This is a genomic window from Pseudomonas sp. 2725 (assembly GCF_050434585.1).
In the GTDB taxonomy this organism is placed as follows: Bacteria; Pseudomonadota; Gammaproteobacteria; order Pseudomonadales; family Pseudomonadaceae; genus Aquipseudomonas; species Aquipseudomonas jessenii.
In genome coordinates, this window is sequence record NZ_JBNDIV010000007.1 from 402,204 (window position 1) to 459,310 (window position 57,107).

Consider the following 57,107-nt stretch of genomic DNA (forward strand, 5'->3'; position numbering starts at 1 on the left):
TCGAAGCCGCAAAGGCTGCAATTCCAGGGGCCTCCGTGCTCAGTGCAGTGACCAGCTCTACATTGGATGCATTGAAGAAAGAGCCTGAGGCGATCAACCTGTTGAATCTTGAGTCGAAGAATGCCGAAGGCGTGCGCTTGTCCACTATTCCCTGCGAACAAATGGCAAACGGAATTATCCTGATTGCGATAGGCGCGGTTGATCATCAGGGTGGGGGGAAGGACGGCGGCTTGCTGTTTGTTGATTGGAAGACGTCCTCTCTGGATATTTTTCACGGAAAGTCGTTCATTACTTTCAATCCCGTCCGTTATGCGGAAATCAAGTCGGATATCGAAGAGTATCTTGGCGTCCACCGAAAGGAAGTTCTGGTCAAGCGTTTCAGCCGGCGCAAGTGAAGGGGCAAGGCCAGAGGCTTTGTGTCTCTGGCCTTCTTGAAAAAAAGGAAAGCGTATGGCGTATTCCGTATTGATAAATTCAGGCAGCGTTTTGCTGTTGTCGACGTCGTTGTCGGCTGCAGTCGGGCAGGACGCCCTTGACACTATTTTATTTGCGCAACTCGCGGCAGAGGAAGATTTTCCAGGCGGCAGGAACCACGCTCAATGGACCGATGTATTTGTGGATACGCTGGTTGCCTGTGGTTGGAAGTTCCACGATCAAGGGAGAACTTCGGGAATGTTCCCGGTTGCAGGTGTTACGGTTTTCTCAATACAGGACGCTGTCCATGCGGCCTTTCAATCAAGTCTGTGCGCTGAGCAGATCGTGCTGACGGCAAGTGCTTTGCGCAGGGTCGCGCAATTGCCGGAGACGTCGGTGGCATCCGGTGTTTTCCGTGGGCAATCGATCATGACTGTCGAGACTGAATCGGCGAGCACGGCAGGTCATTACGCCGGCAACCGTCATCATCGCGTGAGAGTGCTGGCAGGCGTTGTCGAGGCTGATGGCTTCCTGACGTTGGCTTCGGTGTTTTTTGAAACGGGTCAGCCGATAGATCGCCAGTTCATCAGGCAGGATTTTGCCTTGAGTCGCGTTGTGGGAGGTGTGAGCACTTCGTTCCTTCATTCGCGGTTTTCGGTCGACGAATACAAGGCATTCAGAGAAGACACAGTGCTGTGGTTAGGGTCGCAACGACAGGCACTGTGCATCAAGGTCAGCGAGCACGCCGTGCAGTCTCCTCGTTGATTGATGCCGGTTTTCCGACACCGCTCAAGGGGAGACCGAGAACAAGAACGGTGAGAGACATGACGGGCTAAGGAAGCAGGTAGCCCCTGACCCCGGTGAAGATGATCTGTGCCGCCAGTGCACACACGAACAACCCCATTAATCGGCTGACGATCTGTAACCCCTGGTCGCCGAGAATCCGTTCGATGCGGCTGGACAAGAACAGCACCACGCCCACGGTAAAACTGGCCAGGGCAATGCCGACAATGGCCGTGAGCTTGTCGTCCCAGTGCGGCTGGCTCACGCCCATCACCAGCAAGGCACCGATGGTGCCGGGGCCGACTGTCAGCGGGATGGTCAGTGGAACGATGGTGACATCCTGCTGCACATTGTCGGTCTGTACCGCCGATTTGCCTTGCGCCATGCCCAGCGCCGAGATGAACAGCACACTGCCGGCACCGATACGAAAGGCGTCCACGGTAATGCCGAACACACTGAAAATCACTCGGCCGAACAAGTACAGCAGAACGCTGGAGACCAGGGTGGCGACCGCTACTTTCCAGGCCAGCCGACGCTGTTCCTTGCGCGAATAACCACGGGTCAGGCTGATGAAGCAGGACAACACGAAGAATGGGCTGTAGAGCACCAGCATCTTCAGATAAACGCTGAACAACACATGGAGCATGGTGCCGGGCTCACTGGCGAGGGAAGTCGAGGGGGAGTCTATCAGGGGTTGCGAAGTCTGTCGGCTCAGGACGTTGGGGTCGTCGTGCGTTTCTGCTGATCACGCTGGGCGACCCAGTGTTCGATCAGTTCGCGCAACTGCGACAGTTCCACCGGCTTGGCCATGTGTCCGTCCATGCCAGCCTGGCGCGCACGCTCTTTGTGTTCGGCAAGGATATGGGCGGTCAACGCCACCACAGGTGTGCGAACCCGCTGGTTGCCGACTTCCCAGGCACGCAATTGCTGGGTGGCCGAGAAGCCGTCGAGGATCGGCATTTCGCAGTCCATCAGCACCAGGTCGTAACGCTGGGCTTTCATCGCCTGCAGGGCTTCTTCGCCGTTGCAGGCGGTATCCGGTTGCAGGTTGAGCTTGCTCAGCATGCCGCGGATCACCTTGGTCGAGATGCTGTTGTCTTCAGCCACCAGAATGCGGAAGTCGCAGGGGACCTTGACCGGCAACGTCGGGCCGATTGGCACGGGCTGGGTCGCGACGAGCCCTTTGTTGCGCTGGGTCAGTTCGTCGGCCAGAGTGGTCTTGAGGGTGTAGCCGGCAACCGGCTTGGCCAGGATGCGCTTGATCCCGGAGTTGCGCGCGATGATCTTGCTCGGTGCGTTGCTGATGCCGGTGAGCATGATCAGCAGGATGTCATGGTTCAGGCTCGGGTCTTCCTTGATCTTGGCCGCCAGTTGCATGCCGGTCATGCCGGGCATGTTTTGGTCCAGCAAGACTATATCGAAGTAATCGCGCAAATGAGCCTTGGTGCGCAGCAGGGCCAGCGCCTCCTTGCCGGAAGATGCGGCGCTGACGTTCAGGCCCCAGGCGCTGCATTGCTGCACCAGCACCTTGCGACAGGTGTCATTGTCATCCACCACCAATACCCGCGCGCCTTGCAGCGGGCCGTCGAGGTCGGAGGTCGGGTGTTCTAGGCGATCCGGGTCCAGCGGCAGGGTCAGCCACAGGGTGCTGCCCTGGTTGTTGCCGCTCTTGATCCCGAATTCCCCCTGCATCAAGCGGATCAGCTGGCGGGCTATCACCAGCCCCAGGTTGCCGCCCAACTGGGTGGCCGAAAGAAAATGCCGGCTGTGCAGTTCGGCATGCATCAGAGCGTCGCGCTCTTCGGCGTCCATGGGCTCGCCGCTGTCCTGCACGGCGATACGCAGGCGTGGTTTGGTGTTGCGCTCGTCGAGCGCCACGACGATCAGGATTTCGCCTTCATCGGTTTTTTTCAGGGCGTTTTCAAGCAGGCTCAACAGCGTCTGGCGCAAGCGTGTCGGGTCACCGCTGATCACCCGCGGCACCTGCGGCTGGATGAAACTGATCAACTCGACGTTTTGCTGCTCGGCCTTGGCGCGGAAGATGCTCAGGCAGTCTTCGATCAACGCGTTGAGGTCGAACTGCACGTCGTCCAGTTCAATCTGTCCGGACTCGAGTTTGGAAATGTCGAGAATTTCGTTGATCAGTGTCAGCAGTTCGTTGCCGGCGCTGTGGATCGTCTGTACGTAGTCGCGTTGCTTGACCGATAGCGGTGTGCCCAGCAGCAGTTCGGTCATGCCGAGGACGCCGTTCATCGGGGTGCGGATTTCATGGCTGATTTTCGCCAGGAACTCGGCCTTGGCGTTGATCTCGGCGTTGCTGGCCGCCAGGTCACGACTGATGCTGAAGCGGTCTTCGGTGATGCGTCGCTGGCGCTCGCTCAGTGCAATGCTCATCAACAGGCCGCTGATGCAGATGAACGCCAGCAATGTGGTGATCAGGCCATGGGGTTCGATCAGGGTCAGCCCCAACAGAGCAGGCAGGATGACCAGTGTCCCGAGGTTGAACACCACCATGGCCGCCACGAAGAGGCGAGCCGGGCGATAACCTTTTTGCCAGTGATAGGCGCTGATGAACAGCATGGTCAGGCCAGCCAGGGCTACCAGGCCGTAGGTGATGAAGTTCAGCGGCAAGGTATTGACGAACAGCAGCATCAGGCTGCAGGCGGTGATCAGCACGACCTCGCCAAGCAGCAAGCGGTTCAGCGGATGCGGCCCGAGCGGGGCGAAGAAACGATAGGCAAGCATCAGGCCGCAGGGGGCAGTCATTAATAATGCCAGGTAAGCCCCCGGCGTTTGCAGTGCATGCCAGTCCGGCAGCCAGGGGCCGGCGAGATTCAGCAACAACAGCAGACTGAGCATCAACAGCCCTTCGCACGTCGCCAACCAGAGGGCGCTGTGCGAGCGGGTGTAGGCGTAGCGGATGAGGTTGTGCAGGATCAGCATGGCGATGCAACCGAACAGCAGGCCATAAATCAGCGTCTGGTTCTGGTTGGCGGCCGAGTTGATCGCTGACTGCAGGGTGATGTAGGGTCGTAACTGGTGGTCGGAGGCCAGTCGCAGGTATACGTCGAGGGGGGTGTCGCTTTGCGGCAGGGCCAGCATGAAGTCGCTGCTGGGCAATGGTCGCTCGGATTGGGGGTGTTCGTTGCCCGTGCTGGATTGATCGATCAGCTTGTCGCCGTCCAGTACGTACATGTTGAACTGGCGCAGGTCAGGCGCGAACACGCGCAGCAACTGTTCATGTTTGCCCGGTGCAAGCCTGAATCGCAACCATAACGCGCCATCGGGTTCGGCGGCGGTAATGTGGTCGAGTTCGATAGGGCTGAATTGATTGGTGTAACGTGCGGAGCGGATGTCGCTCAGTTGCAGGTCGCCCTGTTCGTCGAGCAATACCGCCCAGCCACTGCCTTGCGCGGCCTGGGCCGGTAGCATGCAGAGCAAGGTCAGCAAAGTGACGGTCAAGCTTATGGCAATCCTGAGCCAGCGCACGGCGAAATCCCTTCGTTAGGTTGATGCCAGAATATAACGATGCGCGGCGCCGGAATAGCCAGGCAATAAACAGTGTTCATTGCCTGGCGCGGTGTTTACCTTATTCCTGATTTTCGCCACGCTCGCGGGCAATGGCGCGGTAGCCAATGTCCTTGCGATAGAAGCAGCCTTCCCAGTCAATCGAAGCCGCGAGCTTGTAGGCTTGCTGCTGTGCAGCGTCAACGCTGGCGCCCATGGCCGTTGCGCAAAGCACCCGACCGCCGGCCGTTACGACTTGACCGTCCTTGAGTGCAGTACCGGCGTGGAAGACTTTGCCTTCCAGTGCGGCGGCTGCATCCAGCCCCTTGATGGCCACGCCTTTGGCGTAGTCACCAGGATAGCCGCCAGCGGCAAGCACGATGCCGACGCTCGGGCGTGGATCCCATTGCGCTTCTACTTTGTCCAGCGCCTGGGTCAGAGCAGCCTCGACCAGCAGCACCAGGCTCGACTGCAGGCGCAGCATCACCGGTTGGGTCTCAGGGTCGCCGAAGCGGCAGTTGAATTCGATGACTTTTGGGTTACCAGCCTTGTCGATCATCAGACCGGCGTACAGGAAACCAGTGTAGACGTTGCCTTCCTCGGCCATGCCGCGCACGGTCGGCCAGATCACCAGGTCCATGACGCGCTTGTGCACTTCGGCGGTGACCACTGGCGCCGGGGAGTAAGCACCCATGCCGCCGGTGTTTGGACCGGTGTCGCCGTCGCCGACGCGTTTGTGGTCCTGGCTGGTGGCCATCGGCAGGACGTTCTTGCCGTCGACCATGACGATGAAACTGGCTTCTTCGCCGTCCAGGAACTCTTCGATGACCACGCGCGAACCCGCATCGCCAAAGGCATTGCCCGCCAGCATGTCGCGCACGGCGTCTTCGGCTTCGGCCAGGGTCATGGCGACGATCACGCCTTTACCGGCGGCCAGGCCATCGGCCTTGATCACGATCGGAGCGCCTTTTTCACGCAGGTAAGCCAGGGCCGGCTCGATCTCGGTGAAGTTCTGGTAATCGGCGGTCGGGATCTTGTGGCGAGCCAGGAAGTCCTTGGTGAAGGCTTTCGAGCCTTCCAGCTGCGCAGCGCCAGCGGTCGGACCGAAGCAATCCAGGCCACGGCTGCGGAACAGATCCACAACACCGGCAACCAGCGGCACTTCAGGGCCAACGATGGTCAGGGAAACGTTTTTCTCGGCAAAGTCTGCCAGTTGCTCAAGCGCCAGTACGTCGATGGCGACGTTCTCGCACTTGGCTTCGATGGCGGTACCGGCGTTGCCCGGCGCCACGAACACCTTCTGCACGCGCGGATCCTGAGCCACTTTCCAGGCCAGGGCGTGTTCACGGCCACCGCTGCCAATGATCAAAACATTCATTTCAAAAACCTCGGATGACGCAAATCTGGGAACTGTAGGAGCGAGCTTGCTCGCGATGGTGGTTAACGATAACGCGGGGTGTCTGAAACACTGTGGCGTCTAGTCGTTCTTCGCGAGCAAGCTCGCTCCTACAGGGGAATGCTGTGCTGTCAGTGACGGAAGTGGCGCATGCCGGTGAACACCATGGCGATGCCGGCTTCATCAGCTGCAGCAATCACTTCGTTGTCACGCATCGAGCCGCCTGGCTGGATCACTGCAGTGATACCGACCTTGGCCGCGTTGTCGATGCCGTCGCGGAACGGGAAGAATGCGTCGGATGCCATGACTGCACCTTGAACCTGCAAACCGGCATGTTCTGCCTTGATTGCAGCAATACGCGCGGAGTTCACGCGGCTCATCTGGCCGGCGCCGACACCGATGGTCTGGCGATTCTTGGCGTAGACGATGGCGTTGGACTTCACGTACTTGGCAACTTTCCAGGCGAAGATCAGGTCATGGATTTCCTGCTCGCTCGGTGCGCGCTTGGTCACCACTTTCAGGTCGTCGGCGCCAATCATGCCGATGTCGCGGCTCTGTACCAGCAGGCCGCCGTTGACGCGCTTGTAGTCCCAGGCAGCAGCGCGGTCAGCCGACCACTCGCCGCAGGCCAGCAGGCGTACGTTGGCTTTGGCAGCGACGATGGCGCGGGCCTCTTCGCTGACCGACGGAGCGATGATCACTTCAACGAACTGACGTTCGACGATGGCCTTGGCGGTCTCGGCGTCCAGTTCACGGTTGAAGGCGATGATGCCGCCGAAGGCGGATTCGGTGTCGGTGGCGTAGGCCAGGTCGTAGGCCTTGCGGATGCCGCCTTCGGCATCAGGGCTGACAGCCACGCCGCACGGGTTGGCGTGCTTGACGATCACGCAAGCCGGCTTGACGAAGCTCTTCACGCATTCCAGCGCGGCGTCGGTGTCGGCCACGTTGTTGTACGACAGTTCCTTGCCTTGCAGCTGGGTCGCGGTGGCGATGCCGACTTCGGCAGGCTTGGCTTCAACATAGAACGCCGCGCTCTGGTGCGGGTTCTCGCCGTAGCGCATTTCCTGGGCCTTGATGAACTGGCTGTTGAAGGTGCGCGGGAACTCGCTGCGACCTTCGGTGCTCAGGGTGTCGGCAGACTGGTTCACGGTGCCCATGTAGTTGGCGATCATGCCGTCGTAGGCGGCGGTGTGCTCGAAGGCCTTGAGCATCAGGTCGAAACGCTGGGCGTAGGTCAGGCCACCGGCCTTGAGGTTTTCCAGGACGCTGGCGTAATCGCTGGCGTTGACCACGATGGCCACGTCCTTGTGGTTCTTGGCGGCGGAACGGACCATGGTCGGGCCGCCGATGTCGATGTTCTCGATGGCGGTCGGCAGGTCGCAGCCTGGCTTGTTGATGGTGGCTTCGAACGGGTACAGGTTGACCGCTACCAGGTCGATCGGCTTGATGCCGTGCTCGTTCATGATGGCGTCGTCGATACCGCGACGACCGAGGATCCCGCCGTGGATTTTCGGGTGCAGGGTCTTTACCCGGCCGTCCATCATTTCCGCGAAGCCTGTGTAATCCGCGACTTCCACTGCGGCAACGCCGTTGTCCTGCAGCAGCTTGAACGTCCCGCCGGTGGAGAGGATCTCGACGCCCAGGGCTTCAAGCTCCTTGGCGAATTCGAGGATCCCGGTCTTGTCGGAAACGCTGATCAAGGCGCGGCGGATCGGCAGGCGGGTAGTCTGGTCGGTCATCTCAATTTCCATCAAAAGCAAAGGAAGTCAGCAAAAAAGGCGACCGGTTTTACGCGGGCGCCTTTCTGGTTTGATTGAATGCTTACAACAAATCGTACTGCTTGAGTTTCTTGCGCAGCGTGCCCCGGTTAAGCCCGAGCATCTCGCTGGCCTTGGTCTGGTTGCCCTTGACGTAGTTCATCACGCACTCGAGCAGGGGAGCCTCGACTTCGGAGAGCACCAGGTTGTACACATCCGTGACGGCAGCGCCCTCAAGGTGGGCGAAATAATTGTGCAGCGCCTTCTCGACACTCCCGCGAAGGGTCTGACCTTCTTCGCTTGGCGTATTGAGGTGCTGTTTCAAATTCACGTTGTCGCTCACGGGTGTTGTTCCACTCACTAAAGTCTCGGTCATCATCGTCATGCGGCCACCCACTCTCCGTCCCCTGTCAGGCTCTTGTAACGCTCGGCGAAAAACGCCCGAACGTTGGCGCATTGTGCATCCGTACCATCCAAACGATTGAAGTGGGCGCGAAACTCCCTGGCGCCCGGCAGGGTTGCGAGATACCAGCCCACATGCTTTCGAGCAATGCGCACGCCCATCACATCACCATAGAAGGCGTGCAGGGCAGCCAGATGCTCTAGCAGAATGCGTTCCACCTCGATCAGTTCCAGCGCCGGGAGTTTCTCGCCGGTACGCAGGAAATGGTCGATCTCGCGAAAAATCCATGGCCGCCCCTGGGCAGCCCGGCCAATCAACAGGCCATCGGCACCGGTCGCGTCGAGCACGTACCGGGCTTTTTCCGGCGAATCGATATCGCCATTGGCGAAGACCGGAATCGACACCGCCTGCTTGATTGCGGCAATGGTGTCGTACTCGGCTTCACCGGTGTACAGGTCGGCACGGGTGCGGCCATGCACCGCCAGCGCCGTAATGCCTGCCTGTTCGGCGATCTTCGCCACCGTCAGGCCGTTCTTGTTGTCCCGGTCCCAACCGGTCCGGATCTTCAGGGTAACCGGCACATCGACCGCAGCCACGACGGCCTGCAGGATCTCGGTTACCAGGGGTTCATCCTTCAACAGTGCGGAACCGGCAGCCTTGTTGCAGACTTTTTTTGCCGGACAGCCCATGTTGATATCAATGATCTGCGCACCCATTTCAACGTTGGCACGGGCGGCGTCCGCCAGCATCTGCGCGTCCCCACCGGCGATCTGTACCGAGCGTGGCTCGGGATCACCTTCGTGGATCATGCGCATGCGCGACTTGCGGGTGTTCCACAAACTCATGTCGCTGGTGACCATTTCCGAGACGACCAGTCCCGCGCCCAAGCGCTTGCACAGCTGACGAAAGGGCTGGTCGGTGACACCCGCCATGGGGGCGAGAATCAAGCTGTTATGTAATGTGTATGGGCCGATGCGTACCGCCGACATAGGACTTCCCTGTTGTGGGGCCGGATCATGAGAGTTCGAAAAAGGGTTGGCATGATACCCGCTCTCGATGACTGGATAAAGGCTGAATTGAACAAATTCTGAACAGTTATTCTGTTATTACCCGTGGTTTGGTTTGCCTGGAGCAGTCAGAAAGCCGGCGTTAATCCGGGAGTAATGAAGCGTTTCACTCCGGAGAGTGGAAGCTCAGACTGTAGTTCACGGCCTTGGCACCTGGGTCGAGAATGTCCAGGGCGATGTGGATCGGCGTTTGCGGAGGCATCTCCGCCATGCCTTCGAGATCGCCATTGAGGTACTCGCCAGGCTTGAAGCGACGACTGGCGATCAGATGGCCATTGAGGTCGGCGAAGCGCAGTTCCAGCAGCGGGAAGGGCTGGGAGAAGGGCGCGCGGTTATAGATGATCGCATCGACCACCAGGGCGCCATTGAACTCGGGGTGGCTGCGCACCACCAGGTTGCTGCTTTTGATTTTCGCGATGTCGACTTTGGAGGGCACGGTGCAGCCGATTTGCGGGCACAGTTGCTGGAACCACGGGCGATATTGATCCTGTCGCGCCAGTTCGTCGAAATGGTAGGCGATGTACTGGCCAGCGAGGGCGCCTGCGGCAATCAGCACCAGCAGCAACCACAACAGCCGTCGGCCCCAAGGTGAGCGGCGTTTTTGCCAGTCCAGTTGCAGCGGGTCGTCGGTCAGGTCTTGCAGCGCTTCGGCGCGCACGCCCGGTTCGCTGCGTTCGCGTCGCTTGCGCAGCGGTTCTATCGAGGGCAGGTTGTCGTCGATTTCGCTCTCGTCGGCGGCCGACAGGCGTTCATGGTTCAGCGGCGCATCAAGAGGGTCGTGCAATCGCAAATGGGGTGGTTGCGATTCGTCGTCGAGATCAACCGGTTCCAGGGACAGCGAAGGTTCGGTGCGTGAGGTTTTGCTCGTTTCGACCGTCGGCTCTGGTGTTTCAAGGCTGTCGAGCGGTTCGTCGACTGGCGCACGATCGGCCGCTGACGCGCTGAACAGGCTGTCGGACCACGGCTCTTCGTCGTCCTGCCCGGCGCTGTCGCGACGGGCGCTCAGCGAGTCGTCGCGATGGCGGCCGAGTTCGGTGGCCGGCTGGATTTCCCGCTGTTCGAGCCGGGCGAGTTCTTCGTCGAGGTCGAGACTGTCCAGGTCCAGTTCGGTCGCGCTCCATTGCTTTTGGCTGATGGCGTGCGGTGGCGATGGCTCAAGGGGCTCCTCAGGCTGCACAGGCGGGAGCGGCGTCGCGACTGGTGCTTCCTTGCCGGCCTGCTCAAGCAACTGCCTGGCGGCATTGAACACCTGCAAGCAGGAGCCGCAACGAACCACCCCGCGAGCCACGCTCAACTGGGCATGGCTGACGCGGAAGCTGGTTTGGCAATGCGGGCACTGGGTGACGAAGCTGTCGGTCATGCGGCGATCCGGATTATGCAGGCGATCATTCTAGCGCCGACGGCCAGTGATGCGCACCCAGCCATCGCGATTGGCGATTGGGTCCAGATCGAAGTCCCTGGCGTAGGCGGCAGCGACTTCGTCACCCTGTTCGGCGAGGATGCCCGACAGCGCCAGGCGCCCGCCCGACTTGACCAGGCCCGACAGCTGCGGCGCCAGGGAAACCAGCGGGCCGGCGAGAATGTTGGCCACCAGCACATCGGCCTGAACCTGCGGCAAATCTTCCGGCAGATACAGTGGGAACAGTTCATCAGCGATGTTATTGCGCCCGGCGTTGTCGCGGGACGCTTCCAGCGCCTGCACGTCGATGTCGGTACCCACGGCCTCCTTGGCGCCCAGCAGCAGGGCGGCAATCGCCAGAATCCCCGAGCCGCAGCCGAAGTCCAGCACGTTGCAGCCTTTCAGGTCCTGTCCGTCGAGCCATTCCAGGCACAGTGCGGTGGTCGGGTGGGTGCCGGTGCCGAACGCCAGGCCCGGGTCCAGCAGCAAATTCACTGCATCAGGCTCCGGCGCGGCGTGCCAGCTCGGCACGATCCACAGGCGCTGGCCGAAACGCATTGGCTGGAATCCGTCCATCCAGCTGCGTTCCCAGTCCTGGTCTTCGATCACTTCGCTGTGGTGCTCGGGCAACGGGCTGCCGGTCAGCAGCTCCAGATGGGCCAATACCGGGCCTGGCTCGGTGCCGCCTTCGAACAGGGCCAGCAGGTGCGTGTGGGACCACAGCGGCGTGGTGTTGAGTTCCGGCTCGAAGATCGGCTGATCTTCGGCGTCCATGAAGGTCACCGACACGGCGCCCACTTCAAGGAAAGCGTCTTCATAGGTTTCGGCTTGTTCTGGGCTGATGGCGAGACGGACTTGCAGCCAAGGCATGGCGGGCACCTTTGAAAAATATTGATTGCAGCCTAGCGGGCTGCAAGAAGCGCGCAAGTTTACGCGAGCGCGGGGCAGATGACGACACGCCAGGTGCCATTTCCACGCGCAGGCCTGTGTAGGAGCGAGCTTGCTCGCGAAGAATGCAAGGAAGACGCGTACAGTCTGAACGCTCGCGTTATCGTTGACCACCATCGCGAGCAAGCTCGCTCCTACAGGGGGTGAAGGAACGTCCAGATACAACAAAGCCGCCCGAAGGCGGCTTTGTTGATCGGGTCGAAGCTTAGTGCTTCTCGCCAGCCAGCTTGTGCTCGAGGTAGTGAATGTTCACGCCCCCTTTGCAGAAGCCTTCATCGCGGGTCAGGTCGCGGTGCAGCGGGATGTTGGTCTTGATCCCGTCGACCACGATTTCGTCCAGCGCATTGCGCATGCGCGCCATGGCTTCGTCGCGGGTTGCGCCGTAGGTGATCAGCTTGCCGATCAACGAATCGTAGTTCGGCGGAACCGCATAGCCACTGTACAGGTGCGAGTCGACGCGAACGCCGTTGCCGCCTGGAGCGTGGAAATGCTTGATCGTGCCCGGGCTTGGCATGAAGGTTTTCGGGTCTTCGGCGTTGATCCGGCATTCCAGCGCGTGACCGCGGATGACCACGTCATCCTGGGTGAACGACAGCTTGTTGCCGGCGGCGATGCTGAGCATCTCCTTGACGATGTCGATGCCGGTGACCATTTCCGAAACCGGGTGCTCTACCTGGACACGAGTGTTCATCTCGATGAAGTAGAAGCGGCCGTTTTCGTACAGGAACTCGAAAGTGCCTGCGCCACGGTAGCCGATATCGATGCAAGCCCTGACGCAGCGTGCGAGTACTTCCTCACGTGCGTTTTCGTCGATACCCGGTGCCGGCGCTTCTTCAAGAACCTTCTGGTGACGACGTTGCAGCGAGCAGTCGCGGTCGCCCAGATGGATAGCGTGACCCTGGCCATCGGAAAGCACCTGGACTTCCACGTGACGTGGGTTGGTCAGGAATTTTTCCAGATAGACCATCGGGTTGCCAAACGCCGCGCCTGCTTCGGAGCGGGTCAGTTTCGCCGAGGCAATCAGGTCTTCTTCCTTGTGCACAACGCGCATGCCGCGACCACCACCGCCGCCAGCGGCCTTGATGATCACCGGGTAACCGACTTCGCGACCAATGCGCAGAGCGGTTTCTTCGTCTTCCGGCAGCGGGCCGTCAGAACCCGGAACAGTCGGTACGCCGGCAGCGATCATGGCGTGCTTGGCCGATACCTTGTCGCCCATCAGGCGAATGGTTTCGGCTTTCGGGCCAATGAACGCAAAGCCGGATTTCTCGACCTGCTCGGCGAAGTCGGCGTTTTCCGCAAGGAAACCGTAGCCCGGGTGAATGGCGGTGGCGCCAGTCACTTCGGCTGCGGCAATGATTGCCGGAATGTGCAGGTAGGAGTGGGCGGCCGATGCCGGACCGATGCAGACGGATTCGTCTGCCAGGCCCAGGTGCATCAGTTCCTTGTCAGCCTTGGAGTAAACGGCGACGGTCTTGATGCCCATCTCTTTGCAGGCGCGCAGGATCCGCAGGGCGATCTCACCGCGGTTGGCGATCAGAACTTTTTCCAACTTCGCAGTCATCAAAGGCTCTCCGCGGTTCAAACGATGGTGAACAGCGGTTGGTCGTACTCAACCGGCTGGCCGTCTTCGACGAGGATGGATTCGATCACACCGCTGGTTTCAGCTTCGATGTGGTTCATCATCTTCATGGCTTCAACGATGCACAGGGTGTCGCCTTTCTTCACGGTCTGGCCGACTTCCACGAAGGACGGCGAGGTTGGCGAAGACTTGCGATAGAACGTACCGACCATCGGCGAACGGGCAACGGTGCCGTTCAGTGCAGGCGCGGCGGCGGCAGCAGGTGCGGCAGCGGCAACCGGAGCGGCGGCAGCAACAGGCGCGGCAGCCGGAGCATGCATTGGCGCTGGCGCGTAGTACTGCTGAGCCGGGGTCTTGCTATGACGGCTGATGCGTACGGACTCTTCGCCTTCCTTGATCTCGAGCTCGTCGATGCCGGACTCTTCCAGCAATTCGATCAGTTTCTTAACTTTACGGATATCCATGAATCATCAACTCCCAAGGGTCGGTCAGGGGCGGTTAACTTGTTGTTCAAGCTGTTCCAGGGCGGCCTCCAGGGCCAGTCGATAACCGCTGGCGCCAAGGCCGCAGATCACTCCCACCGCTACGTCGGAGAAGTAAGAGTGATGGCGGAAAGGTTCGCGTTTGTGCACGTTAGACAAATGCACTTCGATGAATGGGATGCTCACCGCCAGCAGCGCGTCACGTAATGCGACACTTGTATGTGTAAAAGCTGCTGGGTTGATCAGAATGAAGTCCACGCCTTCACTGCGTGCAGCGTGGATGCGGTCGATCAATTCGTACTCGGCGTTGCTTTGCAGATGCAGCAAATGGTGACCGGCTTCGCGGGCACGGCGTTCCAGGTCCTGGTTGATCTGCGCCAGCGTCGTGGCGCCGTAGGTGCCCGGTTCGCGAGTGCCGAGCAGGTTCAGGTTGGGTCCGTGCAGAACGAGTAACGTCGCCATCGGCGGTTCCTATGTTATCTGTGAGCAATTGTCAGAACCCGGCGACTATGCCGCAAAGCCTTTGTGACTGTCCAGTTCTCTGCAATAGCCAGCACGATGACCGATGTTTGCGCGAAATATATGACTGCTTGATTAAAATTGGTCATTCGCCCTGGTTACACGTTCGGCGAAGTCCCTGGCGTTGATCTCGCCGATCACCCGCACATCGGCGCGTTCGACGCCGTCCTTGCCAAAAAACATCAGGGCCGGGGGGCCGAACAACTGGTAGCGATCGAGCAGGGCGCGTTGCTCGGCGTTGCTGGCGGTGATGTCGAAGCGGATCAGCCGGTAACCCTTGAGGCGTTCGATGACGACAGGGTCATCCAGTACCTCGCGTTCGATGACCTTGCAGCTGATGCACCAGTCGGCGTACCAGTCGAGCAGCAGCGGTGTGCCGGATGATCGTGCATCGGCGAGTGCGCGATCCAGTTCGGCCGGTGTGATGATGGTTTGCCAGGTACTGGTGTTTTGCACTTGTCCGTTGTTGTCAACGATACGGGGCTGGCCAATCGGGTTGAACGGGTCGGTCTGGCCGCTGAAGGCGCCGTACCAGCAGGCCAGTGCGTAAAACAGCAGGAACATGCCGAGCAATTGGCCCAGGCGTTTGCGCGGTGGTTTATAGACGAACTCCAGCGCCCCCATGAACAGGCCGACGCCGCCTGCCAGCAAGCCGATCAGCAGCAAGGTGATCTGGCCCGGCAAGACGCGGCCGAGCAGGCCAACGGCCAACCCGAGCAACAACACGCCAATCGCGTTTTTCACGTAGACCAGCCACGGACCGCTCTTCGGCAGCCAGGCTGCGCCACCGGTGGCCACCAGCAACAGCGGCGCGCCCATGCCGAGGCCGAGCATGAACAGTTTCAAGCCGCCACCCAGCGCATCGCCACTGGCGCTGATGTACAGCAGCGCCCCGGCCAATGGCGCCGAAACGCAGGGTGAAACCAGCAAGCTGGAGACCACGCCCAACACCGCGGCGCCCCACAGTGACCCGCCTTCGGTGCGGCCGGCGATGCGGTCCAGGCGACTGCTGATGGCGTGCGGCAGTTTCAATTCGAAGACGCCGAACATAGCCAGCGCAAACAGCGCAAAAAACATCGCGAAAGGCACCAGCACCCAGGCCGATTGCAGCCGCGCCTGCAGATTGAGCTGGGCACCGAACAGGCCCATCAGCGCACCGAGCAGGGCAAAGCAGGCGGCCATTGGCAGCACATAGGCCAGTGATAGATTGAAACCGCGCCAGCCGCCGACCTGGCCGCGCAGCACCACGCCGGACAGGATCGGCAGCATGGGCAGCACGCATGGCGTGAACGTCAGGCCCAGGCCGGCGAGGAAAAACAACGCCAGTTCGCGCCAGCTCCATTGATAAGCCGTCGCCGGAGCGCCGCTGCCGTCGATGCTCAGGCGCTCGGTTTCCGGCGGATAGCACAGGCCTTTGTCGGCGCATCCCTGATAGGTCACGACCAGGGTGAAGGCACGTTGGTCGGTGCGCGGCAACTCAACGTCGAGAATGCCGTGGTACACCTCGACATCGCCGAAGTATTCATCGTGCTTTTTCTGGCCGTCGGGCAGTTTCGCCGCGCCGAGGAGGACATCGGCCGGGTCGGCGCGAAATTGAAAGCGGTGGCGGTAGAGGTAGTAACCTTCGGTGGCGACGAAACGCAACTTGATCGATTGCGGCGTGCTGTCTACCAGGCTCAGCTGGAAAGCTTCGCGCACCGGCAGGAAGTCGGCGCTGTTGTTGATCGAGCCCAGGCTTGAGCTGGGTCGGTTCTCCAGCAAGCCAGTGGCGCTGGCCGGCAGGACGAACACTAAAAACAACAGGCAGAGCAAGCGGCGCATGACGATCTCGCGTATCGGAATTGGGGGGATGATAGCGGACAGTTGCGGGGTGTGCAGCGCGGGAGTTTTGTGGTGAATGTTCTGACGCCTTCGCGAGCAAGCCCGCTCCCACATTGGTTCTGTTGTGTGCACATCATTTGTGAACACCAGAGATCAAATGTGGGAGCGGGCTTGCTCGCGAAAGCAATCTATCAGACGCGGAAAGCCTGGACGGCTGTATGCAGTCGTCCACCGAGCACCAAAAGGTTTTCCCCTTGCTCACGGCCTTCGCCGATACGCAGCAGGTTATCCCCGCCCAGCTGGTGAATCCGCTCACTGTGGTCACGGATTTCGCTGACAGCACCGCTTTGCTGGGCGGTGACATCGGCGATGCGTACCGCCGTGTCGGAAATGGTCTGGATCGCCCCGACGATTTTATCCAGCGCGCCATCAGCGGCCTGGGCCTGGCTGGCCGTGGCTTCGGCGTGTTCGACCTGGGCTCGCATGCCCTCCACCGATTGCCGCGCGGCGGTTTGCAGCCCTGCGATCAGCGTCTGGATTTCTGCGGTGGCCCCGGCGGTACGTTGCGCCAGTGAGCGCACCTCTTCGGCCACCACCGCAAAGCCTCGGCCCATTTCCCCGGCCCGGGCCGCCTCGATGGCGGCGTTCAAGGCCAGCAGGTTGGTCTGGTCGGCAATCGAGCGGATCACCGTCAACACGCCGCCGATGGTGGCCGACTCTTCGGCCAGGTGTTCGATCATTTGCGCATTGCCTTGCACTTCATCCACCAGCGCATGCAGGCCGGTGAGGCTCAGGCCGATGACTTTCTGTCCATGCTCCACGGCCAGGCCGGCGTGGCGGCTGGCTTCGGCGGCCTGGCTGGCGTCGCCGGCGACTTGCTGAATGGTCGCTTCCAGTTCGCTGAGGGAGTCGCGGATCAGTGCCGTGTCGCCAGCCTGATGCTCGGCACCGTCATGCAGGTCGTTGCTCAGGTCGGCCAGGGTGCGGCTGCTGCCGGCCACCTGTTCGGCGTTGCGGCGAATGGTCCCCACCAGGTCCACCAGATAGGCGCGCAAGCGGTTGAGGGAGGCTTCAATGTCATGCAATTCGCGGTTGGTGTTGCCCAGTTGAATGTCGCGGCTGAAGTCGCCTTCGGCCCAGGTCGAGAGGGCCGGGGCGAGGTTGGTCAGGGTCCGGGCGAGTTTGCGTTGCAGGGTGTCGATCAGCAGTGCGATCAACAGAATCAAACCGATCATCACGCCTTGCATCAGCCGCACTTCACCCTGGATCTGCCCGTGCTGGGCGCGCACCACCGGTTCCATCCCGGCAATGGCCTGTTGCACGTCGGCGATTTTCAGGTGGGTCGCCGCGCTGAGGTCGGCGCGTTTGCGGATTTGATCGCGAGTGCGCGAGAGCTCGGCCGGATAGCGGATGAGCAGGCTGTTGAGCTCGCGCTTTAGGCCGACGCCGGCATCTTCGGTGACGGTTTTTTCCGTGTTCTCAAGGCCCATCATCGAGGCGAAATCGTCGGTGTTCGACTCGCTGTTGGTGGTCACGCCCAGCAATGGCAGGGCGTCGAGTTTCTCTGCCTGGATACGGATGTTGGCCACTTCGCGTTCGACATCGGCGGCCAGTTCGCTGCGACCGCTGCTGACCAGTTTGTCCCGGGTCAGGGACAATTTTCCCAAGTGTTGCGATGCGGTGAGCAGCGGCGTGAGGTAGGCCGCATTGCCACTGGCGTACTGGCTGAGCTGATCGAGACTGGCACCCAGTTCCCGCTCGGCCTGCAGCAGCAAGGCCTGCGGATCACCTGCCAGTTTGCCGGCGGCCAGCAGGTCGGTCTTGCTGAATTCTTCAAGGGTCGACAGGCTGGGGCGCAACGCCTCGGCCAAGGCCGGTGGCAATTCGCCGAGTTCTTTTTGCAGGCTGTCGATGCCTTGGGCTGCACTGCTCAGGCGCAGCGCATCGCCGCTGCCCAAGTAATCCTCAATGCTGCGGGCGACGTCATTCTGAAATTGCTGCGACAGGCCCAGGTAGCGCTCCATTAATAGATATGGACGCTCCAGGGCTTTCTGCGACCACCACAGCGTAGCGCCGAGGGCCACGCACACGGCCACCAGAAGGAGGGTATTGAGATTGGTCAGCAGCTTCAGGCGCATTACGGACTACCAACGGCAGAAATGGTAAGTGCCTGAAGTTATTGCGTTTCTGTTACAGGGTTATGACCGTATCGGTCGATTCCGATAAAAAAGTGGCACTTTGCTTTGATGTGCGCGCGCCCTGTACGCGATTGCGTCCGCCGTGTTTGGCGCGATACAGCGCTTCGTCCGCCTGGTTGGCCATCATCAGGCTGTCGGAGCTTTCGCAAAGCTCAACCACTCCGGCACTGAAGGTGCACCACAGATCCTCGGGTTGCGCGGGATAGTGAATCTCGGCAAAGCGCTGACGGATTTCATCGAGCACGTTGTAGGCCGCTTCGATATCGGTATCCGGCATGACGATGGCGAACTCTTCGCCACCGTAGCGGCCGATGAAGTCGGTTTTGCGCAGGCGTTGCTTGAGAAACAGCGCCAGGCTCTTGATCACCCGGTCACCCATGGGGTGGCCGTGGCTGTCATTGACCCGTTTGAAGTGGTCAATGTCGAGCATGGCAAAGCTCAGCGGCTTGCTTTCGCGGCGGGCGCGGAACGAACAGTCTTCGAGCAATTGCAGGATATGCGTGTGGTTGTACAACCCGGTGAGACTGTCGCGGACCATCCGTGCCTTGAGGTTGCGTGCCCGGGCCGCGCGGTTGCGCACGGTGGTGATCAGGTGCCGGGGCTTGATCGGTTTGGTCAGGAAGTCGTCGCCGCCCTCGCTCATGGCGTCGAGCTGCTTGTCCAGGTCGTCTTCGGCCGACAGGTAAATGATCGGCACGCTGACGTAACGGTCGTTATGGCGGATCACCTTGGCCAGTTCCGTACCGGTGCAGGCCGGCATGTACATGTCGAGGATGATCAGGTCCGGCTGGAAGTCCGCCAGTTCGGCCATGGCCTGGATCGGCTCGATGAGCGTGCGGGTGACGATCCCGGCGCTGTTGAGCAGGCGCTCGGTGTGCAAGGCCTGGGCGCGGGAGTCGTCGATGATCAGCACTTTATAAGGCTCGTACTGGGCAACGCAGGTCAGGACTTCGATCTTCTCCAGCAGGCTCGACGCTTCGAGGGTGCCGGTAAGGAATTCCTGGCCGCCGGCACGCACGGCGGCCAGGCGGGTCGGGGTGTCGGTTTCGTGCAGGCTGAAGAACAGCAGCGGCAGCTGATGATCGAGGCCTTCCTGGGCTTCGGCGGCCAGTTTCAGGCCGACACCGGTGCCACTAAAATCCACGTCCATGACAATCGCCGCCGGCATGCGCTCGACCATCGATGAGCGAAACGCGTCTACGCTGTCCAGGGACTGGGCGCTGAGGCCGAAGAATTCCAGTTGTTTGGCCAGGCGCTCGGCGCGGTCGTGATCCTGCAACATCACGTAGATGGGCTTGCGCAGCGGCGGCAGAAAGGTTTGATCGAGTTGGTCGCCATGGCGCAGGCCGGTGCGTGACAGACGCTGCATCAAGCGGTTGAGATCGGTGATCAGGCCACTGCTCAGGCGTCCGCGATTGGCGTCGACCGCCTCCAGTGACTGACCGATGTGGCGTGCCAGTTGCGAGTGTTCCGGTTGTTCGAAACGCTCGGCGAAACGCAGCAGGCGCAGATTGGCCTCGCTCAGTTCCGAAAGGTCGGCGGTGGACCACTCACTGCGTTGCAGGCGCTGCCATATCTCAAGAATCTGACGAGCCTGATGAATTACCCGCTGGGCAAAGTGGTGCTTGAGGCGCTCGCGGCTGGGATCTTCTGGCTCGGTCATATCCTGACTACTAGTTAGGGTGCACACTGAGGTCGAGTGGTGGCTCTATGCTAGCACCACTTTTCCATTACATGAGTGCTGTACGTCAATAATCTGCAATGTGTCTTTATTCAGTTTGTGACTGGACGGTCTTGTTCTAGCCTTTCAAGTCGCGGTTTTAAGGGGCGAAGTACCTGAATCAGGGCACTTGACAGGCGCGGGGTGGAAATGGACGAGTGACGGAACGCCGGCCATTCATGATTTTTTTGCCAGTGCTGATCGGCCCGTTTTTTTGGGCTTTAGAGGGTCGGGGATTCCCTTAGGGTGGCAATCCAAACCATTAGGGGGGATTTTGAGGGTCGCCGCGTCGTCGGGTGCACAGACGTTCTTTTGATCCGCAAGCCCGGTAATTTTCCGCATCGGTGCGATGGCGGGTGCCGGGCCAAGGCACGTTGTTGTATGGTTGTGGTCGAACCGTTGAACTCAAGAGCTTGAAAGGATATCGCCATGCTGGACTGGAAGAACCGCACAGACAGTGCGCCTGAACGTGCCGCTGAACCGAAGTCGGAGACCCGCAGTTATCTGGGTGGTCTGTTGTTCAGCCGGGCGCTGGCCACTCTGCTGGGCATCTACCTGTTGGTGGCGAGTGTCCTGGGCTGGTACTGGAGCCAGGAGCCGGCGCTGTTCCCGGTCCAGCAAACCGCTCAACTGGCGGCCGAGAAAGAAGGCAAGCAGATGGTCGTCGGCTACACCACGGTGGAAACCCTCAAGACCGTTGCCGGCACCTTGCTGACCAAGCAGGGCGGCTATATTTCCAACGACCGATTCCCGCCAGGCCTGTGGATGGACAACATGCCGAGCTGGGAATATGGCGTGCTGGTGCAGGTCCGCGACCTGAGCCGGGCACTGCGTAAAGACTTCGCCCGTTCGCAGTCGCAGTCCGCCGAAGACGCCGACCTGGCCAAGGCCGAGCCGCGCTTCAACTTCGACAACAAGAGCTGGGTGCTGCCATCCAGTGAGTCCGAGTACCAGGAGGGCATCAATTCCCTGAGCCGCTATCAGGCGCGACTGTCCGATCCTAACCAGAAGAGCGCGTTGTTCTATGCCCGCGCCGACAACCTGAACAACTGGCTGGGTGACGTCGGCACCCGTCTGGGTTCGCTGTCGCAACGACTGTCGGCCAGTGTGGGCCGGGTCAAGCTCAACACTGCGTTGAAGACCGAGGTGGTGACGCCGGGTGTGGCGCCGCAAGTCGATGAGGAAATCGTCGAAACCCCATGGCTGCAGATCGACAACGTATTCTACGAAGCTCGCGGCCAGGCCTGGGCTCTCTCGCATTTGCTGCGCGCCATTGAAGTCGACTTCGCCGATGTGCTGGCCAAGAAGAACGCCACGGTCAGCGTGCGCCAGATCATTCGTGAACTGGAAGCGTCGCAGGAGCCGGTGTGGAGCCCGATGATCCTCAACGGCAGTGGTTTCGGCGTACTGGCCAACCACTCGCTGGTCATGGCCAACTACATTTCCCGGGCCAACGCGGCGGTGATCGATTTGCGTCAACTGCTCAATCAGGGCTGAGTCATGGTCGATAATGCCAGGGAAGCCGCGCACCGCGCGGCTTCCGATGCCGAACAGATCGCCTGGGTTGACGAGCAGGACAACCTGCTCGGCGCCCTGGTCCGTTCCGATTTGCGCGAGCGCGGGCTGATCGGGCGCGGCACCTACATTATGTTGTTCAACTCCGCTGGCGAGCTGTGCGTGCATCGCCGCACCCTGAGCAAGGCAATCTATCCCGGTTTCTGGGACGTGGCGGCGGGGGGCATGGTGCTCGCCAGTGAAACCTATGCCGAGTCGGCGGCAAGGGAGCTGGAGGAAGAACTGGGCGTGAGTGGCGTGGAACTGACCGCCCATGACCACTTTTACTTTGAGGACACCGGCAATCGCCTGTGGTGTTCGGCGTTCTCGGCGGTGTGGGACGGCCCGTTGATCCTGCAACCGGAAGAGGTGCTCGAAGCGCGCTTTATCCCTATCGATCAGGTCATGCTGGAAATCGAGCAAAAGCCTTATTGCCCGGACTCTCTGGCCGCGTTGAAGCGCTATTTGCGCTCACGCCGGATCGACGTCGCAAAACAGCTATAAATTGGCGCCGATTGGCTCTTAGCAATCGGCGTTTTTGCCGTTACACTGCGCGACCTTTTTAAACTGAAGCGGTATTGCTTCCTGTAGGAGCGAGCCTGCTCGCGAAAAACGCAAGAACGACACGGGCTGTCTGACGTCCCGCGTCATCGTTGACGTCCATCGCGAGCGAGCTCGCTCCTACAGTGAAATGAATGTCGTACCGTTTCAGTAGCGCTGCCCCTGCCTGAGTGGGGCTTCGCGGTCGATAGCCTTCCCAAGTGCTGCGACCAGTCTTTGTCCTCCGAAGAGGATTGCCGGTGGCCAAAAAAGCCGCATCCTTCGCCGCCTTGGGCGGCCTGGTATTTTCCACCGACGCAGGTCGTCATTGCCCGGAATGCAGTAAACCGGTGGACGCCTGCATCTGCAGACAGACCGTTATCCCGGCCGGCGACGGCATCGCTCGCGTGCGTCGCGAAAGCAAGGGCCGTGGCGGCAAGACGGTGACCACCATCACCGGCGTGCCGTTGGCTGAAGACGCGCTCAAGGACCTGGCCACGACGTTGAAGAAACGTTGTGGTACCGGTGGGGCGCTGAAAGACGGTGTCATCGAAATCCAGGGCGATCATGTCGAGCTACTCTTGGCAGAACTGATCAAGCTCGGTTTCAAAGCGAAGAAGTCCGGCGGCTAGCAGCCTCTGTGAAAACCACCCTCGGCTTGATCCGGTCCTGATGACATTCAGGTCCGGCATCGTCTACATGGTTTTCACAGAGCCTGTTCATGACCGGTATCTAAACTCACTGCGGTCGGCGGGGTCTATTGCCTCGTTGACGAACCGTCATTTTCATTCTTTAGACTGCGCCGGCCTGAACCCAGGCGACGCACTATGACTTCTTTATAGGGGACTTCGATGTCCGTACGACGCACACGCAAAGACGATGGCAGCCAATGGACAGTTGCGGACAGCCGCAGTGTTTACGGGATTCGCCATTGGGGGGCCGGGTATTTCGCGATCAATGACGCCGGTCGCGTCGAAGTTCGTCCGAACGGTCCGAGCAGCTCGCCTATCGACCTGTACGAGCAAGTCGACCAGCTGCGCAAAAGCGGCCTGTCCTTGCCATTGCTGGTCCGTTTCCCGGACATCCTGCAAGACCGCGTGCGTCAGCTGACCGGCGCATTCGACGCCAACATCGAGCGTCTGGAATACCAGAGCAAGTACACCGCGCTGTACCCGATCAAGGTGAACCAGCAGGAAGCGGTGATCGAAAACATCATCGCCACCCAGAACGTTTCCATCGGCCTGGAAGCTGGCTCCAAGCCTGAACTGCTGGCGGTGCTGGCACTGGCGCCGAAGGGCGGCACCATCGTCTGCAACGGCTACAAGGACCGCGAGTTCATTCGTCTGGCGCTGATGGGTCAGAAGCTCGGCCACAACGTGTTCATCGTGATCGAGAAAGAATCCGAAGTCGGCCTGGTGATCGAAGAAGCGGCTTCGCTCAAGGTCAAGCCTCAGGTCGGCCTGCGCGTGCGCCTGTCGTCCCTGGCCTCGAGCAAGTGGGCGGACACCGGCGGTGAAAAATCCAAGTTCGGCCTGTCGGCAGCGCAACTGCTGTCGGTGGTCGAGCGTTTCCGCGCGGCGGGCCTGGACCAGGGCATTCGCCTGCTGCACTTCCACATGGGCTCGCAGATCGCCAACCTGGCGGACTACCAGCACGGTTTCAAGGAAGCGATCCGTTACTACGGCGAATTGCGCAACCTCGGCCTTCCGGTGGATCACATCGACGTCGGCGGTGGCCTGGGCGTGGACTACGACGGCACGCACTCGCGTAATGCCAGTTCGATCAACTACGACATGGACGACTACGCTGGTGTCGTGGTCGGGATGCTCAAGGAATTCTGCGATGCGCAGAGCCTGCCGCACCCGAACATCTTCTCCGAAAGCGGCCGTTCCCTGACCGCGCACCACGCGATGCTGGTGATTCAGGTGACCGACGTCGAGAAACACAACGACGACGTGCCGCAGATCGAGAACAAGGAAGCGCTGCCGGAAACCGTGCAGTGGCTGGTGGACCTGCTGGGGCCGACCGACATCGAAATGGTCACCGAAACCTACTGGCGCGCCACGCACTACATGAGTGATGTTGCCTCCCAGTACGCCGACGGCAAGCTGACCCTGGCCGAGAAAGCCCTGGCCGAGCAGTGCTACTTCGCCGTGTGCCGTCGCCTGCACAACTCGTTGAAGGCACGCCAGCGTTCCCACCGTCAGGTGCTGGACGAACTCAATGACAAGCTGGCCGACAAGTACATCTGCAACTTCTCGGTGTTCCAGAGCCTGCCGGACACCTGGGCCATCGACCAGGTCCTGCCGATCATCCCGCTGCACCGTCTCGACGAAGAGCCGCTGCGTCGTGCGGTACTGCAAGACCTGACCTGTGACTCCGACGGCAAGATCAACCAGTACGTCGACGAGCAGAGCATCGAGACCAGCTTGCCGGTGCACGCGTTGAAAGAAGGTGAGGACTACTTGTTGGGTGTGTTCCTGGTCGGTGCCTACCAGGAAATTCTTGGCGACATGCACAACCTGTTCGGCGATACCGATTCGGTGAACATCTACCAGAACGCCGATGGCAGCGTGTACCACGCCGGTATCGAAACCCACGACACCATCGAAGACATGCTGCGTTACGTGCACTTGTCGCCGGAAGAACTGATGACCCACTACCGCGACAAGTGCGCCAGTGCCCGCATCAGCGCAACCGAGCGCACGCAGTTCCTCGATGCCTTGCGTCTGGGGCTGACCCGTTCGTCTTACCTGTCTTCCTGAGGTAAGTGTCACGCTCATCAGGTCGTCTGAAAATTTACCGTTCGCTGCGGAAATTTCAGATGGCCTGGTGCGGCAATTCTTCTGTTCCAGGCGAAATTTCCAGCATCTTCGACGACCCAACGCATTTGGTCTTCTTTTCGCGTAGGTTATTTCCTAATTTGTATTTCGGCACTCTACTCGGCCATGTCTCTCAGCGAGAATCCCCGGCCGCCCCTCCTGTAGAGAAACGCCGATGTTCAATCCAGTCAGCGAACCGTCATTTCGTCTGGATGTAGCAGGTCTGCCCGATTCCTTAGAGGTCCTGGTCTTTACCGGCAGAGAAGCCATCAGCGAGCCGTTCGTGTTCGACCTGGAACTGCTGATCGAAGACCCGGTGCTTGACCTTGCCAGTTTGCTGTATCGCCCTGCCTCGTTGCATTTCGGACCAGCCGGAAGCTACGTGCATGGACAATTGCATGAGCTCGTCCAGCGTGACCACGCCAGCGGACCCCGACTCTGCCAGGTGCGCCTGGGGCCAAAACTGGCTTGCCTGGCCCAGCGCTTCAGCCAGCGAATCTTCAGTGCCCGTTCAGTGCCGCAAATCCTCGACCAGGTCCTCAAGGAGCACGGCATTACCGGCAAGGATCGACGTCTGGAACTAAGTGGCCAATACCCGCCCCGGGATTTTTGCACACAATATCGAGAGTCAGACCTGCAATTTCTCCAGCGACTGTGCGCCCAGGAGGGGCTTCACTACCACTTCGAACACCGGGCCCGCGGGCACTGTGTGGTGTTTGGTGATGACCGGCAGCATTTTCCAACCGGCGAACCTGTGGTATTGCGCAGCGAGGGCGATCGACCGGCGGTGCGGCAGTTCGAACGTCGGCGTAGCGGTGGGACAGCTGTGCAGTGCGCCGAATGCCGGACGGACCTGGCGACCTTGCGCAGCGGTCGACTGATGCCGCTGTCCGGTCATCCGGTTGCCGATTGCAATCGGCTCTGGCTGCTGACCCGCGTTGAGCATTGGGGCAGCCAGGATACGACGACGCCTTACCACAACCAGGCCCGTGCCCTGCACTGGCCGGCACCCATCAAACCGCCCTGTGCGACGATCGAACCAAGGATGCATGGCCCGCAACGGGCGTGGGTCGTCGAGGTCGATGAGCCAAGCCCTGACCCGCAAAGGCCGGTACCGGTGCAATTCGACTGGCTTTATCAGGGCGAAGGGGCGACACCCAGTCATTGCTGGCTGCCCCTGGCCAGGCAGTTGCAGGCCTCGACGTTCACGCCGATACGGGAAGGGACTGAGGTGGTCGTGGGTTTTGTCGAGGGCGATCCCGATCAACCGCAGATAACCGGGGTGCTGCATGCGCCGGCAACGGTCGAGGTGACGGACGCCGACACCCCCCAGCCCGGCTGCACCCATGATGAGGGCCTGGAGCAATGGTTGCGCTCGGGGGAGCCATTGCTGATGTTGTGCCTGCTACCCGGTGGCGGCAGCTTCAACCATTGCGCACAGGCTTTGTGCACCTGTCGTCTGGCGACGCAGCTTGGCCAGAGCTCTGGAGCATGATTGCCACACGTACGCCCGAGGCACCCCCGCAGTGGTTGTTGCTGGATGTGCCGGGCACGCCGCAGGCGGGTGTCACACTTCGGCAAATGTTTGCCCAGGCCCGATGGTTCGGGTTGTTCGAAGGCACGGAGTGGCATGCGCTGCATGAACAGGGGCCGGTCCTGGTCGATCTGCGCACCTGCCCGGCACTGGCCGATTTATGCATCGTCGACGGAAAACGCTGGCCCGGACTGCTGGTGGTCAGCGAGGCGGGCGCTTCGTCGTTGCTGGCGCATTTGCGGCGCATGCTCACGGTCACGCTTGGCCTGCACCGGGCCCTTTTGAGTTACTACAACCCAACCACGGCCAGTTATTTTTTCGATGCCTGCGATGCGGTTGAACTGAGTCGCTGGCTAGGACCTATCCACCAGTTACGCTGGTTCGGCGGTAGTTGGGCCGACCGCGCGATGGGCTGTGAGGGCTGGCAGCGCTTGTCCAGCCCGGGGTTGTCGGTCAGCCCGTTGGCAGTCGAGGAAAGCCTCAGCGTTGGGCAGCAGGGAAAATTGCAAACTTGCCTGCTCGAGCAGCATGCCTGGCGCTGGAACCGATCCACCGGTGTCGATTTTTCCCGCCTGTGGGCTCATGTGCAGGAGGGGATCGCGCTGGGGTTCAGCGAGCGCCCGGTGCTCGATGGCTGGATATGGCTACGCCTGCAGTATCCCGACGCGGTGCCCGTGCAGCCGTTGCCGGGCGGAACTCAACAGGAACGCCTCGATCACCTGCGAAACCTGTGGCAGAACGATCCACCCTGGCCATGAGGTCGAAATTGATTGTCGGGGCCACGCCCGATCAGTGAATACCGCCGGCGAACCAGCCATCGTTACGGCGCAGGCGCCAGGCGATCATGCCAAGGGTCAGGCTGCGCAGCAGCATGAACAACAGAAAGGTTATCCACAGGCCATGGTTGCCCCCGCCTTGCAGTGCCCAGCCGAAAGGCAGCACCAGCGCCACGGTCAGCAGCATGCCGTTGCGCATTTCCCGGGCGCGGGTGGCGCCGATGAACAGGCCGTCGAGCAGGTAACTCCAGACGGCAATCAGCGGCAGTACGGCGAGGTAGGGCAGGTAGATGAACGCGGTGTCGCGCACACTTTGAATGTCGGTCTGCATCTCGATGAACAGATGCCCGGCGAACAGAAACAGCGCGGCAAAGCCCAGGCTTGCGAGCAACGACCAGCCACCTGCCACCACCAATGAACGGCGCAGGGCATCGCGGTTACGGGCGCCAAGAGCATGTCCGCACAGGGCTTCGACAGCGTGGGCCAGGCCATCGAGGGCGTGGGCGGTCAGCAGCAGGCCATTGAGCAAAAGAGCGTTGGCCGCGACCGTGGCGTCGCCCAGCCGTGCGCCTTGCACCGTGATCAGGAAGAACACCGATTGCAGTGCCAGGCTGCGGATGAAGATATCGCGGTTGACCGCCAGCAATGGCCGCCAACTCTGCCACAGCGCCAATGCCGCCCAGACGATATGCCCGGGGTAGGCGCGCAGGGCTTTGCGGGTCATCAGCAAGCCGATCAGTGCGCCGGTCCATTCGGCAATCACCGAGGCCCGGGCAGCACCGACCACACCCCATTCCAGGCCGAGGACGAACCACAGGTTCAGGGCAATGTTGACCAGGTTGGTACTCAGCAAAATCGCCAGGGGTGCCCGGGCATTCTGGGTGCCGAGGAACCAGCCGACCAGTGCATAACTGGCGAGCGCCGCCGGCAGGCCGAACAGGCGGGTATGGAAGAACTCGCGGGTCAGCTGATCGAGCTCAGCCGACGGTTGCATGAAATGCAACGCGACCCCGCTCAAAGGCACGCCCACCGCACCCAGGACCACGGCCAGACCGATGGCGAGCAGCAGGCCCTGCAACAGAATCTGCCGCAAGGCGGCACCATCCCCACGCCCCGCTGCCTGGGCGGCGAACCCGGTGGAGCCCATACGCAGAAAGCCCATGGCCCATGCAAGGAAGGTGTACAGACTGGCCCCAACCGCGACGGCGCCGAGTTGATGGGCGTGGGGCAGGTGACCGATGACGGTGCTGTCGACCAATGCCACCAGCGGTACGGAAATGTTCGAGAGAATCATCGGCGCGGCGAGTGCCCAGACCCGGCGATGGGTAGGGCGGTCGCGCCAGTCGGCGGTCAGGTTGGACATGCAGGCTCCTTGGAGGAGCGGGCATTGTAGCGGTGAAAACGGATTAGCTAAGTGAGCTCAATTCATAAAACACCAGAGATCCAATGTGGGAGCGAGCTTGCTCGCGATAGCGCTCTTTCAGTTGAATCAGTTTTTGATGTGCCGCCGCCATCGCGAGCAAGCTCGCTCCCACAGGTGTTCGGTGGGGTCAATGGATGATCCAGCTGAGCAACCACAGCCCCAGCACCAACCAGATGAAACCCATGATGAACGACGCATTGAGAAAGGCGCGGATCGCTGACCACAGCAGGATCAGGCCGAGGATCAAGGTCACGATGCTGATGACCGAGGTATCCATGCCCAGCGCCTGGGACAGGCCTTCGATGAAATTGCTGCTGGCGTTGCTCAACAGATTGAACAGACCACTGAGGCCATCAACGATGAAGCGGATGATCGAGCCGAGTACCTGGCCGAGCCATTCGGAAAAACCTTCTACCTGCATGAAGTGAACGTCCTGTTTAAAGAGAATTGAGCCTTGGGCTGTCGATCATGCTGCCGAGTTCCCACAAGCATAGAGGGTTGCACAGAGAACATGCATCTTCTGCCCTTGCCTTCACCTGTGATCCCCCCGAAGCTATACGTCTTCAGGAGAGCCCGATGAACCTTGTTGAACTGACCGAACGCCTGCACGCCATCCGTGACCGTAATGACTGGCGGCAATTTCACAGCCCGAAAAACCTGGCCATGGCCGCGAGTGTGGAAATGTCCGAGCTGGTGGAAATTTTCCAGTGGCTGACCGAAGACCAGTCACGCCAGTTGCCGGCGGACAAACTCGCCCACGCCGGGCAGGAAGTCGGTGACATCGTGCTTTATCTATTGCTGCTGTGCGGCGAACTGGGCCTGGACATGGACGCCGTGGTGCGCAGCAAACTGGCGGACAGCGAACGGAGGTTCAGCTGATGAGCGACCGTCATTTCGATCAACTGGCGACCCGTTTCGCCGAAAAAATCTACGGCGGTGCCAAAGGCGCGATCCGTCTGGCGGTGTTGCAGGCCGATCTGGCCGAAATCTTGCCCGACCGGCCGCTGCGCGTGCTGGACATCGGCGCCGGGCTTGGCCACATGTCGTTGTGGCTGGCACAGCGCGGCCATCAGGTGACCCTCGCCGAGCCTGCCGAGCCGATGCTCGAAGGCGCCCGCCAGCGTTTTGCCGAAGCAGGGCAGAGCGCCACGTTCATTCAGGCACCCTGGCAGGAGCTGCTCGGGCAACTCACCGAACCCTACGACCTGGTGTTGTGCCACGCCGTGCTGGAATGGCTGGCCGAACCCCACGCCATCCTGCCGGTGCTGCATCAGCTGACCAAGGCTGACGGCTGGCTGTCCCTGGCGTTCTACAACCGTGACGCGCTGATATATCGCAACTTGCTCAAGGGGCATTTCCGCAAGATGCGCAAGAACGACATGGCTGGCGAAAAGCAGAGCCTGACCCCGCAACAGCCCCTTGATCCGCGTGAGCTGGCGGCGCAACTTGAAGGTCTGTGGCAGGTCGAAACCATGAGTGGCGTGCGGGTTTTTCACGATTACATGCCGGTGGAATTCCAGGCCCGCGCCGAGCTGGTGGACCTGCTGGAAATGGAACTGGCCCACCGTCGTCATCCGAGCTTTGCCGGGCTTGGACGTTACTTGCACTGGATCTGTCGGCCTGTCTGATCGGAGCATGCAATGAAAAGTCATTCAGGTGTACTGGTGTTCTGCCTGGGGCTGGCGGCCTGTCAGGGCAGCAACCCCTATGTCGCCACGTCCAACCCATTGCCACCGGCGCCGCCCCAGGCCGCCAACACCTTTGACCGCAGCGCTTACCCGGCAGCCCCCCGTGACTATGGGCGCTACCGCAGTTGGGCCTGGCTCGACGGGCATCTGCCACCGGGCACCGCCTGGGCCGACTCGGCACAGATCGCCGAAGCGGTCAGCAATGCGCTGGATCAACGCGGCTTGCGCCCGTTGCACGACAATCGCCCGGCCGACCTGTTCGTCAGCGCCGACCTGCGCCTGGAAACCCGTTTGCGCCAGGTACAGGACGACTATTACGGCGGCGGTTATGGTGGCTACAACGGCTACGGCCCTGGATATGGCGGGTACGCCACCGTACCTGTCGTTCGTACCTATCAGGAGCAAGTCGTGGTGGTTCAGGTGGATATGTTTGACGCCAGGAGCGGCCAGCCGGTGTGGAGCTCCAGCGCTGAAACCGGCAACCGGGGCAGCGAAAGCGAGCGGGCCGATGCCATACGGGAGGCTGTGAAAAAGGCAATGTCGGCGTATCCTCCTAGTTAGCTTCTTGTAGATAAGAAGCATTCCGCAGGATCATGCCTTCAACCGGAGACTCATCATGTTCCGCCGTTTTGTTTTACTGGCAGTGGCCGCGCTGCTCAGTGCCTGCGCCGCCAACCAGGTCAATCATGACTTCGACGCCAGCCGCGACTTTGCTGCCTATCGCAGCTGGACCTGGAAAGAACCCGCCCTGCAATACCGTCCCGACGATCCACGGATCAAGAGCGACCTGACCGAGCAGCGCATCCGTCAGGCGGTTGCCGATCAACTGGATCAGCGCGGTCTGCGCCCGGCCGCCGCAGGCGCCAAGGGCGATTTGAATGTGCAGACCTACCTGATTGTCGAAGAGCGGCAACAACAGGTGACCACCAATTACGGTGGCGGCTGGGGTAACCCGTGGTATGGCTACTACGGCGCCCCTATGTATAACGAAACCCGCAACGTCAGCTACAAAGTGGCGACCATCCAGATCGACCTGCTCGATGGCAAGGACGGCAAACTGGTGTGGCGTGGCAGTGACGAACAGATACTCAGCCGCACGCCGAACCCGACGGATCGTCGCGATGCCATCTGGGAAACAGTCACGCGGATATTGGCCAACTACCCACCGCACGCATCCTAGAGTCAGCCAGTCTCTCAACCCCTGTGCCCTACAGGGGTTTTTATGCCTGGCACTGGCAAGCCTGGGGATTGACCTGAACAAAGTCGAGGTGGGTGCCAACCTCGGTTGTCACTCGGGACGCCCATCCCTGGTGATCTGATCCGGCAGCACAATCGGCAGTTCTATGCAGAAACGCGCACCCTCGGTGGAGTTCCTGACGCTCAGCTTGCCGCCCATGTTCTCGACAATGTCATAGCTCACCGAAAGCCCCAGACCGGTGCCGAAGCCCACCGGTTTGGTGGTGAAGAACGGCTCGAAAATCCGCTCCAGCAAACGCGGGTCGATACCGCCGCCGTTGTCCTCGACCCACAGGCGTACCGAGTGTGTATCCCGTTCGGTGTACAGCGAAATCCACGGCTTGAACCCGGGCAGGGTTTCGCGCTTGCCGAGCAACGCGTCCCGGGCGTTGACCATCAGGTTGATCAGTACCTGTTCAAGCTGATCGACATAGCCGCGCACCTGCACCTCAAAACCGGTCTCGCTGATGCGCAGGTCGACGCCTTTGTCGCGTAGGTCCTCGGACAACAGTGACAGCGTGCCTTCGATGGCCTGGACCGGGTTGAACGGTTGCTGCTCGGTTTCCGAGCGGCGGCCGAACACCCGCATGTGGTCCACCACCCGCGCGGCGCGCTGCACTTGCGTGTCGATGCGCGTGAGCTTGTCGATCAGGTAATCGACCTGTACGTCGCCGTTGTTCAGGCGCTTGAGTACGTTGACGATAGCCATGCGCATCACGTTCAGTGGCTGGTTGATCTCATGGGCCAGGCCGGTGGCCATTTCTCCGAGGGTGGCCATTTTCGCGCTTTGTGTGAGCTGCTGCTGCGCGCGCCGCACCTCGGTGTTGTCGCGCCCCACGGCCTGGACCTCGAGCAACCGGCCCTGTTCATCGAACACCCCACGATCGGACCAGATCCACCAGGCGTGTTCGCGGCCGGGCAGTTGCAGGTTGATCTCGGCGGTGCTGACCGGAAACTCGGGGCTCAGTCGGTTCAACCGCTGGATGAATGCAGTGCGCTGGTCCCCGGACATCCAGCCGCCCAGATTCACCCCCGGCAATTGTTCGGGCGCCAACTCCAGACTGGTGGCCAACGGGAGGTTGCCGAAGGTCAGGGTCAGGTCCGGCTGGTAGCGGCAGATCATCGCCGGCGAGTCTTCCACCAACATCCGGTAGCGTTCTTCACTCTGCCTGACCTGTTCGGTGGCCAGGGTCGCTTCGGTGATGTCCAGCCACAGGCCCACGGCTTCCACCGGCAGGCCGAGGTCGTTGCGCAACAACTTCGCTTCGTCCAGCAGCCAGTGATAGTCGCCGTGACTGTCACGCAACCGATAGCGGGCGCGCACGGAGCCTTCACGCAGCAACAGCCGCGTGCGCTCGAAATACTGCGGTCGGTCGTCGGGATGCACCCGCTCCACCAGCGCCCCGGGTGCGCAGTCGGCGAGGGTCCAGCCGAGCAGTGGCAACAGGCTGTCGCTGAAAAACACCGGGTGCAACGCACCGTCGACATAGCGCTGTACGTAAATCACCGCCGGAGAGCTGGCGATCAGATTGTCCAGGCGTGCATGGGCGACGATGGCGCTCTGTTCCTGGTTCTTGATGTCGCTGATGTCGAGCATGAACCCCACCAGACGACGGTTTTTTCCCGCGCCCAGCGCCTGGCCTTGCAGGCGATACCAGGCGGGTGCGGGCGCACCGTAGGGGCGATACAGGCGCACGCACAGCAGCAGGGGAGTGCCAGTCTCCTGCAAGTCTTGCAGGCAGATGCGCAGCTCTTCGCGGTCGGCGGGATACACCTGATCGAGCCAGTCCTGCATGGATAAACGCGACATTCCAAGGTTCAGGGTTGTCGCCAGCGAAGGTGCCAACTGAACCTCGTCGCTGTCGCTGAAAACTTCCCACCAGCCTGTTCCCAGCAAGGCTTGCAGCGATTCCAGGCGTTCCAGTTGCAGGTGATGCCGGTGCTCGCGCAGGCGCCCGAGCAAGGGACTGGCGAGCGCGGCGGTAATTTGTAGCCAGTCGCGTTCCGTGACATCGGGGGCGCGTTTTTGCGCCGTGAAGAAACCGCACAACAACCAAGCGACCACCCCTTGCGCATCATGATAGGGCACGGCGAAGCCATCGGTATTGCCGAACGTACCTTGCAGGCGCGGGTGTTCGCGCGGGGTCAGGTGCTGCGGAGCCGAGCCGCTCAAACTGTCCAGCCCCGTGCCCAGGCGTTGACCGTTTTGCCACAGTTGCGGTGCATCCGAGGCCGCGTAGTGCTGTTGAATCTGCCAACCATGTTCCTGCTCATCGAGCAAGGCGAGAGCAATGCAGGGGATCTGAAAACGCTGGGCCAGGCTTTGCAGTTGCTCGGTCAGTACCTCGGGCAGGCGAGTCAGGCTGCACAGGCGCAACTGTTCGGCGATTTGCTGCGCCAGCACCTGGCATTGTTCGCGGTTGCGCGATTGCAGGCGCTCAAGCAGCAAGTCGCCGATGTCCAGCATCTGCAACAACCAGGCATCGGCCAAGGGCTGCACCCAGCCGCGCAAATGCAGCGGGGGGCCGGTGAGGCTGTAGAAGTCCAGGTCCAGGGTTTGCCCCTGCCAGTCCGCCGGCGAGCCTTCGATGACGAGGCTGCTGTGGGGCAACAGGAAGTCGAACAGATGCGGTGCCTGCTCGCTGGGGGGGTGCTGGGCCAGCAAGTGCCGCAGCGGACCGCTCAGTTGAACGACACGCCCCTCGGCATTGAGCTGCATCTGCAATCCGAAACTGTGCACCCGCGGTGCCTCTTGCGGCTCCGGCGGGGGCGGCGGATGGCGATGGAGCAGGCGCCCGAAGAGTTTGTCCCCGGCACTCAAAATTGCAGGCTCGCACTGGTCGTGAGGGTCGCCGGCAGATTCGGTACCTGTCCGATGCCCGGCAGGTTCAGATGAATGGCGGCGGTCAGCAATCCCAGGGCGAACTCATTCGCGGCGGCACTTTTTTGTTTGTGGGGGAGGCTGGCTTTCATGAGTGCGTCTACCTTGACCATCACTGAGTAATGTCAGCATAGAATCATTCCGCCAAAACGGAGGTTTGGGTTGTGTACATATCCATTTCTTCGGTAACGGCCACTTATGGTTCCGCTCTTAGCGGGTCACTTTTGGCTGTGGGAGCGAGCTTGCTCGCGATGGCGGCCTGCCAGCCGACCGAAATCTTGCAGGTGTACCCAATCCACTGTGGGAGCGAGCTTGCTCGCGATGACGCCCTTTCAGCCAACACATTCCTGTGTAGTTTTCCTCAAGTCCCGAGGAAACCTCCGACACGTTTTTCAGGTTGTCCGTCGGAAGTGCGATCTCTAGCCTTTGTCGGTCGCTGCAAATTCAGTGACCGGGCTGTCGCGGCCTTTCAGTCTACTTGGTGCATAATCCACCGGCTTAAACCGGAGCGCTTCGGTGCTTGTCGTTTGATGTAATGGTGGCTGTGCGCGGGATACCTTCGGGTATGCCGGGTTTCCAAGTAGCTCGGTCCGCGACCCCGCGTACAGCTGCCACCCTTGATTGCTGTCGCGGCAATCAGTGGCAGTTCCATCCCATACTTGGAGCTTCACCATGTTCAAACCCACCCCGAATCCCCCCGAAACCGACGACGTTTCTCCCTACCAATCCCCTCACTCAAATAAACTCCACGAAGCCGCCGACCGCGCCCTCGATCACTACCTCAATCCGCCCAAGCAACCTGCCGTTCACAAACCCAGCACTATGTTCGTCATCGCCCCGGACATCGATACCGAGACCCTGCTGGCCCACGCCTGTGAGTCGCTGGCGTCGGCGAGTGTGATGGCGAGTGATTTCGCAGGTTTTCTGGAGGGCTCGCAGCGCAACACCCTGCTGGGGATTGCGCAGGTGATCATGCTGGGTGAGCTGGCGGTGAACCGGGCGTTGGATAATCTCGATCCACAAAACTAACCACGGAGCTTTTGTGGCGAGGGAGCCAGCACCCTCGCCACGTCGAGGTATCAGCTTTATCAGGCAACCGGCCGCCAATGCCCGACCATATGCTCCAGCTCCCCGACACCCACCAACTGAAAATCCCCGCTCGGCCCTGGCCCACTGGCCATTAACGTCACCTCACTGGGCAACCGTACCGGTTTCTTGAACTGCACCGCGATCTCGACATTCGCTACAGGCAGATGCCCGGCCAGCGCAGCCAACGTGCGTGCCTTGTTCCACAGGCCATGGGCGATGGCGGTCGGGAAGCCGAAGAGTCGGGCGCTGGCCGCGCTCAGGTGGATCGGGTTGTAGTCGCCGGACACCTTGGCGTACTGCCGGCCGATGTCCGAAGGCGCTTTCCAGTGCTCGACTTCGCTCAGGGCCAGGCTAGATACCAGGCTCTCTTCGAGCGGTTCACCCTCGAGTTTGACGCCGCGACAGAGCATCCGGCTTTCCGCTTCCCACAACGGCCCCAACTGATCGTCGAGGGTGGTCAGCAGATCGAACGTCGCGCCTTTGGCGTGGGGTTGCAGGTTCTGCACTTGCACGCTGACGCATACCCGATTCACTCCACCCATGGGACGCAGTACACGAACGCGATTGCTCAGGTGAATCAGGCCCAGTAGCGGGAACGGGAAGTCCCTGGTCGTGAGCAGTTGCATCTGCAAGGCAAACCCGAGGATGTGCGGGTAGGTCGGTGGTAGCAGGCCGTTGTCGGCGAAACCACAGACCTTGCGATAAGCCGCCAGGCGCTTGAGATCGGCTTCGACCCAGCAACGCAAACCCGAATCGGGTAGGGTGGTGCCCGTGATTTTTCGCCGTGTCGCCGCTCGTGCATACAATCCCGGCAGGCTGGGTTCGCGGTTGAGTGTGTGCCAGTCGGTGATCATCCTTAAGCCCCCAGAACGCTTTGCCCGCATACGCGCAACGCTTGCCCGGTAAACGCGCCGGTGCCCGGTTGCGCGAGCCAGGCCACGGCCTCGGCGACGTCCTGCGGCAGGCCGCCCTGGCCAAGCGAACTCATGCGGCGTCCGGCTTCGCGCAGGCCGAGGGGAATGTGCGCGGTCATCTGCGTTTCGATGAAGCCCGGTGCCACGGCGTTGATGCTGATGCTGCGCTCGTGGAGTAGCGGCGCCCAGGCTTGCGCCAATCCGATCAACCCGGCCTTGCTCGCCGCGTAATTGGTTTGCCCGCGATTGCCGGCGATTCCGCTGATGGACGCCAGCAGGATCACCCGGCCGTTGTCGTGCAGGGCGCCGCTGTCGAGCAGGGCTTTGGTCAGTACTTGTGGCGCATTGAGGTTGACCGCCAGTACCGCGTCCCAGTATTCCGGGGTCATGTTGGCCAGGGTTTTATCCCGGGTGATGCCGGCGTTGTGCACCACGATGTCGAGCCCGTCGGGCAGTTGTTCAATCAATTGCGCGGCGGCGTCTTCGGCGCAGATGTCGAGGGTGATGGTGCGCCCGCCGAGGCGTGCGGCGAGGGCTTCGAGATCGGTTTTGGCCGGCGGCACGTCGAGCAGGATGACGTCGGCACCATCGCGGGCCAGGGTTTCTGCAATGGCGGCACCGATACCGCGCGCCGCACCGGTGACCAGTGCCTTGCGCCCGGCGAGCGGGCGTGTCCAGTCGGTGACGGGCGTCAAACACGGATTCAAGCGAATGACCTGCCCGGACACGAAGGCGCTTTTCGGTGAGAGGAAAAACCGCAGCGGGCCTTCCAGTTGCCCCTCGGCACCTTCACCGACGTAGATCAATTGCAGGGTGCCACCGCTGCGTAACTCCTTGGCCAGTGAACGGCTGAAACCTTCCAGGGCACGCTGGGCACTGGCGGCGAACGGGTCGCGCAAGGTTTGCGGATCGCGCCCGAGAATCACCAGGTGCGCACAGTGGTCGAGGTTTTTCATCAGCGGCTGGAAAAACTCGCGAAGTTGCTTGAGCTGATCGGTGTGCAGCAGGTCACTGGCGTCGAACACCACGGCCTTGAGTTTCGGTCCATGGCCGGGAATCCAGGCCGTGGCCATCGAAGGCTCGGCGCCGTAGCTGTAGATCGCGTCGGTCAGACGGTTGGCGAAAGCGCTGACGTGTTCGGCCAACGGCCCGCCTCCAATCAGCAGGGCGCCTTCTACAGGTCGCAACCGGCCCGCTTGCCAGCGCTCCAGTCTGGTCGGTGTCGGCAACCCCAGGGCGCCGACCAGGCGATGGCCGATGGACGAATTGGCGAAGTCGATATAGCGGTCAGACATGGAACACGCTCCGAAAGCTGGGGATCAAAGTGTGGACCATGAATGGCGATCAGTCGTTCGATCCACGAGATAAGGCCTACGCTTGGTTACAGTGTAGGAGCGAGCCTGCTCGCGATGGCGATAAGTCAGTCGACATCAATGTAGCTGACAGGCCGCCATCGCGAGCAGGCTCGCTCCCACAGGGGTTAGTGTTTACATCAGGTCTTTTGTCAGGAGCTCTTCATGACCCAACTGCACCGCGTCGCGATCATCGGCGGTAACCGGATTCCCTTCGCCCGCTCCAACGGCCCCTATGCCACGGCCAGTAACCAGGTGATGCTCACCGCCGCCCTCGAAGGCCTGATCGAACGTTACAACCTGCACGGCCAGCGCATTGGTGAAGTGGTCGCTGGGGCGGTGCTCAAGTTGTCACGAGACATGAACCTCACGCGCGAGTGCGTACTGGGTTCGCGACTGTCGCCCGCCACTGCGGCCTATGACATCCAGCAGGCGTGCGGCACCGGGCTGGAAGCGGCACTGCTGGTGGCGAACAAGATTGCCCTGGGCCAGATCGATTGCGGCATCGCCGGTGGCGTGGACACCACCTCGGATGCGCCGATCAGTGTCAGCGAAGGCCTGCGCAAAATCCTCCTGCAAGCCAACCGCGCGAAAACCACCGGCGACAAACTGAAAACCTTCCTGCAATTGCGTCCCAAACATCTGATCCCCGAATTCCCGCGCAACGGCGAGCCGCGTACCGGGTTGTCCATGGGCCAGCATTGCGAGCTGATGGCCCAGACCTGGAACATCCCTCGCCAGGCACAGGATCAATTGGCGCTTGAGAGCCATCAGAAACTGGCGGCGTCCTACGCCGAGGGCTGGCACAACGACCTGATGACACCGTTCCTGGGCCTGACCCGCGACAACAACCTGCGCCCGGACTCCACGCTGGAAAAGCTCGCCGCGCTCAAGCCGGCCTATGAGAAAAGCGCCAAGGGCACCCTGACCGCCGGCAACTCCACGCCACTGACCGATGGCGCGTCACTGGTGCTGCTGGGCAGCGAGGAATGGGCCAAGGCACGCGGGTTACCGATACTGGCCTACTGGCGTGACGGTGAGGCGGCGGCGGTGGATTTCGTCAACGGTGCCGAAGGGTTGTTGATGGCGCCGGTCTACGCCGTACCGCGCTTGCTCGCGCGCAATGGCCTGACCTTGCAGGACTTCGACTACTACGAAATCCACGAAGCCTTCGCCGCGCAAGTGCTGTGCACCTTGAAGGCCTGGGAGGATCCGGAGTACTGCAAAACCCGTCTCGGGCTCGATACGGCGCTGGGCTCGATCGACCGCAGCAAGCTCAACGTCAAGGGCAGCTCCCTGGCGGCGGGGCATCCGTTTGCCGCCACGGGCGGGCGCATCGTCGCCAACCTGGCGAAGTTGCTGGATGCGGAGGGCAAGGGGCGGGGGCTGATTTCGATTTGCGCGGCGGGCGGGCAGGGCGTGACCGCCATTATCGAACGTTGAACACGAACAACTGTGGGAGCGGGCTTGCTCGCGAAGAGGGCATCAGCTTCAACATCAATGTTGACTGCCATACCGCTTTCGCGAGCAAGCCCGCTCCCACAGGTTTTGTGCCTGGCTCAGATTATGTGAGCGACACCGAAACCTTGTGGGAGCGAGCTTGCTCGCGATGGGGCCATCAGCTTCAACATCCATGTTGACTGCCATACCGCTTTCGCGAGCAAGCTCGCTCCCACAGGGTTATGGGGTGTGCCGGTTGATCAGGTACGGAACCTGCGCACCAACCCGTCCAGTTCATTGGACAACCCGGCCAGGCTCTGGGAGTCCAGGCGCGCCGAGTTGGCCAGTTCCGCCACCAACTGCGCATCGCCATGGATCTGGCTGATGTGCCGGTTGATGTCTTCAGCCACCTGATGCTGTTGTTCCGCCGCCGTGGCGATCTGGGTGTTCATGTCGCGGATCACGTCCACCGATTCGCGGATCTGCCCGAAGCTGTTGCGGGCCTCGCCGATGCGCGTCACCGATTGCTGGGACACTTCCAGGCTGGCGTGCATCTGTTGGGTCACCTGGCTGGTGCGTTTGGCCAGGTTGCCCAGCAGCCCGTCGATTTCCGCCGTGGAGTCGGCCGTGCGCTTGGCCAGGGCCCGCACTTCGTCAGCCACCACGGCAAAGCCGCGTCCCTGTTCACCGGCCCGGGCCGCTTCGATCGCGGCGTTCAACGCCAGCAGGTTGGTCTGTTCTGCGATCGAGCGGATGGTCCCCAGGATCGACTGGATGTCGTTGCTGTCGCGTTCGAGCTGTTGCATCGACTGGGCCGACTGTTCGATTTCCTGGCTCAGGCGATCCACGCTGTTCACCGCCGCATCGATCTGCTGCTGACCTTCGCGCGCCTGGCGCTGGCCACTGTCGGCAGACTCCGCCGCCTGGCTGCAAGAGCGCGCGACTTCGTTGGCGGTGGCGACCATTTCGTGGAACGCCGTGGAGACCATGTCCACCGCTTCACGCTGGCGTCCGGCGGCTTCGGCCATGTCGCTGGAGACCTGGGTCGAACTCTTGGACGTGGCGAGGATTTTGCCCGCCGCGCCGCCGATGTTCTGGATCAGGTTGCGAATCGCCGTCAGGAACTGGTTGAACCAGTTGGCCAGTTGCGCGGTTTCATCGTTGCCACGGATTTGCAGGTTCTGGGTCAGGTCGCCTTCGCCCTGGGCGATACCTTCCAGGCCGCTGGCCACGCTGCGGATCGGGCGCACGATGAGGCTGGCAAAACTGGCGCCGACGATGGCGAAGATGACGGCCAGGACGGCGGCGATGATGGCGATCAACCAGGTCAACTGGGTCGCGGAACTCATCACGTCGTCCTGTTTGATCAGGCCGATGAAGGTCCAGCCCAGTTGCTCGGACGGCCAGACGTTGGCCATGTAGTGCTCGCCGTTCAGCTCCACTTCCACCAGGCCCTTGCCGGCCTTGGCCAATTGCGCGTAGCCGTCGCCAAGGGTGCTCAGCGGTTTGAAGTTGTGTTCCGGTTGTTTCGGGTCCACCAGGACCATGCCGGTGTTTTCCAGCAGCATCAGGTAGCCGGATTCACCGAGCTTGATCTGTTTGACGATTTCGGTGAGCTGCTTGAGCGTCACGTCGATGCTGACTACGCCGCCGTTGGTGCCCAGCTTGTTGTCGATGGTGCGCACGGTGCTGACATAGGTCGCGTCATCCTGGGCCCAGTAGTAGGCCTCGGTGCGAAACGGCTTGCCCGGTTTGGCCTGGGCGGCCTTGTACCAGGGGCGCTGGCGGGGGTCGTAGTTGTTCAGCTTAGGATCATCCGGCCACGACACATAGCCGCCCGCCGCCGTGCCGAGGATGGCATAGGCGTAGGCCGGGTGGCTGTTGCCCAGATCCTGGAGCAGGGCGAAGACTTTTTTGTCAGCCTCCCCCTGAGGGACGCTTTCGGCGTTGGCGGCCATGTAAGTCTTGAGGCTGTCGTCGGAGTTTCGGATCAGCGGCTGCTTGGCCAGGTAATCGACGTTCTGGCTGATGCCGTCAAAGAACAATTGCATGGCGTTGCTGACCTGACGAATCTCGCGGGCACTGCCGTCGACGAATTCGTCCCTGGCATCACTGCGCAGGTTCAGCACAACGAGGGTGGCGACCAGCACCACGGGCAGGCAGGCGATGATTGCAAACGCCCAGGTCAACTTCTGTTTGATGTTCATCCGCGCTCCAGATTTTCTTGTAGGCCCACGCAGTGCAGATGACTCGCGGTTTATTGGCAGCCGTAAACGTTCTTGGTCAACCCGGGTCCTTGAGTGCGGCATCGCTATTATTGGGGGAGCGATTGTCGGACAAATCACTTTGTCACTTAGGACTTCGGCTGTTGTCGGAGGAAATTGAGGTCTGTTGGGAAAATTCCTACGAAAGGCATGAACTGTGGTGTCAGCTTCTGTCGCAATTGCCCTCAATGCCTCTGCACAACAAGTGACGCAGGCTCGGCTATGATCTGGAACGACCATGGCGGTCGTCGGTTTTACCTGATGAGAACGGTACATTGTGTGCATCTGCAATGTTCATAAGTCGGCAACCCCTCCCCCCCGTGAGTGGATTGCCGTATAACGAATGACTTTCGCGTGTTTGGTAATAAAGGACCCACAATAAAAGCTGATGAAGACTCCAAAACGCATTGAACCCCTGATCGAGGACGGTCTGGTCGACGAGGTGCTGCGCCCACTCATGAGTGGTAAAGAAGCAGCTGTTTATGTGGTGCGCTGCGGCAACGAGTTGCGTTGCGCGAAGGTTTACAAGGAGGCGAATAAACGCAGTTTCCGTCAGGCGGCCGAGTACCAGGAAGGCCGCAAGGTGCGCAACAGCCGTCAGGCCCGCGCGATGGCCAAGGGCTCCAAGTTTGGCCGCAAGGAAACCGAGGACGCCTGGCAGAATGCCGAAGTGGCGGCGCTGTTCCGTCTGGCCAGTGCCGGTGTGCGGGTGCCCAAGCCGTTCGACTTCCTCGAAGGCGTGCTGCTCATGGAGCTGGTGGCCGACGAGTACGGCGATGCCGCGCCGCGTCTGAACGATGTGGTGCTGGAACCGGACCAGGCGCGCGAGTATCACGCGTTCCTGATTTCGCAGATCGTGCTGATGTTGTGTACCGGTCTGGTGCACGGCGACCTGTCGGAGTTCAACGTGCTGCTGACGCCGACCGGCCCGGTGATTATCGACCTGCCGCAAGCGGTGGATGCGGCTGGCAACAACCACGCGTTCAGCATGCTGGAGCGGGACGTGGGCAACATGGCGTCCTACTTCGGGCGGTTTGCGCCGGAGCTGAAGAAGACCAAATACGCCAAGGAAATGTGGGCCTTGTACGAGGCTGGCACCTTGCACCCGGCCAGTGTCCTGACCGGCGAGTTCGCCGACACGGAAGAGCTGGCCGACGTGGGCGGAATCATGCGCGAGATCGAGGCCGCGCGCCTGGATGAAGAGCGCAAGCAAGCCGTACGCGCGGCGGACGATGCGCCGCCGGGCAAGACCGAAGAACCGCCTCCACCGTGGATGCAGTGATCGGTTAAAGAAAAACCCGGCTTCGGCCGGGTTTTTTGTGCGCCACCCAAATCCCCTGTAGGAGCGAGCCTGCTCGCGATGACGTCGGCACATCCAACATTGATGTGTCAGATACACCGCTATCGCGAGCAAGCTCGCTCCCACAGGTTTTTGCGGTGACCTGCAATCACGATGGGGCCGGGGTGACACAACACCCCGACTCCAGATTCTTGAGAATCGGGCAATCCGGCCGATGATCGCCCTGACAGTGCTCAACCAGGTCCTGCAAGGTGTCGCGCAACTGGCCGAGCTCACGGATCTTCTGGTTCAACTCATCGATGTGCTGGCGGGCCAACGCTTTCACATCGGCGCTGGCGCGCTGGCGGTCTTGCCAGAGGGTCAGCAACTTGCCGACTTCTTCCAGGGAAAACCCCAGGTCCCGCGAGCGTTTGATGAACGCCAGCGTGTGCAGGTCGTCTTCGCCGTATACCCGGTAGCCGCTGTCGGTGCGATGGGCTGCCTTGAGCAGGCCGATGGATTCGTAATAACGGATCATCTTTGCGCTCAGGCCGCTGTGGCGGGCCGCTTGGCCGATGTTCATCGGTTGTCCTCCAGGTCCTTGGGTTTCCAGGTTTTCAACAGTAGCGCATTGCTCACCACGCTGACGCTCGACAACGCCATGGCCGCACCGGCCAACACCGGGTTGAGCACGCCAAACACGGCCAGCGGAATGCCGATCAGGTTATAGACGAAGGCCCAGAACAGGTTCTGCCGAATCTTGGCGTAGGTCTTGCGGCTGATCTCCAATGCGGCCGGCACCAGTCGTGGATCGCCGCGCATCAGGGTGATGCCGGCCGCGTGCATGGCGACGTCGGTGCCGCCACCCATGGCGATGCCGATGTCGGCGGCGGCCAGTGCCGGGGCGTCGTTGATGCCGTCACCGACCATCGCCACCACCCCGGTCTGTTTCAGTGCGGCGACCGTGGCGGCTTTGTCCGCCGGCAGCACTTCGGCATGCACATCGTGGATGCCCAAGGCCTGGGCCACCACGTTGGCGCTGCCACGATTGTCGCCGGTCAGCAGATGGCTGCTGATGTTTCGTGCGCTCAGTTGTTGCACCGCTTGCAGCGCGCCGGGCTTGAGGGTGTCACCAAAGGCGAACAGGCCCAGCACGTGGGGTTCGGGGGATTGTTCGATCAGCCAGGACAAGGTCCGGCCTTCTTTTTCCCAGGCGATCGCCGAGTCGGCCAACGGCCCGGCACTCAAGCCGCTGTCCTCCAGCAGGCGACGATTGCCCAGCGCCAGGCGACGCCCTTCGAGGTTGCCGGCGATGCCGCGACCAGTCAGGGACTGGCTGTCGCTGACATCGGCCACCTTCAGTCCACGCTCGGCACAGGCATCCAGAACAGCCTTGGCCAACGGATGCTCACTACCGCGTTGCAGGGCGCCGGCCAATTGCAGCAGGCTCGCCTCATTACCGTCGATGGCACTCAGATGAGCAATGCGCGGGGCGCCGGAGGTCAGGGTGCCGGTCTTGTCGAACACCACCGCGCTGACTTCATGGGCTCGCTCCAGTGCTTCGGCGTCCTTGATCAGAATTCCGTAGCGCGCCGCCACGCCAGTGCCGGCCATGATCGCCGTCGGTGTGGCCAGGCCCAAGGCGCATGGGCAGGCGATCACCAGCACTGCCACGGCGTTGATCAGCGCGGTTTCCATCGGCGCGCCATACAGCCACCAGCCGATCAGGGTGGCCAGGGCAATCAGCAGTACGGTGGGCACGAACACCTGGCTGACTTTATCCACCAGTTTCTGGATCGGCGCTTTTGCGGCCTGGGCGTCTTCCACCAGGCGGATGATCCGCGCCAGCACGGTTTCCGCACCGAGGGCCTGGGTACGCACCAGCAACCGGCCTTCACCGTTGATCGCGCCGCCGGTGACCTTGTCGCCGGGCTGCTTGGGCACTGGCAGACTCTCGCCGCTGATCAGGGCTTCGTCGGCGTGGCTCTGACCTTCAATCACTTCGCCATCCACCGGGAAGCGTTCGCCGGGTTTGACCATCACCAGGTCATTGAGGCGCAGGGCGCTGATGGCGACGTCTTGCTCGTGACCATCGGTCACCCGAATCGCCCGTTCCGGACGCAAGGCTTCTAGGGCTCGAATGGCGCTGGCAGTCTGGCGCTTGGCGCGGCTTTCCAGGTACTTGCCCAGCAGCACCAGGGCGATCACCACCGCCGAGGCTTCGAAATACAGATGTGGCATGCGCCCGGCGGCGGTGGCCCATTCATACAGGCTCAAGCCATACCCGGCGCTGGTGCCCAGGGCGACCAGCAAATCCATGTTGCCGGCCCCGGCGCGCACGGCTTTCCAGGCGGCGACGTAAAACCGTGCGCCGAAGATGAATTGCACCGGCGTGGCCAAGGCGAATTGCGCCCAGGCCGGGAGCATCCAGTGCACACCGAATGGCTGTAGCAGCATCGGCAATACCAGCGGCAAGGCGAGGGCAATGGCGATGATCAAGGCCAGGCGTTCGCGGTGCAGGCGCTGTTGCTGATTGTCGGTTGGCGGGTGTTCGGCTTCCCAGACGCTGGCGCTGTAGCCAGCCTTTGTCACAGCGGCGATCAAGGTCTGCGGATCGATCTGGCCAAGCAGTTCAAGGTGGGCGCGTTCGTTGGCCAGGTTGACGCTGACGCTTTTCACTCCGGCCACCTTGCCCAGCGCACGCTCGACGCGACCGATGCAGGACGCGCAGGTCATGCCGTCGATGCTCAATTCCAGGCTCTGTTGCGGCACGCTGTAGCCGGCCTTGGCCACAGCATCTATCAAGGCCGGCAAGCTGTCGCCGGGTGCCTGGACCCGCGCCTGCTCAGTGGCGAGGTTGACGCTGACGGCACTGGCGCCAATGACTTTGCTCAAGGCGCGCTCGACCCGCCCGGCGCAACTGGCGCAGGTCATACCGGCAATCGGCAGGTCGAACGTGGTGGATTCGGACATCGGTCGCACTCCCTGTAGTAGATGACCACAGGATCAACCTTGCCATGCTGGCAAGGTCAAGTGCCAATCTTAAACGTGCCGCTGATCCCCAGTGGTTTAGATGTCAGTAGCCGAGACCGGCGCGCTTGAGGTACATCCCTTCCTGCGTCATCGCGATCCGGTACTTGAGCACATCGCCAGCCTTGAGCTGGATATCCTGCGAACCCGGCGCGAGCATGCCCGGATTGCAACCCGGCATCTGGCCCGGCAGCAGTTTCAGGCGTAGCGAGACGATGCCCGGCGGCAGGTTGAACGAGGTGCTCTGTTCCTGAAACAGCCGCGCTGCCAGTTGATCCTGGATGTACACGCCGATTTCGCAACTGGTCGCGACCTCCAGGCGCTCGCGGGAAATGATCAGCACGCCATAATCCTGACTGGCAGCATTGGCCGAAGGCACGGCGGCGAAAAGGCTGAGAAAGCCAAACAGGCTGAAAACTGACCAGCGCATGGCTGAATCTCCTGAGTTCGAGTCATTGATGGACGCAGCTTGGCCGAGCGTCGCGCCGATTGCCAGCCCGGCAGATCACTTCAGAACTTGACCTTGCCATGGTGGCAAGCTCGAAACTGGGTTCAACCCTCGGAAAAAGGAGTCATCCCATGCAAGTGTTCAACGTTGAAGGCATGTCTTGTGGTCACTGTGTCAAAGCCATCACCCAGGCGCTCCAGGCCAAAGACCCGGCAGCCAGTGTGCGGGTCGATCTGGCTGCCAGGGAGGTCGGTGTCGAAAGTGCGCTGACCGCCGAGCAGGTGATCGAGGCGATCAGCGAAGAGGGTTACGGCGTCAAACTGGCCTGAATTTGATAGTTAGCGAGCTACCGGAATGTTCAAGGCGTCCGTGCGCGGCTAGACTGTCGGGCTGCCGACTTCTGCCCCACTGGATGCCTGATGAACTTCCGTACCATTCTGATTCTCGGCGCCTTGAGCGCTTTCGGTCCGCTGGCGATCGATTTCTACCTGCCGGCCTTCCCGGCCATGGCCCTGGCTTTCGGCACGGACGAAAATCACGTCCAGATGACGTTGGCGGCCTACTTCCTCGGCTTGTCCATCGGTCAGTTGGCCTATGGTCCGGTGGCGGATCGTTTCGGGCGACGCATTCCGTTGCTCATCGGTGTCGGTTTGTTCACCGCTGCTTCCGTGGCGTGCGCCTATGCGCCGAACCTGGAATGGCTGATCGGCGCGCGTTTCATCCAGGCGTTGGGCGGTTGCGCGGGGATGGTGATTTCCCGGGCGGTGGTCAGCGACAAGTGTGATGCGGTGGGGTCGGCGAAAGTCTTTTCGCAGCTGATGCTGGTGATGGGACTTGCTCCCATCCTTGCGCCATTGCTGGGTGGGTTGTTGGTCAACACGACAGGCTGGCAGTCGATTTTCCTGGCCTTGACCGGTTTCAGTGCGTTGGCGGGCCTGGCGGTTGCGACGGGCTTGCCGGAAAGCTTGCCGGCCCACATACCGCGTCAACCGCTGTCGGGTGCGCTGCGTCAGTACGGTCGGTTGCTGGCCGATCCCATATTTCTTGGCCATGCCTTGACCGGGGGCATCGCCATCGCCGGGATGTTTGCCTACATCGCCGGTTCGCCCTTCATCTTCATCAAGCTCTACGGCGTTGCGGCCGAGCATTTCGGCTGGCTGTTCGGCATCAATGCGGCAGGCTTCATTCTGGTGGCGCAGGTCAACGCGCGGTTACTGGCCAAACGTGGCCCGATGTTTTTGCTGGCGCGTGCGGTGTGGGTTTATCTGGCGGCCGGTTTGACCCTGCTCGCTGTCAGCTCTCTGCATACGGCACAATTGTGGCCGCTGCTGATTCCATTGTTCATCTGTATCGCCAGCCTCGGTTGCATCAGCCCCAACGCGGCGGCTTGTGCGATGAGCGGGCAGGGCGCACGGGCCGGCAGCGCGTCGGCGCTGCTCGGTTGCCTGCAATTCAGCGTGGCTGCCGGCGCCTCTGCGCTGGTGGGCGTGTTGCACGACGGCAGCGCCGTGCCGATGGCCATGGTCATCAGCCTGTGTGGAATTCTGGTGGTGAGCGCGGCGGTGCTCACCCGGCGTTTGCAAAATGCCCGGGCGCTGGCGCAAGCCCGGGTTTGAGGCCGGAGTCAGCCGGCTGCGCGCTGCGTGAGGAGGACGGGAATCGGGTGAGGGGCCTGGATGCGGGCTTCAAGGGTACGCGTGAAAGCGCGAGCTTCTGCTTCGCTGCGGAACGTCACAGCATGTTGGTCAAGACGGACTTGCCACTGGGATTTTGCCAGTTCTTTTATCAGGATCTTCACAGCTGATCACCTCTCGTAAAAGACGTTACGCAAAAGAATGCCTCGCAGGAGATTCGATTGTAGACCCGTACACGGTCACCATTGTGACAAGGATCAACTGTCTGACTGACGGTTTGTAACTAAAAAAAACACGGCTTTTCGAGGGCGCCCACAGAGGTTGTCCGCGACCGGAGCGTCCCGGTCGCAGGCGGAAAACAGCAGAAAGCGATGAAATCAGTGGCGGTTTTTCAGCGCTTCAGAACCCTTCCAATACAATCTTGCCCTTGGCTTTGCCGCTTTCCAGGAGGGCATGGGCACGGCGCAGATTGGCCGCGTTGATCGTGCCGAAGTGTTCGCCCATCGTGGTTTTCAGTGTCCCGGCATCGATCAGCCAGGCGACGCGATTGAGCAGGTTGTGCTGTTCGATCATGTCCGCGGTTTCAAACAGTGAACGGGTGTACATGAACTCCCAGTGCAGTGACAGGCTCTTGCGCTTGAGCTTGGTCACGTCCAGCGACTTGGGGTCATCGATCAGCGCCAGTTTGCCTTGGGGCGCCAATGCCTCCACCAATTGGTCCAGATGCTGGTCGGTCTGGGTCAGGCTGGCGACGTGGGTAACCTGATCCACTCCGGCACGCTTGAGTGCTTCGCTCAGTGGCTGGCCATGGTCGATCACCAGGTCAGCGCCCAGCTCCTTCACCCAGCTTTGGGTCTGCGCACGCGAAGCGGTGCCGATGACTTTCAGGGCCGTCAGTTGGTGAGCGAGCTGCGTAAGAATCGAGCCCACGCCACCTGCCGCACCGACGATCAACAGGCTCTGGCCTTCATCGGTTTTTCCTTCGCGCACTTGCAGGCGCTCGAACAACAGTTCCCAGGCCGTGATCGCGGTGAGCGGCAGGGCAGCGGCTTCGGCGAATCCGAGGGTCTTGGGCATGTGGCCGACGATGCGCTCGTCCACCACATGCAACTCGCTGTTGCCGCCCGCCCGCGCGATGGAGCCGGCGTAAAACACCTGGTCGCCGACCGAGAACAGCGTCACCTCACTGCCCACGGCCTTGACCACACCGGCCACGTCCCAACCCAGCACTTTAGCCGCGCCGCCTTCGGGCTGGACGTTCTGGCGCACTTTGGTGTCCACCGGGTTGACCGAGATGGCTTTGACTTCCACGAGCAAGTCGCGGGGGCCGGCAACCGGCTCTGGCAGCTCGATGTCTTGCAGAGCCTTGTTGTCGCTGATCGGCAACGAGGCGTAGTAGGCAATGGCTTTCATGGGCGGCTCCTGAACACTAATAAAGAAGGGATTCGATGGAGAAGATGATTGGCTATTTCTCCTGAAGATAAAACCGGCTAAAAGAGCAGTCTCTTTCAATTTTTTTTTGATAATCGGTGTTCTTGATGCTGCGTTTCGATGACTTGCAGTTGTTTGTCCGGGCGGCGGACCTGGGCAGCCTGTCCGCCGCCGCGCGGGGCATGGACATGTCGGCGGCGGTGGCCAGTGCGGCGCTCAAGCGCATCGAACAGCAACTCGGCGCCCGTTTACTGGCCCGTTCTACCCGCAGCCTGCGCCTGACCGCCGAAGGCGAGGGCTTTCTTGAATACGCCCGCGCGGCCCTGAGCAATCTCGACGAGGGCCGGCGATTGCTGGCCAGTGGTCAGGACCAGGTCAGCGGGGTGCTGCAACTGTCGGCGCCATCGGACTTTGGCCGCAACCTGCTGCTGCCCTGGCTCGACGAGTTTCAACGCGAGCATCCGAAACTCACCGTGCGCCTGCTGCTGGGGGACCGCATCGCCGACCTGTTTCGCCAACCGGTAGACATTGCCCTGCGCTACGGTGAACCGGAGGACTCCAGCCTGGTGGCGCTGCCCATCGCCCCGCAGAACCGACGGGTTTTGTGCGCCGCTCCCGGCTATCTGGCCCGGCATGGCGAGCCGCGGCAGCTGGAGCAACTGGCACAGCACAATTGCCTGTTGTACATGCTCGGCAGCCGGGTCCACGATCACTGGAGTTTTCACGACGGCAAACGCGAAGTCAGCCTGACCGTCAGCGGCGATCGTTTCAGCGACGATGCCGATGTCGTGCGCCTATGGGCCGTGGCAGGTGCCGGGATCGCTTACAAATCCTGGCTCGATGTGGCCGCCGATGTACTGGCCGGCCGCTTGAAGGTGCTGATGCCGGAGCTGCTCTGTGAGCGCGCACCGTTGAATCTGTTGTGCGCCCATCGCGCACAATTGAGTAAGCCGGTGAACCTGTTGCGTGAAATGCTTGCCAGACGATGCGCCCTTTTGAGCAGTCAATTTCCAGGCTTTTCGGGAATCGATCATTAGTCGCACGAAAAAAGAGAAATTTCCCTCAGGAACGATCACCACCTACGCCGGGTGGAGGAAAGGATCCGCCGACCAACCCGCATATACTAGCGCCCTCATCATGTAAGTAGCGTCGATCCCCAATGGTGGGACCACGTTCGAGTCGGCCCGGCTGCACGGTCATCCTTCTGGCCTTCGCAGCATCGGCCGGGCAGCGCAAATGGTTGAGCAAGGCGTTGCCGGGCTTATGGCAGTTTCCACGGATTGGCCGACGACACATTACTGGTCAAGATTTCTCTGGGCAGTAGACGAAACGATTCAACAGGGAGTGAATACATGGAACATGCACCTTGCATCAGCCAGATCGCCACGTTGCTGGCTGACCCAAAGCGCAGCGCAATGATGTGGGCCTTGATGGATGGTTCGGCGCGAGCAACCGAAGAGTTGGCATTGCTGGCCGGCCTGTCATCGTCGTCGGCCAGTGCACACTTGGGCCGTTTGTCCGCCGGAGGTCTGCTGAAGGTTGAAAACCGCGGCCGCAAACGCTTCTTCCGCCTGGCCGCTCCCGAGGTCGGAGCGGCAATCGAAGCACTGGCCAGCGCGACCTTCGCCAGCGCACCCCAGGATATTCCGGACGTATTCAAGCGCAATGCACCTCTGGTCAAACCCCGGGTGGTGCGGTCGCCATTGTTGAGTGCCCGACTGTGCGACGATCATTTGGGGGGCACCCTGTCAGCCGATCTGTATCAGCGGCTGCTGGAGGCGGGCTGGATCGAACACTTTGATCAGCGGGTCACGGTCACGCTCAAGGGCGCGACAGAGTTGGCGGCACGGGGAGTGTTCATCCAGGCGCTGGCCCATCACAACGGCAGGGTTGCCTGCGCCTGCCCCGACTGGAGCGAAAGGCGCCCGCACATGGGCGGCTCGCTGGGCGCGGCATTGTTGCAGCTGTTCATGCAGTCGGGGTGGTTGAGCCTGCCCAACGATTCCCGAACCTTGCAGGTGACGGCCTCCGGGCAACGGGAAATTCATCGCTTTGCCAGTGAGTCTGAACTGGAAATGGCGTTGTAGGAGCCGGCTTGCCGGCGATGGCGGCCTCTCATCCAGCATCAATACTGGAGGTGATGGCCTTATCGCTGGCAAGCCAGCTCCTGCAAGTTTGCGTTTGCCTTTAGGGTTTTACCAACCGCGCATCGAGACTGTTCTGCGCCAGGCGCTTGGCCTGATCCTGGGTCATGCCCAGATGGGTGTGCAACGCATGGAAGTTCTCGGTGACATAACCGCCGAAATACGCCGGGTCATCGGAGTTCACGGTCACTTTCACGCCGCGTTCCAGCATGTCGAGAATGTTGTGCTGCGACATGTGATCGAACACGCAAAGCTTGGTGTTCGACAACGGGCACACGGTCAGCGGGATCTGCTCGTCGATGATTCGCTGCATCAGGCGCTCGTCTTCGATGGCGCGCACGCCATGGTCGATGCGCTGGATTTTCAGCAGGTCGATGGCTTCCCAGATGTACTCGGGCGGGCCTTCTTCACCGGCGTGGGCGACGGTCAGGAAGCCTTCGTGGCGGGCACGGTCGAACACGCGCTGGAACTTGCTCGGCGGGTGGCCCATCTCGGAGCTGTCCAGGCCCACGGCGACGAACGCATCGCGGAACGGCAGCGCCTGATCGAGGGTTTTCTGGGCTTCGTCTTCGCTCAGATGGCGCAGGAAGCTCAGGATCAAACCACTGGTGATGCCCAGTTGCTGTTCACCATCCTTGAGCGCGGCGGCGATGCCGTTGAGCACCACTTCGAACGGGATGCCACGGTCGGTGTGGGTCTGCGGGTCGAAGAACGGTTCGGTGTGAATCACGTTCTGCTCTTTGCAGCGCAGCAGGTACGCCCAGGTCAGGTCATAGAAGTCCTGGGACGTGCGCAGCACATCGGCACCCCGGTAATACAGATCGAGGAACTCCTGCAGGTTGTTGAAGGCATACGCCTTGCGCAAGGTTTCGACGTCGTTCCATGGCAAGGCAATCTTGTTGCGCTCGGCCAGGGCGAACAACAGCTCCGGCTCCAGCGAGCCTTCCAGGTGCAGGTGCAATTCTGCCTTGGGCAGGGCGTTCAGCCAGTCGTACATAATTCTTTTCTCATCAGGTGCAATGGTCGCCATTCTACAGAGGGTTGCCGCAACAATTGGTAAAACCTGACCAGGCGGTTGATCACACCGCTTCCGGTTCCCGTCGATAAGCGTAGGTATCGGCGAAGCGCGAGAGCAGGAACTCGGCGCAGGTGGTGGCCGGGTATTTCGCCGGGTGCAATGTGTCCTGACATCCGGGCAGGCATTCGATGCGGGTATCCGGGTGTGGCTCGGCGAAGAACGGCATCGAATAACGATCCACGCCCTGGGGGCTGATCACCCGGTGCGGCGTCGACAGGTAACGGTCGTTGCTCCAGCGCGCCATCATGTCGCCGAGGTTGACCACGAACGTACCTTCGATCGGCGGCGCGTCGATCCATTCGCCTTTGACGTTGCGTACTTGCAAGCCACCGGCGGCGTCCTGATAGAGCAGGGTGATGCAGCCGTAGTCGGTGTGCGCGCCGGCACCTTGTTGCTCTTCGGAACTGGCGGTGTGGCGCGGCGGGTAATGGATCATCCGCAGCACGCTGACCGGCTCATTGAAGCGCGCGTCGAAGAAATCACGCTCAATCCCCAGCGCGATGGTCATTGCCCGCAACAGCGTTTGCGCGAGGTCTTGCATGTCGACGTAGTGCTGCTCCATCAGCGCTTCCCAGCCGGGTATGGACGGATGGCGATTGGGGCCGCGCAAGGGTTTTTCCGCCAGTACGTCAGGGTGCTCGGCCGGCAGGTGTAGGCCCATGTCGAAGGTTTCTTTGAGGTCGCTGGGTTTGCTCGGGTCCAATTGCTCGGTGGCAATGGCGCCGTAACCGCGATGGTGACGGGTCTGGGTGATGTCGATCTTGAGCTTTTCGGCGGTAGGTTGGCCGAAGAAGCGTTTGGCGCTGTCGAGTAGTTCGTCGATCCGCTCAGTGCTGATCGGATGGCCCTTGATGTAGAAGAAACCCCACTCGCGGCAGGCGAGGTCGATTTGTTCGGCCACCGCTGGCCAGGCGGATGGATCGTCGCTGTAGAGCGGGGTGATGTCGATGATGGGGAGGCTGTTCATGGATTGTCCTGAAAAAACGCAGACTGGAAAACACTGAAGAACCCTGTGGGAGCGAGCTTGCTCGCGATGAGGCCAGCACAACAAACATCTTTGCTGACTGAAAGTCCGCCATCGCGAGCAAGCTCGCTCCCACAGGGACGGTGTTTCAGCATTGGAGAATTACTTCGGAACCTCGGCCTTCATGCCTTCCACGTAGTAATTCATCGACGCCAGTTCCACCGTGGTCGCACTCTCGCCCGCCGGGATTTTCTCGACCCCGGCCTGATCCTTGATCGGCCCGGTGAACAGTTGCAGCGCACCGCTCTTGATGTCGGCGATGAGCTGCTCGGCTTCGCTCTTCACCGTCGCCGGTACCAGGTCACTGATCGGCAGCTCAACGGTGCCCTCCTTCAAACCGCCCCAGTAGTCCCGGGATTTCCAGTCATGGTCGAGCACGCTTTGGGTTGCTTGAACGTAGTGCGGCCCCCAGTCATTGACGATGGAGGTCAGCACCGCTTTCGGCCCGAAGTGCGCCATGTCCGAAGCGTAGCCCACGGCATACACGCCGCGACGTTCGGCGGCCTGGATCGGCGCGGGGCTGTCGGTGTGCTGGAACACCACGTCCACGCCCTGATCGATCAACGCGTTGGCGGCGTCCGCTTCCTTGCCCGGATCGAACCATGAGTTGACCCACACCACCTTGATCTCGGTGCCGGGATTGTATTTGTTCAGGGCCAACTGGATGGCGTTGATGTCGCGGATCACTTCCGGGATCGGGAAGGAGGCGACGTAGCCGACCTTCTTGGTCTTGGTCATCTTCGCCGCGAGGAAGCCGCCGACGTAGCGGCCCTCGTAAGTGCGCGCCAGGTAAGTGCCGAGGTTCTTGTCCTGCTTGTAGCCGGTGGCGTGTTCGAAGGTCACCTTGGGAAACTGTTTGGCAACTTTCACCGTCGGGTTCATGTAGCCGAAGGAGGTGGTGAAGATCAGGTCGTAGTTGTCCTTGGCCATGTTGCGGATCACCCGCTCGGCGTCGGCGCCTTCGGCGACGTTTTCCACGTAGTTGGTGGTGATCTGCGAGCCGAATTTTTCCGCGAGTTCCTTGCGCCCCTGTTCATGCTGATACGTCCAGCCGTGGTCACCGATCGGACCGATATAGACGAAGCCGACTTTCAGCGGATCGGCGGCTACGGCGGTCAGGCTGGCGCTCAAACCAATGGCCGCCGCAACGGCGCAAAGCAGCTTCTTCAACGGGCGTTTGTGCATGAATTGAAACTCCATTTTGTTGTGAGGTTGGCTGGGCTCTCGGGCTTGCACAGGGCAATGCAAGTTGCTGACCAACAAGACAACAAAATTGGAATCCACGGTGATGCCATCGCGAGCAGGATCGCGACAGGTCCTTTAAGTCCGATTACAGTGCGTGTCCTTGCACAGCTGCCACCCACTGGTGCGCCAATCCACAAAACCAATGTGGGAGCGGGCTTGCTCGCGAAGGCGGTGTGTCAGTCACATAAATATCGACTGATACAACGCCTTCGCGAGCAAGCCCGCTCCCACAGTTTTAATCGGTGTTGTATCAGGTCCCGGCGATCAGTTGCCGTGCCGCCTGGCTGTGATCAGCAATCAACCCCTTCAGATCCAGCCCCTCGACCTGTCCGTCGATCACCCGCCACTTGCCACCGACCATCACTCGATCCGCGCGATCAGCACCACACAGCAGCAACGCCGACACCGGATCATGACTGCCGGAGAAACGCAGTTCATCGAGCTTGAACATCGCCAGGTCAGCCTGTTTGCCCACCGCCAACTCGCCGATATCGGTACGACCCAGCAGGCTCGCCGAACCCTTGGTCGCCCAGCCCAACACGCGCTCCGGGGTGATCTTCTCGGCGCCATAACGCAGGCGCTGGATGTACAACGCCTGACGCGCTTCGAGCATCATGTTCGAGGCATCGTTGGATGCCGAACCGTCCACGCCCAAACCAAGCAAGGCTCCAGCATCGGTCAACTCGATGCTCGGACAGATGCCCGAGGCCAGGCGCATGTTCGAACTCGGGCAATGGCAAATACCGGTGCCGGCGGCGCCGAGGCGGGCGATTTCATCCGGGTTGAAATGGATGCCATGGGCCAGCCAGGTGCGCGGGCCGAGCCAGCCGACACTGTCCAGATAGTCCACGGTGCGCAGGCCGAAGCGTTGCAGGCAGAAATCTTCTTCATCGAGGGTTTCTGCCAGGTGGGTGTGCAGGCGCACGTCGAGTTTGTTCGCCAGTTCGGCGCTGGCCGACATGATTTGCGGGGTCACCGAGAACGGCGAGCACGGTGCCAGGGCGATCTGGATTTGCGCGCCGTCACCGCGTTCATGGTACTCGGCGATCAACCGCTGGCTGTCGGCGAGGATCACTTCGCCTTCCTGCACGGTCTGTTGCGGCGGCAGGCCGCCGTCCTTTTCACCGAGGCTCATGGATCCACGGGTGAGCATGGCGCGCATGCCCAGTTCACGAACGCTCTCGACCTGCACGTCGATCGCGTTTTCCAGACCTTCCGGGAACAGGTAGTGATGGTCGGCGGCGGTGGTGCAACCGGACAGCAGCAATTCAGCCAACGCGACTTTGGTGGCGAGGGCGAGTTTTTCCGGGGTCAGTCGTGCCCAGACCGGGTACAGGGTTTTCAGCCACGGGAACAGCGGCTGATTGACCACCGGCGCCCAGGCGCGGGTCAGGGTTTGATAGAAGTGGTGATGGGTGTTGATCAGGCCCGGCAGGATCACATGCTCGCGGGCATCGAACACTTGATTGCACGGTGCGGACGGTTGTTGACCGGCGCCGAGCACTTCGACGATCAAACCGTCTTGCAGCACCAGACCGCCACGGGCATCGAGACCATTGGACGTGAAAATGGCGAGGGGATTCTTTAACCAGGTACGGGTCGCAGGCATGTTGGCCGGCTCCTCTGAAAGTTGGGTTCAGGGTTGCCAGCTCAGTGTTGCCCTGTCTGCTGATCCAGGTTCGCCGGGGAGGCGAGGTGCGAAGTGTCGATCAAAACGGCCCGGCGGGCAAGCCCAACCCGACAGGCCGATGCAACCCGGCGGTATTACCAGGGAATGGTTTCGCCCCGGTAATTGATGAAGTGATGCCCACCCTTGCCGACATACGCATTCACCTGATCGACCAGGCCACGGGTGCTGGTTTCCACGTCGATGTCCGCGCCTTCACCACCCATGTCGGTTTTCACCCAGCCCGGGTGCAGCGACAGCACGGTGAGCCTGGTTTCGCCCAACTGAGTGACGAAGCTGTTGGTCATGGAGTTCAGCGCCGCCTTGCTGGCCTTGTACAGTGCCAGTTCCGGCGCATCGGGCATGGTCACGCTGCCCAGCACCGAACTCATGAACGCCAGCACGCCGGTGTCCGGTCGCAGTTGCTCGACAAAACTCTGGGCCAGGTTGATCGGCGCCACGGCGTTGGTGAAAAACAGCTGACCGACTTCGGCCATTGTCGCGCCACCGTTCGGCGTCTGGACATCCGGCCCCTTGACCCCGGCATTGACGAACAACAGGTCAAACACGTCGCCCTTGAGTTGTTGGCTCAGGGCGGACACCGCTTGCTGATCGTCCA

49 protein-coding genes and 1 pseudogene (2 of these 50 cut by a window edge) are annotated in these 57,107 nt (G+C 61.2%); 19 read left to right on the top strand and 31 right to left on the bottom strand.

Going from position 1 to position 57,107, the window contains the following annotated elements; genetic code table 11:
- A protein-coding gene (locus ABIE16_RS21885; RefSeq protein ID WP_057712169.1) for a hypothetical protein crosses the window boundary here: on the top strand, positions 1-395 show its 3' portion. Its footprint begins 421 nt before the window's first position; the window shows 395 of its 816 coding nt (coding positions 422-816); the start codon falls outside the window, past its left edge; its stop codon occupies positions 393-395.
- A 55-nt stretch (positions 396-450) separates the two neighbouring features.
- Positions 451-1,179: a hypothetical protein gene (locus ABIE16_RS21890; RefSeq protein WP_429521915.1), complete on the top strand. Its 729-nt coding sequence runs from the start codon at positions 451-453 to the stop codon at positions 1,177-1,179.
- A 67-nt stretch (positions 1,180-1,246) separates the two neighbouring features.
- Here ABIE16_RS21890 and ABIE16_RS21895 read toward each other — a convergent pair whose 3' ends face one another.
- From ABIE16_RS21895 to gcbA, 14 genes are all read right to left on the bottom strand, one after another.
- Positions 1,247-1,843 carry a MarC family protein gene (locus ABIE16_RS21895; protein ID WP_057712167.1) on the bottom strand — a complete coding sequence of 199 codons (597 nt, stop codon included), beginning with the start codon at positions 1,841-1,843 and terminating at the stop codon, positions 1,247-1,249.
- A gap of 65 nt (positions 1,844-1,908) precedes the next feature.
- Positions 1,909-4,686 carry a hybrid sensor histidine kinase/response regulator gene (locus ABIE16_RS21900; RefSeq protein ID WP_090452913.1) on the bottom strand — a complete coding sequence of 926 codons (2,778 nt, stop codon included), beginning with the start codon at positions 4,684-4,686 and terminating at the stop codon, positions 1,909-1,911.
- 100 nt (positions 4,687-4,786) lie between these two features.
- Positions 4,787-6,082: a phosphoribosylamine--glycine ligase gene (purD, locus tag ABIE16_RS21905; RefSeq protein WP_429521916.1), complete on the bottom strand. Its 1,296-nt coding sequence runs from the start codon at positions 6,080-6,082 to the stop codon at positions 4,787-4,789.
- 149 nt (positions 6,083-6,231) lie between these two features.
- Positions 6,232-7,839, bottom strand: a complete 1,608-nt coding sequence (gene purH / locus ABIE16_RS21910) for a bifunctional phosphoribosylaminoimidazolecarboxamide formyltransferase/IMP cyclohydrolase (RefSeq protein WP_057712164.1) — start codon at positions 7,837-7,839, stop codon at positions 6,232-6,234.
- An 82-nt stretch (positions 7,840-7,921) separates the two neighbouring features.
- Entirely contained in the window at positions 7,922-8,242 is a 321-nt protein-coding gene (gene fis / locus ABIE16_RS21915; RefSeq protein ID WP_015093301.1) for a DNA-binding transcriptional regulator Fis, read from the bottom strand.
- Positions 8,239-9,249 (bottom strand): tRNA dihydrouridine synthase DusB, encoded by a 1,011-nt coding sequence (gene dusB / locus ABIE16_RS21920; RefSeq protein ID WP_057712163.1) that lies wholly within the window; start codon positions 9,247-9,249, stop codon positions 8,239-8,241. Before dusB ends, fis begins: the two co-directional genes overlap by 4 nt.
- A 184-nt stretch (positions 9,250-9,433) precedes the next feature.
- Positions 9,434-10,687, bottom strand: coding sequence for a DUF3426 domain-containing protein (locus ABIE16_RS21925; RefSeq protein ID WP_340312250.1), 1,254 nt, complete (start codon positions 10,685-10,687; stop codon positions 9,434-9,436).
- 30 nt (positions 10,688-10,717) lie between these two features.
- Entirely contained in the window at positions 10,718-11,596 is an 879-nt protein-coding gene (gene prmA / locus ABIE16_RS21930; RefSeq protein WP_008053952.1) for a 50S ribosomal protein L11 methyltransferase, read from the bottom strand.
- 283 nt (positions 11,597-11,879) lie between these two features.
- Positions 11,880-13,238, bottom strand: coding sequence for an acetyl-CoA carboxylase biotin carboxylase subunit (accC, locus tag ABIE16_RS21935; RefSeq protein ID WP_429521917.1), 1,359 nt, complete (start codon positions 13,236-13,238; stop codon positions 11,880-11,882).
- A gap of 17 nt (positions 13,239-13,255) precedes the next feature.
- Entirely contained in the window at positions 13,256-13,720 is a 465-nt protein-coding gene (accB, locus tag ABIE16_RS21940; RefSeq protein WP_008053948.1) for an acetyl-CoA carboxylase biotin carboxyl carrier protein, read from the bottom strand.
- A 24-nt stretch (positions 13,721-13,744) separates the two neighbouring features.
- Positions 13,745-14,200, bottom strand: coding sequence for a type II 3-dehydroquinate dehydratase (gene aroQ / locus ABIE16_RS21945; protein ID WP_007971361.1), 456 nt, complete (start codon positions 14,198-14,200; stop codon positions 13,745-13,747).
- A 132-nt stretch (positions 14,201-14,332) separates the two neighbouring features.
- A complete protein-coding gene (locus tag ABIE16_RS21950) occupies positions 14,333-16,078 on the bottom strand; it encodes a protein-disulfide reductase DsbD (RefSeq protein WP_429521918.1) in 1,746 nt (581 codons plus the stop codon).
- A 191-nt stretch (positions 16,079-16,269) separates the two neighbouring features.
- Positions 16,270-18,216, bottom strand: coding sequence for a methyl-accepting chemotaxis protein (locus ABIE16_RS21955; protein ID WP_429521919.1), 1,947 nt, complete (start codon positions 18,214-18,216; stop codon positions 16,270-16,272).
- Positions 18,217-18,268: 52 nt separating this feature from the next.
- Positions 18,269-19,939, bottom strand: a complete 1,671-nt coding sequence (gene gcbA / locus ABIE16_RS21960) for a diguanylate cyclase GcbA (RefSeq protein WP_057712158.1) — start codon at positions 19,937-19,939, stop codon at positions 18,269-18,271.
- A 486-nt stretch (positions 19,940-20,425) separates the two neighbouring features.
- On the opposite strand from gcbA, the gene ABIE16_RS21965 reads away from it, so the two are divergent.
- From ABIE16_RS21965 to ABIE16_RS21990, 6 genes are all read left to right on the top strand, one after another.
- Positions 20,426-21,493, top strand: coding sequence for a DUF2333 family protein (locus tag ABIE16_RS21965; RefSeq protein ID WP_057712157.1), 1,068 nt, complete (start codon positions 20,426-20,428; stop codon positions 21,491-21,493).
- 3 nt (positions 21,494-21,496) lie between these two features.
- On the top strand, positions 21,497-22,054 hold the full coding sequence (locus ABIE16_RS21970; RefSeq protein ID WP_057712156.1) for an NUDIX hydrolase: 558 nt from the start codon (positions 21,497-21,499) through the stop codon (positions 22,052-22,054).
- 296 nt (positions 22,055-22,350) lie between these two features.
- Positions 22,351-22,722, top strand: coding sequence for a translation initiation factor Sui1 (locus tag ABIE16_RS21975; RefSeq protein ID WP_057712155.1), 372 nt, complete (start codon positions 22,351-22,353; stop codon positions 22,720-22,722).
- Positions 22,723-22,941: 219 nt separating this feature from the next.
- Entirely contained in the window at positions 22,942-24,855 is a 1,914-nt protein-coding gene (gene speA / locus ABIE16_RS21980; protein ID WP_057712154.1) for an arginine decarboxylase, read from the top strand.
- A 232-nt stretch (positions 24,856-25,087) separates the two neighbouring features.
- A complete protein-coding gene (locus ABIE16_RS21985; protein ID WP_429521920.1) occupies positions 25,088-26,407 on the top strand; it encodes a type VI secretion system Vgr family protein in 1,320 nt (439 codons plus the stop codon).
- Positions 26,404-27,204, top strand: a complete 801-nt coding sequence (locus ABIE16_RS21990; protein ID WP_429521921.1) for a DUF4123 domain-containing protein — start codon at positions 26,404-26,406, stop codon at positions 27,202-27,204. Before ABIE16_RS21985 ends, ABIE16_RS21990 begins: the two co-directional genes overlap by 4 nt.
- Before the next feature lie 31 nt (positions 27,205-27,235).
- On the opposite strand, the gene ABIE16_RS21995 is transcribed toward ABIE16_RS21990, so the two are convergent.
- Together ABIE16_RS21995 and ABIE16_RS22000 are read right to left on the bottom strand one after the other, a co-directional pair.
- A complete protein-coding gene (locus ABIE16_RS21995) occupies positions 27,236-28,585 on the bottom strand; it encodes an MATE family efflux transporter (RefSeq protein ID WP_154910389.1) in 1,350 nt (449 codons plus the stop codon).
- A gap of 187 nt (positions 28,586-28,772) precedes the next feature.
- Positions 28,773-29,066 carry a hypothetical protein gene (locus ABIE16_RS22000; protein WP_057712150.1) on the bottom strand — a complete coding sequence of 98 codons (294 nt, stop codon included), beginning with the start codon at positions 29,064-29,066 and terminating at the stop codon, positions 28,773-28,775.
- Between the two features lie 155 nt (positions 29,067-29,221).
- Between ABIE16_RS22000 and ABIE16_RS22005 the strand changes: the two genes are divergently transcribed.
- From ABIE16_RS22005 to ABIE16_RS22020, 4 genes are read left to right on the top strand one after another with little or no spacing between them, the layout of a single operon-like run.
- Positions 29,222-29,524 carry a MazG-like family protein gene (locus ABIE16_RS22005; protein ID WP_090452931.1) on the top strand — a complete coding sequence of 101 codons (303 nt, stop codon included), beginning with the start codon at positions 29,222-29,224 and terminating at the stop codon, positions 29,522-29,524.
- Positions 29,524-30,273, top strand: a complete 750-nt coding sequence (locus ABIE16_RS22010; RefSeq protein ID WP_429521922.1) for a methyltransferase domain-containing protein — start codon at positions 29,524-29,526, stop codon at positions 30,271-30,273. The genes ABIE16_RS22005 and ABIE16_RS22010 overlap by 1 nt, the downstream gene beginning before the upstream one ends.
- A gap of 12 nt (positions 30,274-30,285) precedes the next feature.
- Positions 30,286-30,894, top strand: a complete 609-nt coding sequence (locus ABIE16_RS22015; protein ID WP_057712147.1) for a DUF4136 domain-containing protein — start codon at positions 30,286-30,288, stop codon at positions 30,892-30,894.
- A 55-nt stretch (positions 30,895-30,949) separates the two neighbouring features.
- The gene (locus ABIE16_RS22020) at positions 30,950-31,513 is read left to right on the top strand and encodes a DUF4136 domain-containing protein (RefSeq protein ID WP_057712146.1); all 564 of its coding nucleotides are present in this window, start codon (positions 30,950-30,952) and stop codon (positions 31,511-31,513) included.
- 108 nt (positions 31,514-31,621) lie between these two features.
- On the opposite strand, the gene ABIE16_RS22025 is transcribed toward ABIE16_RS22020, so the two are convergent.
- Positions 31,622-34,390, bottom strand: coding sequence for an ATP-binding protein (locus ABIE16_RS22025; RefSeq protein WP_429521923.1), 2,769 nt, complete (start codon positions 34,388-34,390; stop codon positions 31,622-31,624).
- Positions 34,387-34,542 carry a hypothetical protein gene (locus ABIE16_RS22030; RefSeq protein WP_198530222.1) on the bottom strand — a complete coding sequence of 52 codons (156 nt, stop codon included), beginning with the start codon at positions 34,540-34,542 and terminating at the stop codon, positions 34,387-34,389. Before ABIE16_RS22030 ends, ABIE16_RS22025 begins: the two co-directional genes overlap by 4 nt.
- Positions 34,543-35,122: 580 nt before the next feature.
- On the opposite strand from ABIE16_RS22030, the gene ABIE16_RS22035 reads away from it, so the two are divergent.
- Entirely contained in the window at positions 35,123-35,479 is a 357-nt protein-coding gene (locus ABIE16_RS22035) for a DUF6124 family protein (protein WP_429521924.1), read from the top strand.
- A gap of 59 nt (positions 35,480-35,538) precedes the next feature.
- On the opposite strand, the gene ABIE16_RS22040 is transcribed toward ABIE16_RS22035, so the two are convergent.
- Entirely contained in the window at positions 35,539-36,393 is an 855-nt protein-coding gene (locus tag ABIE16_RS22040) for a MaoC family dehydratase (protein WP_429521925.1), read from the bottom strand.
- Positions 36,394-36,395: 2 nt separating this feature from the next.
- Complete coding sequence (locus ABIE16_RS22045) at positions 36,396-37,748, bottom strand: 3-oxoacyl-ACP reductase (protein ID WP_429521926.1); 1,353 nt, start codon at positions 37,746-37,748, stop codon at positions 36,396-36,398.
- 222 nt (positions 37,749-37,970) lie between these two features.
- Between ABIE16_RS22045 and ABIE16_RS22050 the strand changes: the two genes are divergently transcribed.
- Positions 37,971-39,248: an acetyl-CoA C-acetyltransferase gene (locus tag ABIE16_RS22050; protein ID WP_429521927.1), complete on the top strand. Its 1,278-nt coding sequence runs from the start codon at positions 37,971-37,973 to the stop codon at positions 39,246-39,248.
- Between the two features lie 257 nt (positions 39,249-39,505).
- Here the strand turns inward: ABIE16_RS22050 and ABIE16_RS22055 are convergent, their stop codons facing one another.
- Both ABIE16_RS22055 and ABIE16_RS22060 read right to left on the bottom strand, forming a co-directional pair.
- Positions 39,506-40,273, bottom strand: a complete 768-nt coding sequence (locus ABIE16_RS22055; RefSeq protein WP_371319548.1) for a methyl-accepting chemotaxis protein — start codon at positions 40,271-40,273, stop codon at positions 39,506-39,508.
- Between the two features lie 90 nt (positions 40,274-40,363).
- Positions 40,364-41,794 (bottom strand): annotated as a pseudogene (locus ABIE16_RS22060) (cache domain-containing protein); the annotation flags it as partial.
- A 103-nt stretch (positions 41,795-41,897) separates the two neighbouring features.
- Between ABIE16_RS22060 and ABIE16_RS22065 the strand changes: the two are divergent.
- Entirely contained in the window at positions 41,898-42,791 is an 894-nt protein-coding gene (locus ABIE16_RS22065; RefSeq protein ID WP_046043760.1) for a PA4780 family RIO1-like protein kinase, read from the top strand.
- Between the two features lie 166 nt (positions 42,792-42,957).
- Here ABIE16_RS22065 and cueR read toward each other — a convergent pair whose 3' ends face one another.
- From cueR to ABIE16_RS22080, 3 genes are all read right to left on the bottom strand, one after another.
- Positions 42,958-43,371, bottom strand: coding sequence for a Cu(I)-responsive transcriptional regulator (gene cueR, locus ABIE16_RS22070; protein ID WP_102672585.1), 414 nt, complete (start codon positions 43,369-43,371; stop codon positions 42,958-42,960).
- Entirely contained in the window at positions 43,368-45,761 is a 2,394-nt protein-coding gene (locus ABIE16_RS22075) for a heavy metal translocating P-type ATPase (protein ID WP_429521928.1), read from the bottom strand. The genes cueR and ABIE16_RS22075 overlap by 4 nt, the downstream gene beginning before the upstream one ends.
- 103 nt (positions 45,762-45,864) lie before the next feature.
- Positions 45,865-46,248 carry a hypothetical protein gene (locus ABIE16_RS22080; protein WP_057712136.1) on the bottom strand — a complete coding sequence of 128 codons (384 nt, stop codon included), beginning with the start codon at positions 46,246-46,248 and terminating at the stop codon, positions 45,865-45,867.
- A 149-nt stretch (positions 46,249-46,397) separates the two neighbouring features.
- Here ABIE16_RS22080 and ABIE16_RS22085 point away from each other — a divergent pair, with 149 nt between their 5' ends.
- Both ABIE16_RS22085 and ABIE16_RS22090 read left to right on the top strand, forming a co-directional pair.
- Positions 46,398-46,595 carry a heavy-metal-associated domain-containing protein gene (locus tag ABIE16_RS22085; protein ID WP_057712135.1) on the top strand — a complete coding sequence of 66 codons (198 nt, stop codon included), beginning with the start codon at positions 46,398-46,400 and terminating at the stop codon, positions 46,593-46,595.
- A 90-nt stretch (positions 46,596-46,685) separates the two neighbouring features.
- A complete protein-coding gene (locus ABIE16_RS22090) occupies positions 46,686-47,882 on the top strand; it encodes a multidrug effflux MFS transporter (RefSeq protein ID WP_340317727.1) in 1,197 nt (398 codons plus the stop codon).
- A 417-nt stretch (positions 47,883-48,299) separates the two neighbouring features.
- Here ABIE16_RS22090 and ABIE16_RS22095 read toward each other — a convergent pair whose 3' ends face one another.
- Positions 48,300-49,313 (bottom strand): zinc-binding alcohol dehydrogenase family protein, encoded by a 1,014-nt coding sequence (locus tag ABIE16_RS22095; RefSeq protein WP_057712133.1) that lies wholly within the window; start codon positions 49,311-49,313, stop codon positions 48,300-48,302.
- A 125-nt stretch (positions 49,314-49,438) separates the two neighbouring features.
- Here ABIE16_RS22095 and ABIE16_RS22100 point away from each other — a divergent pair, with 125 nt between their 5' ends.
- Positions 49,439-50,368, top strand: coding sequence for a LysR family transcriptional regulator (locus ABIE16_RS22100; RefSeq protein WP_340317724.1), 930 nt, complete (start codon positions 49,439-49,441; stop codon positions 50,366-50,368).
- 315 nt (positions 50,369-50,683) lie between these two features.
- A complete protein-coding gene (locus tag ABIE16_RS22105; RefSeq protein ID WP_057712132.1) occupies positions 50,684-51,418 on the top strand; it encodes a helix-turn-helix domain-containing protein in 735 nt (244 codons plus the stop codon).
- Positions 51,419-51,518: 100 nt separating this feature from the next.
- Here ABIE16_RS22105 and ABIE16_RS22110 read toward each other — a convergent pair whose 3' ends face one another.
- The 5 genes from ABIE16_RS22110 to ABIE16_RS22130 all read right to left on the bottom strand — a co-directional run.
- A complete protein-coding gene (locus tag ABIE16_RS22110; RefSeq protein WP_007996475.1) occupies positions 51,519-52,472 on the bottom strand; it encodes an adenosine deaminase in 954 nt (317 codons plus the stop codon).
- Between the two features lie 82 nt (positions 52,473-52,554).
- A complete protein-coding gene (locus tag ABIE16_RS22115; protein WP_429521929.1) occupies positions 52,555-53,520 on the bottom strand; it encodes an isopenicillin N synthase family dioxygenase in 966 nt (321 codons plus the stop codon).
- A gap of 159 nt (positions 53,521-53,679) precedes the next feature.
- Complete coding sequence (locus tag ABIE16_RS22120; protein WP_429521930.1) at positions 53,680-54,762, bottom strand: BMP family ABC transporter substrate-binding protein; 1,083 nt, start codon at positions 54,760-54,762, stop codon at positions 53,680-53,682.
- Between the two features lie 310 nt (positions 54,763-55,072).
- A complete protein-coding gene (locus ABIE16_RS22125; RefSeq protein ID WP_429521931.1) occupies positions 55,073-56,431 on the bottom strand; it encodes an 8-oxoguanine deaminase in 1,359 nt (452 codons plus the stop codon).
- 155 nt (positions 56,432-56,586) lie between these two features.
- Positions 56,587-57,107, bottom strand: partial view of an SDR family oxidoreductase gene (locus tag ABIE16_RS22130; protein ID WP_090452961.1) — the 3' portion only. The gene runs 169 nt beyond the window's last position; the window shows 521 of its 690 coding nt (coding positions 170-690); the start codon falls outside the window, past its right edge — the gene reads right to left on this strand; it ends in the stop codon at positions 56,587-56,589.

Excerpts from the sequence above, each read along its gene's own strand:
- ABIE16_RS21950 (WP_429521918.1), bottom strand. The coding sequence starts at position 16,078 with ATGCGCCGCTTGCTCTGCCTGTTGTTTTTAGTGTTCGTCCTGCCGGCC.
- aroQ (WP_007971361.1), bottom strand. The coding sequence starts at position 14,200 with ATGGCGACGTTACTCGTTCTGCACGGACCCAACCTGAACCTGCTCGGC.
- ABIE16_RS22050 (WP_429521927.1), top strand. The coding sequence starts at position 37,971 with ATGACCCAACTGCACCGCGTCGCGATCATCGGCGGTAACCGGATTCCC.
- accB (WP_008053948.1), bottom strand. The coding sequence starts at position 13,720 with ATGGATATCCGTAAAGTTAAGAAACTGATCGAATTGCTGGAAGAGTCC.
- ABIE16_RS22010 (WP_429521922.1), top strand. The coding sequence starts at position 29,524 with ATGAGCGACCGTCATTTCGATCAACTGGCGACCCGTTTCGCCGAAAAA.
- dusB (WP_057712163.1), bottom strand. The coding sequence starts at position 9,249 with ATGTCGGCGGTACGCATCGGCCCATACACATTACATAACAGCTTGATT.
- fis (WP_015093301.1), bottom strand. The coding sequence starts at position 8,242 with ATGACGATGATGACCGAGACTTTAGTGAGTGGAACAACACCCGTGAGC.
- ABIE16_RS21985 (WP_429521920.1), top strand. The coding sequence starts at position 25,088 with ATGTTCAATCCAGTCAGCGAACCGTCATTTCGTCTGGATGTAGCAGGT.
- ABIE16_RS21970 (WP_057712156.1), top strand. The coding sequence starts at position 21,497 with ATGGTCGATAATGCCAGGGAAGCCGCGCACCGCGCGGCTTCCGATGCC.
- ABIE16_RS22075 (WP_429521928.1), bottom strand. The coding sequence starts at position 45,761 with ATGTCCGAATCCACCACGTTCGACCTGCCGATTGCCGGTATGACCTGC.
- ABIE16_RS21995 (WP_154910389.1), bottom strand. The coding sequence starts at position 28,585 with ATGTCCAACCTGACCGCCGACTGGCGCGACCGCCCTACCCATCGCCGG.
- ABIE16_RS22090 (WP_340317727.1), top strand. The coding sequence starts at position 46,686 with ATGAACTTCCGTACCATTCTGATTCTCGGCGCCTTGAGCGCTTTCGGT.
- ABIE16_RS22115 (WP_429521929.1), bottom strand. The coding sequence starts at position 53,520 with ATGAACAGCCTCCCCATCATCGACATCACCCCGCTCTACAGCGACGAT.
- ABIE16_RS22120 (WP_429521930.1), bottom strand. The coding sequence starts at position 54,762 with ATGCACAAACGCCCGTTGAAGAAGCTGCTTTGCGCCGTTGCGGCGGCC.
- purD (WP_429521916.1), bottom strand. The coding sequence starts at position 6,082 with ATGAATGTTTTGATCATTGGCAGCGGTGGCCGTGAACACGCCCTGGCC.
- ABIE16_RS21890 (WP_429521915.1), top strand. The coding sequence starts at position 451 with ATGGCGTATTCCGTATTGATAAATTCAGGCAGCGTTTTGCTGTTGTCG.
- ABIE16_RS22055 (WP_371319548.1), bottom strand. The coding sequence starts at position 40,273 with ATGGCCGAAGCCGCCGGACGCCAGCGTGAAGCGGTGGACATGGTCTCC.
- ABIE16_RS22035 (WP_429521924.1), top strand. The coding sequence starts at position 35,123 with ATGTTCAAACCCACCCCGAATCCCCCCGAAACCGACGACGTTTCTCCC.
- ABIE16_RS22085 (WP_057712135.1), top strand. The coding sequence starts at position 46,398 with ATGCAAGTGTTCAACGTTGAAGGCATGTCTTGTGGTCACTGTGTCAAA.
- cueR (WP_102672585.1), bottom strand. The coding sequence starts at position 43,371 with ATGAACATCGGCCAAGCGGCCCGCCACAGCGGCCTGAGCGCAAAGATG.
- speA (WP_057712154.1), top strand. The coding sequence starts at position 22,942 with ATGTCCGTACGACGCACACGCAAAGACGATGGCAGCCAATGGACAGTT.
- purH (WP_057712164.1), bottom strand. The coding sequence starts at position 7,839 with ATGACCGACCAGACTACCCGCCTGCCGATCCGCCGCGCCTTGATCAGC.
- ABIE16_RS22105 (WP_057712132.1), top strand. The coding sequence starts at position 50,684 with ATGGAACATGCACCTTGCATCAGCCAGATCGCCACGTTGCTGGCTGAC.
- ABIE16_RS22080 (WP_057712136.1), bottom strand. The coding sequence starts at position 46,248 with ATGCGCTGGTCAGTTTTCAGCCTGTTTGGCTTTCTCAGCCTTTTCGCC.
- accC (WP_429521917.1), bottom strand. The coding sequence starts at position 13,238 with ATGACTGCGAAGTTGGAAAAAGTTCTGATCGCCAACCGCGGTGAGATC.
- ABIE16_RS22095 (WP_057712133.1), bottom strand. The coding sequence starts at position 49,313 with ATGAAAGCCATTGCCTACTACGCCTCGTTGCCGATCAGCGACAACAAG.
- ABIE16_RS21925 (WP_340312250.1), bottom strand. The coding sequence starts at position 10,687 with ATGACCGACAGCTTCGTCACCCAGTGCCCGCATTGCCAAACCAGCTTC.
- gcbA (WP_057712158.1), bottom strand. The coding sequence starts at position 19,939 with ATGACCGAGCCAGAAGATCCCAGCCGCGAGCGCCTCAAGCACCACTTT.
- ABIE16_RS21895 (WP_057712167.1), bottom strand. The coding sequence starts at position 1,843 with ATGCTCCATGTGTTGTTCAGCGTTTATCTGAAGATGCTGGTGCTCTAC.
- ABIE16_RS22110 (WP_007996475.1), bottom strand. The coding sequence starts at position 52,472 with ATGTACGACTGGCTGAACGCCCTGCCCAAGGCAGAATTGCACCTGCAC.
- ABIE16_RS22040 (WP_429521925.1), bottom strand. The coding sequence starts at position 36,393 with ATGATCACCGACTGGCACACACTCAACCGCGAACCCAGCCTGCCGGGA.
- ABIE16_RS22030 (WP_198530222.1), bottom strand. The coding sequence starts at position 34,542 with ATGAAAGCCAGCCTCCCCCACAAACAAAAAAGTGCCGCCGCGAATGAG.
- ABIE16_RS22100 (WP_340317724.1), top strand. The coding sequence starts at position 49,439 with ATGCTGCGTTTCGATGACTTGCAGTTGTTTGTCCGGGCGGCGGACCTG.
- ABIE16_RS21990 (WP_429521921.1), top strand. The coding sequence starts at position 26,404 with ATGATTGCCACACGTACGCCCGAGGCACCCCCGCAGTGGTTGTTGCTG.
- ABIE16_RS22000 (WP_057712150.1), bottom strand. The coding sequence starts at position 29,066 with ATGCAGGTAGAAGGTTTTTCCGAATGGCTCGGCCAGGTACTCGGCTCG.
- prmA (WP_008053952.1), bottom strand. The coding sequence starts at position 11,596 with ATGCCTTGGCTGCAAGTCCGTCTCGCCATCAGCCCAGAACAAGCCGAA.
- ABIE16_RS22015 (WP_057712147.1), top strand. The coding sequence starts at position 30,286 with ATGAAAAGTCATTCAGGTGTACTGGTGTTCTGCCTGGGGCTGGCGGCC.
- ABIE16_RS22045 (WP_429521926.1), bottom strand. The coding sequence starts at position 37,748 with ATGTCTGACCGCTATATCGACTTCGCCAATTCGTCCATCGGCCATCGC.
- ABIE16_RS22065 (WP_046043760.1), top strand. The coding sequence starts at position 41,898 with ATGAAGACTCCAAAACGCATTGAACCCCTGATCGAGGACGGTCTGGTC.
- ABIE16_RS21955 (WP_429521919.1), bottom strand. The coding sequence starts at position 18,216 with ATGCGCCTGAAGCTGCTGACCAATCTCAATACCCTCCTTCTGGTGGCC.
- ABIE16_RS22125 (WP_429521931.1), bottom strand. The coding sequence starts at position 56,431 with ATGCCTGCGACCCGTACCTGGTTAAAGAATCCCCTCGCCATTTTCACG.
- ABIE16_RS22020 (WP_057712146.1), top strand. The coding sequence starts at position 30,950 with ATGTTCCGCCGTTTTGTTTTACTGGCAGTGGCCGCGCTGCTCAGTGCC.
- ABIE16_RS21965 (WP_057712157.1), top strand. The coding sequence starts at position 20,426 with ATGCTGGACTGGAAGAACCGCACAGACAGTGCGCCTGAACGTGCCGCT.
- ABIE16_RS22005 (WP_090452931.1), top strand. The coding sequence starts at position 29,222 with ATGAACCTTGTTGAACTGACCGAACGCCTGCACGCCATCCGTGACCGT.